Source organism: Rhizobium ruizarguesonis, from assembly GCF_012349115.1.
GTDB classification, from domain to species: Bacteria; Pseudomonadota; Alphaproteobacteria; order Rhizobiales; family Rhizobiaceae; genus Rhizobium; species Rhizobium ruizarguesonis.
On the sequence record NZ_PQIG01000035.1, the window covers coordinates 1 to 56469 of the forward strand.

At 60.6% G+C, this 56469-nt stretch carries 55 protein-coding genes and 1 pseudogene (1 of these 56 only partly in view); 29 read left to right on the forward strand and 27 right to left on the reverse strand.

All coding sequences use genetic code 11. The annotated features are described in order from the left end of the window. The first annotated feature begins 68 nt into the window (after positions 1-68). Complete coding sequence (locus C3Y91_RS04380; RefSeq protein ID WP_024320356.1) at positions 69-467, forward strand: hypothetical protein; 399 nt, start codon at positions 69-71, stop codon at positions 465-467. Between the two features lie 69 nt (positions 468-536). Here the strand turns inward: C3Y91_RS04380 and C3Y91_RS04385 are convergent, their stop codons facing one another. The 18 genes from C3Y91_RS04385 to sdhC form a co-directional block, all read right to left on the reverse strand. Beyond that, positions 537-1037 (reverse strand): cytochrome b, encoded by a 501-nt coding sequence (locus C3Y91_RS04385; protein WP_024320357.1) that lies wholly within the window; start codon positions 1035-1037, stop codon positions 537-539. 101 nt (positions 1038-1138) lie between these two features. After that, positions 1139-2545, reverse strand: a complete 1407-nt coding sequence (gene lpdA, locus C3Y91_RS04390) for a dihydrolipoyl dehydrogenase (RefSeq protein WP_168575080.1) — start codon at positions 2543-2545, stop codon at positions 1139-1141. A 98-nt stretch (positions 2546-2643) separates the two neighbouring features. Further along, positions 2644-3396 carry an SDR family oxidoreductase gene (locus C3Y91_RS04395; RefSeq protein WP_024320359.1) on the reverse strand — a complete coding sequence of 251 codons (753 nt, stop codon included), beginning with the start codon at positions 3394-3396 and terminating at the stop codon, positions 2644-2646. After that, positions 3393-3923, reverse strand: a complete 531-nt coding sequence (locus C3Y91_RS04400) for a hypothetical protein (protein WP_012759272.1) — start codon at positions 3921-3923, stop codon at positions 3393-3395. Before C3Y91_RS04400 ends, C3Y91_RS04395 begins: the two co-directional genes overlap by 4 nt. After that, positions 3920-4669, reverse strand: a complete 750-nt coding sequence (locus tag C3Y91_RS04405) for a DUF4241 domain-containing protein (protein WP_130665206.1) — start codon at positions 4667-4669, stop codon at positions 3920-3922. Before C3Y91_RS04405 ends, C3Y91_RS04400 begins: the two co-directional genes overlap by 4 nt. A 13-nt stretch (positions 4670-4682) precedes the next feature. Continuing rightward, complete coding sequence (odhB, locus tag C3Y91_RS04410; RefSeq protein ID WP_018069065.1) at positions 4683-5960, reverse strand: 2-oxoglutarate dehydrogenase complex dihydrolipoyllysine-residue succinyltransferase; 1278 nt, start codon at positions 5958-5960, stop codon at positions 4683-4685. Positions 5961-5999: 39 nt separating this feature from the next. Further along, complete coding sequence (locus C3Y91_RS04415) at positions 6000-6308, reverse strand: YciI family protein (RefSeq protein ID WP_018069066.1); 309 nt, start codon at positions 6306-6308, stop codon at positions 6000-6002. 15 nt (positions 6309-6323) lie between these two features. Beyond that, positions 6324-9308 (reverse strand): 2-oxoglutarate dehydrogenase E1 component, encoded by a 2985-nt coding sequence (locus C3Y91_RS04420; protein ID WP_024320361.1) that lies wholly within the window; start codon positions 9306-9308, stop codon positions 6324-6326. A 172-nt stretch (positions 9309-9480) separates the two neighbouring features. Then, positions 9481-10383, reverse strand: a complete 903-nt coding sequence (gene sucD, locus C3Y91_RS04425) for a succinate--CoA ligase subunit alpha (protein WP_012759277.1) — start codon at positions 10381-10383, stop codon at positions 9481-9483. Positions 10384-10396: 13 nt separating this feature from the next. Next, positions 10397-10888 (reverse strand): DUF1579 family protein, encoded by a 492-nt coding sequence (locus C3Y91_RS04430; protein ID WP_018482679.1) that lies wholly within the window; start codon positions 10886-10888, stop codon positions 10397-10399. 8 nt (positions 10889-10896) lie between these two features. Further along, complete coding sequence (sucC, locus tag C3Y91_RS04435) at positions 10897-12090, reverse strand: ADP-forming succinate--CoA ligase subunit beta (RefSeq protein ID WP_168575081.1); 1194 nt, start codon at positions 12088-12090, stop codon at positions 10897-10899. Between the two features lie 34 nt (positions 12091-12124). Further along, positions 12125-13087 carry a malate dehydrogenase gene (gene mdh, locus C3Y91_RS04440; RefSeq protein WP_003543522.1) on the reverse strand — a complete coding sequence of 321 codons (963 nt, stop codon included), beginning with the start codon at positions 13085-13087 and terminating at the stop codon, positions 12125-12127. Between the two features lie 177 nt (positions 13088-13264). Then, the gene (gene zapE, locus C3Y91_RS04445; RefSeq protein WP_018069071.1) at positions 13265-14428 is read right to left on the reverse strand and encodes a cell division protein ZapE; all 1164 of its coding nucleotides are present in this window, start codon (positions 14426-14428) and stop codon (positions 13265-13267) included. Positions 14429-14475: 47 nt separating this feature from the next. Continuing rightward, on the reverse strand, positions 14476-14991 hold the full coding sequence (locus C3Y91_RS04450; protein WP_011653815.1) for a protease inhibitor Inh/omp19 family protein: 516 nt from the start codon (positions 14989-14991) through the stop codon (positions 14476-14478). A 346-nt stretch (positions 14992-15337) separates the two neighbouring features. Next, a complete protein-coding gene (locus C3Y91_RS04455) occupies positions 15338-16117 on the reverse strand; it encodes a succinate dehydrogenase iron-sulfur subunit (protein WP_003567268.1) in 780 nt (259 codons plus the stop codon). An 18-nt stretch (positions 16118-16135) separates the two neighbouring features. Beyond that, on the reverse strand, positions 16136-17977 hold the full coding sequence (gene sdhA / locus C3Y91_RS04460; protein WP_024320363.1) for a succinate dehydrogenase flavoprotein subunit: 1842 nt from the start codon (positions 17975-17977) through the stop codon (positions 16136-16138). A gap of 6 nt (positions 17978-17983) precedes the next feature. Continuing rightward, positions 17984-18364, reverse strand: a complete 381-nt coding sequence (gene sdhD, locus C3Y91_RS04465) for a succinate dehydrogenase, hydrophobic membrane anchor protein (RefSeq protein WP_018069073.1) — start codon at positions 18362-18364, stop codon at positions 17984-17986. A 10-nt stretch (positions 18365-18374) separates the two neighbouring features. Beyond that, positions 18375-18770 carry a succinate dehydrogenase, cytochrome b556 subunit gene (gene sdhC, locus C3Y91_RS04470; RefSeq protein ID WP_024320364.1) on the reverse strand — a complete coding sequence of 132 codons (396 nt, stop codon included), beginning with the start codon at positions 18768-18770 and terminating at the stop codon, positions 18375-18377. Positions 18771-19084: 314 nt separating this feature from the next. On the opposite strand from sdhC, the gene C3Y91_RS04475 reads away from it, so the two are divergent. After that, positions 19085-19576, forward strand: coding sequence for a hypothetical protein (locus C3Y91_RS04475; RefSeq protein ID WP_024320365.1), 492 nt, complete (start codon positions 19085-19087; stop codon positions 19574-19576). A gap of 72 nt (positions 19577-19648) precedes the next feature. Here the strand turns inward: C3Y91_RS04475 and C3Y91_RS04480 are convergent, their stop codons facing one another. From C3Y91_RS04480 to C3Y91_RS04505, 6 genes are all read right to left on the reverse strand, one after another. Then, on the reverse strand, positions 19649-20002 hold the full coding sequence (locus tag C3Y91_RS04480) for a RidA family protein (RefSeq protein ID WP_012759284.1): 354 nt from the start codon (positions 20000-20002) through the stop codon (positions 19649-19651). A gap of 175 nt (positions 20003-20177) precedes the next feature. Next, the gene (locus C3Y91_RS04485) at positions 20178-21047 is read right to left on the reverse strand and encodes a LysR family transcriptional regulator (RefSeq protein ID WP_017966244.1); all 870 of its coding nucleotides are present in this window, start codon (positions 21045-21047) and stop codon (positions 20178-20180) included. Positions 21048-21178: 131 nt separating this feature from the next. Further along, positions 21179-22243, reverse strand: coding sequence for an ABC transporter ATP-binding protein (locus C3Y91_RS04490; protein WP_024320366.1), 1065 nt, complete (start codon positions 22241-22243; stop codon positions 21179-21181). Positions 22244-22253: 10 nt separating this feature from the next. Continuing rightward, entirely contained in the window at positions 22254-23093 is an 840-nt protein-coding gene (locus C3Y91_RS04495) for an ABC transporter permease (RefSeq protein WP_024320367.1), read from the reverse strand. Then, the gene (locus C3Y91_RS04500; protein ID WP_024320368.1) at positions 23090-23974 is read right to left on the reverse strand and encodes an ABC transporter permease; all 885 of its coding nucleotides are present in this window, start codon (positions 23972-23974) and stop codon (positions 23090-23092) included. Before C3Y91_RS04500 ends, C3Y91_RS04495 begins: the two co-directional genes overlap by 4 nt. A gap of 88 nt (positions 23975-24062) precedes the next feature. Then, positions 24063-25139: an extracellular solute-binding protein gene (locus C3Y91_RS04505; RefSeq protein ID WP_024320369.1), complete on the reverse strand. Its 1077-nt coding sequence runs from the start codon at positions 25137-25139 to the stop codon at positions 24063-24065. 261 nt (positions 25140-25400) lie between these two features. On the opposite strand from C3Y91_RS04505, the gene speB reads away from it, so the two are divergent. From speB to C3Y91_RS04595, 18 genes are all read left to right on the forward strand, one after another. Further along, positions 25401-26462 (forward strand): agmatinase, encoded by a 1062-nt coding sequence (speB, locus tag C3Y91_RS04510; RefSeq protein WP_174826943.1) that lies wholly within the window; start codon positions 25401-25403, stop codon positions 26460-26462. A gap of 84 nt (positions 26463-26546) precedes the next feature. After that, positions 26547-27344 carry a transporter substrate-binding domain-containing protein gene (locus C3Y91_RS04515; RefSeq protein WP_018069081.1) on the forward strand — a complete coding sequence of 266 codons (798 nt, stop codon included), beginning with the start codon at positions 26547-26549 and terminating at the stop codon, positions 27342-27344. Between the two features lie 145 nt (positions 27345-27489). Beyond that, complete coding sequence (locus C3Y91_RS04520) at positions 27490-28158, forward strand: amino acid ABC transporter permease (protein ID WP_018069082.1); 669 nt, start codon at positions 27490-27492, stop codon at positions 28156-28158. Further along, on the forward strand, positions 28155-28802 hold the full coding sequence (locus tag C3Y91_RS04525) for an amino acid ABC transporter permease (RefSeq protein ID WP_168575083.1): 648 nt from the start codon (positions 28155-28157) through the stop codon (positions 28800-28802). Before C3Y91_RS04520 ends, C3Y91_RS04525 begins: the two co-directional genes overlap by 4 nt. A gap of 157 nt (positions 28803-28959) precedes the next feature. Next, positions 28960-29931, forward strand: coding sequence for a bifunctional Delta(1)-pyrroline-2-carboxylate/Delta(1)-piperideine-2-carboxylate reductase (gene lhpI, locus C3Y91_RS04530; RefSeq protein ID WP_018069084.1), 972 nt, complete (start codon positions 28960-28962; stop codon positions 29929-29931). A 279-nt stretch (positions 29932-30210) separates the two neighbouring features. Beyond that, positions 30211-32061, forward strand: coding sequence for a LysR family transcriptional regulator (locus C3Y91_RS04535; RefSeq protein WP_130673219.1), 1851 nt, complete (start codon positions 30211-30213; stop codon positions 32059-32061). A gap of 152 nt (positions 32062-32213) precedes the next feature. Continuing rightward, positions 32214-33656: a UbiD family decarboxylase gene (locus C3Y91_RS04540; protein WP_075225487.1), complete on the forward strand. Its 1443-nt coding sequence runs from the start codon at positions 32214-32216 to the stop codon at positions 33654-33656. Next, the gene (locus tag C3Y91_RS04545) at positions 33653-34228 is read left to right on the forward strand and encodes a UbiX family flavin prenyltransferase (protein WP_012759297.1); all 576 of its coding nucleotides are present in this window, start codon (positions 33653-33655) and stop codon (positions 34226-34228) included. Before C3Y91_RS04540 ends, C3Y91_RS04545 begins: the two co-directional genes overlap by 4 nt. Positions 34229-34376: 148 nt before the next feature. After that, positions 34377-35945, forward strand: coding sequence for an ABC transporter substrate-binding protein (locus C3Y91_RS04550; RefSeq protein WP_168575102.1), 1569 nt, complete (start codon positions 34377-34379; stop codon positions 35943-35945). A gap of 145 nt (positions 35946-36090) precedes the next feature. Continuing rightward, positions 36091-37029, forward strand: a complete 939-nt coding sequence (locus tag C3Y91_RS04555; protein WP_024320377.1) for an isocitrate lyase/PEP mutase family protein — start codon at positions 36091-36093, stop codon at positions 37027-37029. Positions 37030-37096: 67 nt separating this feature from the next. Continuing rightward, entirely contained in the window at positions 37097-38092 is a 996-nt protein-coding gene (locus tag C3Y91_RS04560; RefSeq protein ID WP_075225489.1) for an ABC transporter permease, read from the forward strand. After that, complete coding sequence (locus C3Y91_RS04565) at positions 38089-39012, forward strand: ABC transporter permease (RefSeq protein ID WP_075225490.1); 924 nt, start codon at positions 38089-38091, stop codon at positions 39010-39012. The genes C3Y91_RS04560 and C3Y91_RS04565 overlap by 4 nt, the downstream gene beginning before the upstream one ends. Before the next feature lies 1 nt (position 39013). Next, positions 39014-40045, forward strand: a complete 1032-nt coding sequence (locus tag C3Y91_RS04570; RefSeq protein WP_168575084.1) for an ABC transporter ATP-binding protein — start codon at positions 39014-39016, stop codon at positions 40043-40045. Next, positions 40042-41109 (forward strand): ABC transporter ATP-binding protein, encoded by a 1068-nt coding sequence (locus C3Y91_RS04575; protein WP_168575085.1) that lies wholly within the window; start codon positions 40042-40044, stop codon positions 41107-41109. Before C3Y91_RS04570 ends, C3Y91_RS04575 begins: the two co-directional genes overlap by 4 nt. After that, positions 41109-41687, forward strand: a complete 579-nt coding sequence (locus tag C3Y91_RS04580; RefSeq protein WP_075225493.1) for a TIGR02444 family protein — start codon at positions 41109-41111, stop codon at positions 41685-41687. Before C3Y91_RS04575 ends, C3Y91_RS04580 begins: the two co-directional genes overlap by 1 nt. 15 nt (positions 41688-41702) lie before the next feature. After that, entirely contained in the window at positions 41703-41888 is a 186-nt protein-coding gene (locus C3Y91_RS04585; RefSeq protein WP_130656564.1) for a hypothetical protein, read from the forward strand. Beyond that, positions 41885-43498: a histidine ammonia-lyase gene (gene hutH / locus C3Y91_RS04590; protein WP_075225494.1), complete on the forward strand. Its 1614-nt coding sequence runs from the start codon at positions 41885-41887 to the stop codon at positions 43496-43498. The genes C3Y91_RS04585 and hutH overlap by 4 nt, the downstream gene beginning before the upstream one ends. Positions 43499-43582: 84 nt before the next feature. Further along, positions 43583-44773, forward strand: coding sequence for an amino acid aminotransferase (locus C3Y91_RS04595; protein WP_075225495.1), 1191 nt, complete (start codon positions 43583-43585; stop codon positions 44771-44773). Positions 44774-44856: 83 nt separating this feature from the next. On the opposite strand, the gene C3Y91_RS04600 is transcribed toward C3Y91_RS04595, so the two are convergent. After that, positions 44857-45540, reverse strand: a complete 684-nt coding sequence (locus C3Y91_RS04600; RefSeq protein ID WP_075225496.1) for a GntR family transcriptional regulator — start codon at positions 45538-45540, stop codon at positions 44857-44859. Between the two features lie 112 nt (positions 45541-45652). On the opposite strand from C3Y91_RS04600, the gene C3Y91_RS04605 reads away from it, so the two are divergent. From C3Y91_RS04605 to C3Y91_RS04645, 9 genes and pseudogenes are all read left to right on the forward strand, one after another. Then, positions 45653-46306 carry a GntR family transcriptional regulator gene (locus C3Y91_RS04605; RefSeq protein ID WP_178385474.1) on the forward strand — a complete coding sequence of 218 codons (654 nt, stop codon included), beginning with the start codon at positions 45653-45655 and terminating at the stop codon, positions 46304-46306. Positions 46307-46422: 116 nt separating this feature from the next. Then, positions 46423-47259, forward strand: coding sequence for an ABC transporter substrate-binding protein (locus C3Y91_RS04610; RefSeq protein ID WP_168575086.1), 837 nt, complete (start codon positions 46423-46425; stop codon positions 47257-47259). A gap of 77 nt (positions 47260-47336) precedes the next feature. Next, positions 47337-48029 (forward strand): amino acid ABC transporter permease, encoded by a 693-nt coding sequence (locus C3Y91_RS04615; protein ID WP_011653848.1) that lies wholly within the window; start codon positions 47337-47339, stop codon positions 48027-48029. 15 nt (positions 48030-48044) lie between these two features. Further along, on the forward strand, positions 48045-48935 hold the full coding sequence (dapA, locus tag C3Y91_RS04620; RefSeq protein ID WP_075225499.1) for a 4-hydroxy-tetrahydrodipicolinate synthase: 891 nt from the start codon (positions 48045-48047) through the stop codon (positions 48933-48935). 11 nt (positions 48936-48946) lie between these two features. Further along, complete coding sequence (locus C3Y91_RS04625; RefSeq protein ID WP_425523605.1) at positions 48947-51880, forward strand: FAD-dependent oxidoreductase; 2934 nt, start codon at positions 48947-48949, stop codon at positions 51878-51880. After that, positions 51877-52605 carry an amino acid ABC transporter ATP-binding protein gene (locus C3Y91_RS04630; protein ID WP_075225501.1) on the forward strand — a complete coding sequence of 243 codons (729 nt, stop codon included), beginning with the start codon at positions 51877-51879 and terminating at the stop codon, positions 52603-52605. Before C3Y91_RS04625 ends, C3Y91_RS04630 begins: the two co-directional genes overlap by 4 nt. Positions 52606-52616: 11 nt before the next feature. Then, positions 52617-52883 carry a hypothetical protein gene (locus C3Y91_RS37750; protein WP_226306934.1) on the forward strand — a complete coding sequence of 89 codons (267 nt, stop codon included), beginning with the start codon at positions 52617-52619 and terminating at the stop codon, positions 52881-52883. 127 nt (positions 52884-53010) lie between these two features. Continuing rightward, positions 53011-53424, forward strand: a complete 414-nt coding sequence (locus tag C3Y91_RS04640) for a DUF3830 family protein (protein WP_018072093.1) — start codon at positions 53011-53013, stop codon at positions 53422-53424. A gap of 480 nt (positions 53425-53904) precedes the next feature. Then, positions 53905-54081, forward strand: a pseudogene (locus C3Y91_RS04645) (bifunctional Delta(1)-pyrroline-2-carboxylate/Delta(1)-piperideine-2-carboxylate reductase); the annotation flags it as partial. Between the two features lie 83 nt (positions 54082-54164). On the opposite strand, the gene C3Y91_RS04650 reads toward C3Y91_RS04645, so the two are convergent. Both C3Y91_RS04650 and C3Y91_RS04655 read right to left on the reverse strand, forming a co-directional pair. After that, positions 54165-55844 carry a glycoside hydrolase family 3 protein gene (locus tag C3Y91_RS04650; RefSeq protein ID WP_130682558.1) on the reverse strand — a complete coding sequence of 560 codons (1680 nt, stop codon included), beginning with the start codon at positions 55842-55844 and terminating at the stop codon, positions 54165-54167. Between the two features lie 358 nt (positions 55845-56202). Then, on the reverse strand, positions 56203-56469 hold the 3' portion of the coding sequence (locus tag C3Y91_RS04655; protein WP_168575087.1) for an SGNH/GDSL hydrolase family protein. It continues 312 nt past the right edge of the window; 267 of the gene's 579 nt are visible here — the last part of the coding sequence; its start codon lies beyond the right edge, outside the window; the stop codon is at positions 56203-56205.

The following is a 56469-nucleotide window of genomic DNA, read 5'->3' on the forward strand; positions in this document are numbered from 1 at the left end:
CACATTCAAACTGATTTGCGAATCCCAGATTCCGCTAAATCACAGCATGCTCTAGTCGCAGTTTACGAATGGTCGCGATTCTTGCCGCTTCCAGTATCCCATGCATCGCCACCGCCACCCAGAGCAATCGATTTCCGCTGGGGAAATATTGCGGGCAGCTCCTGTCGAACGGCATCATGGCAGAGGCGCAGACGACGTTCGGTCCGAGTGTCACAGACGGCAAGATAAGCGGAAGCTACGTATTCTTCGAGGAAGGGCAGACTGTCACGGGCTTGCTGGCTGAGCCGAGCGACGACGGTGATGGAAATGATTTAACGCGCAATCTCGTTTGGCAAGACAAGTATGGCCACGGGAATCTGGTTATAACCTTCACATCGGATTTCTCCGAATTCCAAGGAAACTGGAGTGACGGAGGGAAGGCGTCTTTTCCATGGAACGGGATGCGTTGCGAACCAACTATAAGCTAAATCAAACTCCCATTTGTGCCACCTCATCGATTAACGGGCCAAGGCGCATGTGATCGCTTATGCCGGCGGTCAGCCGAGCGTCATGCGGCGCAGAACATTGCTTTTCCAATAGAACTGATGGACGAGGGCGCCGGCGACATGCGCCGCGATCAGCGCCCAGAGAATGATTTTCAGCACATCCGCGTGGAACGAACCGGCGGGATCGATACCGAAATAGTAGGCGGCGATGCCGGAAAGCGGCATCGCGAAGATCAGGATGTAAAGGCCGGCATGGGCAAGCCTCGCTGCAAGACGGAAGATCACCGGCTCCTGCGCGATCTCATCCGGAACGCCCTTGGTAAAACGCAGCCCGAGCCTGAGGACGGCAAGCAGCAGGATGGCGATGCCGACATAGGCATGGATATTCGCCGATGAAATCTGCTCCGGCGTTGGCACCTGGCCCCTGCGCATCAGCCGATGCCAGATATTCATGCCATCGGGAAACAGCAGGTTGAAGAAGATCAGCAGCGCCACGGCCCAATGAAGAAAACGCTGGCTCAGGCTGTAACTCATGATGGACGGCTGCTGCATTTCTGTACCTTCGCGGATGCTGAACTCAACGATACGCAACAATTAAAACAGCCGCCTGCCTTCCGGCAAGCGGCTGTATGCTTTGTTACGAATATGTAAGGTTACATATGGATCGGCTTGAAGAAGGTTGCGAGCGCAGCCTCTTTCACCGCTTCCGACATTGTGGGATGCGCGTGGCAGGTCCGGCCGAGATCTTCCGACGAACCGCCGAACTCCATCAGCACGGCGATCTCGTGGATCATCTCGCCGGCGCCGAAGCCGACGATATGGCCGCCGAGCACCCGGTCGGTTTCCTTGTCGGCAAGGATTTTGACGAAGCCGTCCGTTGCCAGCATCGCGCGCGCCCGGCCGTTCGCCGTGAAGGGAAACTTGCCGACCTTGTAGGCGACGCCTGCCGCCTTCAGCTCTTCCTCGGTCTTGCCGACGGAAGCGATTTCCGGCTGGGTATAGACGACGCTCGGAATGACCTCGTAGTTCACATGGCCATGCTGTCCGGCGAGGATTTCGGCAAGCGCCACACCCTCGTCTTCCGCCTTGTGCGCCAGCATCGGACCCTTGACCACATCGCCGATCGCATAGATGCCGGCGACATTGGTCTTGAAGTGACCGTCGATCTCGACACGACCGCGATTGTCGAGCGTCACACCGGCTTCTTCGAGGCCGAGGCCCGCCGTATAGGGCTTGCGGCCGGTGGCGATCAGCACGACTTCGGCGTCGAGCGTCACCTTGTCGCCGCCCTTGACGGGCTCGAAAGTGACCTTGGCGCCCTTGTCGCCCTTTTCGACGCCGGTAACCTTGGCGCTGAGATTGAAATCGATGCCCTGCTTGGCCAGCATGCGCTGGAATTGCTTGGAGACTTCACCGTCCATGCCGCCAAGGATGGTGTCGAGATATTCGACGACGGTGACTTTGGCGCCGAGGCGCGACCAGACGGAACCGAGCTCGAGCCCGATGACGCCGCCGCCGACGACGATCAGCGTTTCCGGCACCTTCTCCAGCGCGATGCCGCCGGTGGACGAGATGATGGTCTTTTCATCGATTTCGACCTGGACGCCGGGAATGCCGGCGACATCGGAGCCGGTGGCGATGACGATGTTCTTGCCTTCGATCTCCTGCACCTTGCCATCTTCGGCGATGACGGAGGCCTTGCCGGCCGAGACGATCTTGCCGGTGCCCTGGAAGGTATCGATCTTGTTCTTCTTGAAGAGGAAGGCGACGCCGTCGACATTCGACTTCACCGTCGCATCCTTGTGGGCCATCATATTGCCGAGATTGAGCGTCGGCGCCGGGACATCGATACCGAGCGCGCTCATCCCGTGGCCGGCCTGATGGAACATTTCGGAGGCATGCAGCAGCGCCTTCGACGGAATGCAGCCGACGTTCAGGCAGGTGCCGCCATAGGTCGCCCGCTTTTCAATGACGGCGACCTTGAGGCCAAGCTGGGCCGCCTTGACGGCGCAGACATAGCCGCCCGGGCCGGTTCCGATAATGATCACATCGTAGGACATTGCTTCTTTCCCTTTGGATTTTTCGTTTAATCGGCCGCGCGCGATATCTGGCCGTGGAATTCGAGAATATATTGCAGGCTGTTTTTCGCCCTGTCGTTCTAGCGGCCGCCGCTCACATTGAGGATCGCGCCGGTGATATAGGAAGCCGAAGGTGACAGAAGATAGAGGACCGCATCCGCCACCTCCGCGGGCGTGCCCGCGCGCTGCATCGGGATCGACGGCGCCAGTTCCCGCGGCCGATCCGGCAGGCCGCCGGAGGCATGAAGGTCGGTTTCGATGACGCCGGGCCTTATCGCATTCACGCGGATACCCTCGGCTGCGACCTCGCGCGCCAGCCCGACGGTGAAGGTGTCGATCGCCGCCTTCGAGGCGGCATAATCGACATACTGCGTCGCCGAACCGAGGATCGCCGCCATCGACGAGATGTTGACGATCGCCCCGCCCTGCCCGCCATGCCGGCTCGACATGCGACGTATGGCCTCTGCGGCGCAGAGTATCGAGCCTGTCACATTGACGCGCAGCATGCGCTCGATCCGCTCCGCCGACATCTCGTCGACGCGCTGGGGATAATCGACGATGCCGGCATTGTTGACGAGCCCGTCGAGCCGGCCGAAATGCCGGTCGACCGTCGTAAACATCGAGACGATATCCGCAGCCTTGCCGACATCCCCCTGGATCGCCACGGCCTCGCCGCCATCCTCGACAATCGCAGCCACGACGGCATCCGCGGCTTGACGGTTGGCGGCGTAGTTCACCGCGACACGCCAGCCCTGGCGCGCCGCGAGCCGTGCAGCCGCGGCGCCGATACCCCGGCTTCCGCCGGTAATGAGAACAACAGGTGTATCGCTCATGTCGCACACTCCTTGAATGTCAGCACGTCCCACGGTGCCACCACGGCCTTGCCCTCGCCCCAGGCGCTGGATTCGCGGATGGCGGGACCAAGGCCGGGAAGCACGAGCTTTTCAGCCGCTTCAGCGCCTTCGGGCTGCAGATTGTCCATCTCGCCCTCGGCATCCATGCCATAGACGGCGCCCTGCCAGACCGTGCAGGCATTGAGATCGGCGCCGGTCGCATCCCCCTCGGGGCAGTTGAACATCAGGATGCCGATGGCGCGCACCGGATCTTCCGACGGCATGACATAACCTTCCATCACGACAGGTGTCTTCAGCGCGCTGACCTTGAACTGGTTGCTGGCGGCCGCCGATGGAGAATTCAGCGGTGCAAAGCGCAATTCATAGGCACCATCGCGATCGACATAGACAGCCTGCTCCTGCTTGCATGCGGCACCGAAGGTGGAGGCCGGAACGACGAAAAACGCGGCGGCTGCGATTGCAGCCACGCCTTTCCGTCTCGCCGTGATCCTGATCCTTCCGCTCATTGCAGCTTCGGCTCCCTCCGCCCGTCGGCGTTCTCGACAACGCTGAAATCCGTCAGCAGCACCAGCGCACGGCCATCCCTATCGAGCCCCCAGAAGGCTGGATAGAAACCGTCGCCCCAGCCGCTCCAGAACACCGCAACATTGCCCTTCTTGTCGGCGACCGGCCGGTGCAGCGCATAGATGTCCTTGTTGGCTTCCAGGTCCGACGCCAGCACGTCGTCGTAATAGTTGACGTCGGAATCCGGTTTCTGCGCCTGCACCTGCTTTTCGCGCTCTCCGATCAGATCAAGCGTATCGGCGTCCATGTAACAGCCGAGGCCGGCATCGACGGGATAACCGAAGATCTCGCCGTCCTTCAGCGTCGCCGGGTCCTGCCCGGGCAGGACCGCAAGCTCCCAACGATCCGGCTTGCCCTCGGCAAACCGCATGCTGGCGGCGGCGACGCGCCCGAAGGCCTGGTAGAGCGTTACCGGATACTCGCCAGGCGCAACCGTTCTTGCGAGTGCTGGACGGTCGGGCTGGGCCAGCGGATCGGCCGCAACGATGCGCCCCGATGTCAGCTCCACATTGCCCATATGGATGACGCCGATCGACCGGCCGGAAAGTTCGGCATCGCTGAGCGCCACCAGGTCGAAATTGCTGCTTGCCTTGCCGATATCCCAGCCCGCAGCCGATGCGGCGGCCGGATTATGCGCGGCGGCAGCGCAAAGAAGAAGGCGCGCCGCTCGCATGATCCGGTTCCGCATCGAAAGCGCTCCCTTAGAGATCGAGAACCAGACGTTCCGGATCTTCCAGGCTTTCCTTGACGCGCACGAGGAAGGTGACCGCTTCCTTGCCGTCGACGATGCGGTGATCGTAGGACAGCGCCAGATACATCATCGGACGGATGACCACCTGGCCGCCGATCGCAACCGGCCGCTCCTGGATCTTGTGCATGCCGAGAATGCCGGACTGCGGCGCGTTGAGGATCGGCGAAGACATCAGCGAACCGTAGACGCCGCCATTGGTGATGGTGAAGGTGCCGCCCTGCATGTCGGCCATGGAGAGCGAGCCATCACGGGCTGCCTTGGCAAGACGGCCGAGTTCCTTCTCGATTTCGGCGATCGACATCTGGTCGGCATCGCGGATGACGGGAACGACGAGGCCTTTGTCCGTGCCGACGGCCATACCGACATGGCAGTAGTTCTTGTAGATGACGTCGGTGCCGTCGATTTCGGCGTTGACGGCCGGCAGTTCCTTCAGCGCATGCGTCACCGCCTTGGTGAAGAAGCCCATGAAGCCGAGCTTGACGCCGTGCTTCTTCTCGAAAATGTCCTTGTACTTGTTGCGCAGGTCCATGACCGCCTTCATGTCCACCTCATTGTAGGTGGTCAGCATGGCGGCGGTGTTCTGCGCATCCTTGAGGCGCTTGGCGATCGTCTGGCGCAGGCGCGTCATCTTCACGCGCTCTTCGCGCGAGGCATCCTCGACCGTCGACGGGCCCCGCACGGCGGCAGGCGTTGCCGCGGGGGCGGCCGCCGGAGCGGAAATGCCCTTGGCGACGGCGGCGATGACGTCGCCCTTCAGCACCTGGCCGCGCTTGCCGCTGCCGTCGACCTGATCGGCGGAAAGGTTGTTTTCGGCAAGCATCTTCGAAGCTGCCGGTGCCGGCGGCATGGTGGAGACGGAGGCGCTCGAGGACGACGCAGCAGCGGCGGCAACTGCCGGCTGGGCCGGAGCAGCAGCGGCCGGTTGGGCGGGAGCCGGAGCAGCAGGCGCGGCGGCCGGTGCAGCAGCAGCAGGCACGGCAGCAGCGGCAGCCCCTTCGGCGATCTGGCCGAGCAGCGCGCCGAGGCCGACGGTCTCGCCGGCAGCAACGACGATTTCCGAAAGCGTGCCGGAGGCGGGTGCTGGAACTTCGATGGTCACCTTGTCGGTTTCAAGCTCGAGAATCGGCTCGTCGGCCTTGATGGCGTCGCCGACCTTCTTGAACCAGGTGCCGACGGTTGCCTCGCTGACGGATTCACCGAGAGTTGGAACGCGGATTTCTGTGGCCATTGTTCAGATCCTGATTTCGTGTGTTTTCGTTTATGCGTTTCAGACGGCAGGCGGCCGCGAGATGATCGAGGGCATCGGCAGGATATCGAAGCGGAAACCGAAACCGGAAGCGATGATCGGATCGCCGTCGGCAAGAACCTGCGCCGCCGCCTGATCCTCGACCTCGACGATCGCCATGCCCCAGGCGCCTTCACCCTCGAAGACGGGGCCGACGATGATCGCCGATCCCGCAAGAGCGTTCCGATGCCAGTATTCGGCATGGCGTTTCATCGCCGCCATTTCCTCCCCGGTCCCGTCATGTGGGAAAGTGGCGCGCGGCGGCTGCAATCTCAGAAAGAAATAAGCCATTGCGCCCCCCTTGTTTTAACCGCCCAATGCATCCTCGAGGAATGCGGCGAGCTGCGACAGATGCTTGGACATCAGGCCCGTCGCCGGCGAGGCGGCGGCCGGACGGCCGGTATAGCGGACGCGCTGGTACTTCGCGTCGATATGGGCGAGCACCCATTCGAGGAAGGGGTCGATGAACGACCATGCGCCCATGTTCTTCGGCTCTTCCTGGCACCAGACCATCTCGGCGTTGCGGAAGCGCGACAGCTCGTTGATCAGCGCCTTTGCCGGGAACGGATAGAGCTGTTCGACACGTAAGAGATAGACGTCGTCGATACCGCGCTTTTCACGCTCTTCGAGAAGATCGTAATAGACCTTGCCGGAGCACATGACGACGCGGCGGATCTTGTTGTCCTTCTGCAGCTTGATCGGGCCGTCCTTGATCACCTCGGCATCGTCCCAGAGCAGGCGATGGAAGGCAGACTCGCCGGCCATTTCGGCAAGCGTCGAGACCGCCCGCTTGTGGCGCAGCAGCGACTTCGGCGTCATCAGGATCAGCGGCTTGCGGAAGTCACGCTTCAGCTGCCGGCGCAGGATATGGAAGTAGTTCGCCGGCGTCGTGACGTTGGCGACCTGCATGTTGTCTTCCGCACAAAGCTGCAGGAAACGCTCGAGGCGGGCCGAGGAGTGTTCGGGACCCTGACCTTCATAGCCGTGCGGCAGCAGGCAGACGAGGCCGGACATGCGCAGCCACTTGCGTTCGCCCGACGAGATGAACTGGTCGAAGACCACCTGCGCGCCGTTAGCGAAATCGCCGAACTGCGCTTCCCAGAGCGTCAGCGCATTCGGGCGGGCGAGCGAATAGCCATATTCGAAACCGAGCACGGCCTCTTCCGAAAGCATCGAATTGATGACTTCGTAGCGCCCCTGCGTCGGTGAAAGATTGGCGAGCGGGATGTAGCGCTCTTCGGTTTCCTGATCGTAGAGAACCGAGTGGCGCTGCGAGAAGGTGCCGCGCTCGCAATCCTGGCCGGACAGACGGATCTTGCTGCCTTCGACGCAGAGCGCGCCGAAGGAGAGCGCTTCGGCCATCGCCCAGTCGATACCCTCGCCGGTGGCGATCATGTTGGCGCGGTTTTCCATGAAGCGCTGGATCGTCCGGTGCGCGTTGAAGCCCGCCGGGACCTCAGAGAGCTTACGGCCGATCTCCTTCAGCGTCTTCATCGGCACTGCGGTCTTGCCGCGGCGCTGCTCGTCGGCATTGTCGGCCGTGCGCAGGCCCGACCACTCGCCGTCCAGCCAGTCGGCCTTGTTCGGCTTGTACTGCTGGCCGGCCTCGAATTCCTGTTCGAGATGTAGGCGCCAGTCGGCCTTCATCTTCTCGACTTCACCTTCGGTGAGCAGGCCCTCGGCGACGAGACGGGCCGCATAGAGCTGCAGCACGGTTTTGTGGGCGCGGATCACCTTGTACATCTTCGGCTGCGTGAAGGACGGTTCGTCGCCTTCATTGTGGCCGTAGCGGCGGTAGCAGAACAGGTCGAGCACCACAGGCTTGTGGAACTTCATGCGGAATTCGGTGGCGATCTTCGCCCCATAGACCACTGCTTCCGGATCGTCGCCGTTGACGTGCAGGATCGGCGCCTCGATCATCTTGGCGACGTCGGACGGATAAGGCGACGAGCGCGAGAAGGCCGGGTTGGTCGTGAAGCCGATCTGGTTGTTGATGATAACATGCATGGTGCCGGCGACGCGGTGACCGCGCAGACCGGAAAGGCCGAGGATTTCGGCAATGACACCCTGGCCGGCAAAGGCCGCATCGCCATGGATCAGCAGCGGCAGCACCTTGGCGCGCTCGGAAAGCGGGATGATGTCGCCTTCCCAGACGGTGGCGTTCATGTCCTGCTTGGCGCGGACCTTGCCCATGACGACGGGATCGACGATTTCGAGATGCGACGGGTTCGCCGTCAGCGAAACGTGGATCTTGTTGCCGTCGAATTCGCGGTCGGAGGAGGCACCGAGATGGTACTTGACGTCGCCTGAGCCCTCGACCTCGTCGGGAGCGGCCGAGCCGCCCTTGAATTCATGGAAGATCGCCCGGTGCGGCTTGCCCATGACCTGAGAGAGCACGTTCAGGCGGCCGCGATGGGCCATGCCGAACACGGCTTCCTTGAGGCCGAGATGGCCGCCCCGCTTGAGGATCTGCTCCAGCGCCGGGATCAGCGATTCGCCGCCGTCGAGGCCGAAACGCTTCGTGCCCTTGAACTTGACGTCGAGGAATTGTTCGTAGCCTTCGGCTTCGACGAGCTTGGCAAGGATCGCCTTTTTGCCTTCCGGCGTGAAGGCCACACCCTTGTCCGGTCCTTCGATGCGCTCCTGAATCCAGGCCTTTTCTTCCGGATTGGAGATATGCATAAATTCGACGCCGAGCGTCGAGCAATAGGTGCGCTCGAGGATTTCGATCATCTCGCGGATGGTCGCGTATTCCAAGCCGAGCACGTTGTCGATGAAGATCTTGCGATCGTAATCTGCGGCCGTGAAACCGTAATTCTCCGCCGACAGCTCGTGATAGTCGTCGACGGGAGCGGCGATGCCGAGCGGGTCGAGCTTGGCATGCAGGTGGCCGCGCATGCGGTAGGCGCGGATCATCATGATGGCGCGCACGGAATCGCGCGTCGCCTGCAGCACCTCGGTGCTGTCGGCAGGCTTGCCCTGAGCTTCGGCCTTGGCCTTGACCTTGGTCTCGATCACCTTCTCGACGATGCCCCAGTCGCCATCGAGAGCCGATACCAGATCGCCGCTTGCCTGAAGCGGCCAGTTCTTCTTGCGCCAGGAAGCGCCCTTGGCCGCTCTCTTCACATCGCTGGGATCCTCCTCCAGCGCCTTGAAAAAGGACCGCCACTGATCGTCGACCGATGCCGGATCTTCTTCGTACCGCGCATAGAGCTGCTCGATATAGGCAGCGTTGGCGCCATCCAGAAACGAGGTGATCTGAAACTGCTCGTTGGCTTCTTGCCGTGCCATCGTGATATGCGGACGCTTCCGTCCGCCTCCTGACTTTGATGAATTTGCCGGCTTGACGGCCGGCTGCCGCATTCCGATTGCCGCCTGTCCGCGGCGCATCTGCTGGTCTCGTGTCGTCGAGGCCGGGCGGAAGGCGCAGATGCCGTTCCTCCGCCCGGTCTATATAGGTGGCTTAGCCCTTGAGGACTTCAACCAGCGTCTTGCCGAGACGGGCCGGAGAGGGCGATACCTTGATGCCCGCCGATTCCATCGCCGCGATCTTCGATTCCGCATCGCCCTTGCCGCCGGAAACCACTGCGCCGGCATGGCCCATAGTGCGACCCTTCGGCGCCGTACGGCCGGCAATGAAGCCAGCCATCGGCTTCTTGCGGCCCTTCTTGGCTTCGTCCTTGAGGAACTGGGCCGCGTCTTCTTCAGCCGCACCGCCGATTTCGCCGATCATGATGATCGACTGGGTGGCTTCATCGGCCAGGAACATTTCCAGGACGTCGATGAACTCGGTGCCCTTGACCGGGTCGCCGCCGATGCCAACGGCCGTCGTCTGGCCGAGACCTTCATTGGAGGTCTGGAACACGGCTTCATAGGTCAGCGTGCCCGAGCGGGAAACGATACCGACCGAACCCTTGCGGAAGATCGAGCCCGGCATGATGCCGATCTTGCATTCTTCCGGCGTCAGGATACCCGGGCAGTTCGGGCCGAGCAGGCGCGACTTGGAGCGGTCGAGGCGAGCCTTGACCCGCACCATGTCCATGACCGGGATGCCTTCGGTGATGCAGGTGATGAACGGGATCTCGGCGTCGATCGCCTCGATGATCGCGTCGGCGGCTCCTGCCGGCGGAACATAGATGACGGACGCGTTGGCGCCGGTCTTTTCCTTACCTTCGGCAACGGTTGCAAAGATCGGCAGGCTTTCGCCCTTCGCGCCGGTCCAGGTTTCGCCACCCTTCTTCGGGTGGATACCACCGACCATCTGGGTGCCGTAGTAAGCGAGCGCCTGTTCGGTGTGGAACGTGCCGGTCTTGCCGGTTAGGCCCTGAACGAGAACCTTGGTGTCTTTGTTGACGAGAATGGACATGCGAGGCCTTTGTTTAGGAGAGGTTGGAAGACGTGGGGGACGCACGACGATAGACGCCGCTGACGACCTCCTGCCAAGTATCGCTGCCTGCAGGCGAAAAGCTGACGCCCATCCGGTAGCAGTCTTCATTTTCAAATGTGAATACGGTGCGCTGGCTGCCGCGCGGCGAAGTCTTCATCAGCACAAGCTCATTGCCGTTCCACTCGCCGGACGCCGGCACGGGCGGCGCAAAACCTGCGGTGTCGAACTGGTAGAGCTTGTAGGTCTTGTCCGAAGCATCGAAGCCGAAAACATTTCGCGCCTCGAACGAAACAGCACCATCGCGCGTCTGGCGATAGCGCTGCTCGAGGAAGAACCCGCCGAACAACGCCTCGCCGGAAAACTCAGCACTGGCCTTGCCTTCACTCGTCCACGCCGACGCCGCGACACGCTCATCCCCTTCCCACACGCCGGCGAAGGCGTTGAGGCGGAAATGAGCAGCGGAGGGCGTGGACTGGAAGGCCATGATCGTTCTCAGCCGTTGATCGCCGCGACGATCTTCTTGGCCGCATCGTCCAAGTCGTCGGCCGCCGTGATCGCCAGACCCGACTCGTTCAGGATCTTCTTGCCGAGCTCGACATTGGTGCCTTCAAGGCGCACGACGAGCGGAACCTTGAGACCGACTTCCTTGACCGCAGCAATGACGCCCTCGGCAATGACATCGCACTTCATGATGCCGCCGAAGATGTTGACGAGAATGCCCTCGACCTTGGGGTCTGCGGTGATGATCTTGAAAGCCGCAGCAACCTTCTCCTTGCCGGCGCCGCCGCCGACGTCACAGAAGTTGGCCGGCTCCTTGCCGTAGAGCTTGATGATGTCCATCGTCGCCATGGCAAGGCCTGCGCCGTTGACCATGCAGCCGATATTGCCGTCGAGCGCGACATAGGCGAGGTCCCACTTCGAGGCCTCGATTTCCTTGGCGTCTTCCTCGGTCTCGTCGCGCAACGTCTTGACGTCGTCGTGACGGAAGAGCGCATTGCCATCGAAAGACATCTTGGCATCGAGGACGCGCATGTGGCCATCCTTCATGACGATCAGCGGATTGACCTCCAGCAGAGCCATGTCCTTCTCGCCGAAGGCCTTGTAGAGCGTCGGGAAAAGCGTCTTGGCGTCTTCAGCAGCAGCACCATCGAGCTGAAGAGCCTTGGAGATTGCAACAACGTCGGCAGCCGTCACGCCGGCTTCCGGATCGATGGCGATCGTGTGGATCTTCTCGGGCGTGTCGTGGGCGACGGCCTCGATGTCCATGCCGCCTTCGGTCGAGACGACGAAGGCCACGCGGCCGACCGAGCGATCAACAAGGATCGAGCAATAGAGTTCGCGAGCAATGTCGGCGCCGTCCTCGATATACAGGCGATTGACCTGCTTGCCGGCGTCGCCCGTCTGAGCGGTCACCAGCGTATTGCCGAGCATTTCCTTGGCGTGGGAAACGACTTCCTCGATCGACTTGGCGAGGCGAACGCCGCCCTTGGCGTCAGGGCCGAGCTCCTTGAACTTGCCCTTGCCGCGGCCGCCGGCATGGATCTGGCTCTTGACCACGTAAAGCGGACCGGGAAGCGACTTGGCGGCAGCTTCGGCTTCTTCAACCTTGAGAATAGCCACACCCTCGGCAACCGGGGCGCCATAGCCCTTCAGCAGAGCTTTGGCCTGATATTCATGAATGTTCATGGGTCTATCCCTATTTCGATTACTTCAGCGCCAATCACTTCAGGGCAGGCGCGATGTTGATGCAGGCTTCGCAGAGACCGGCGACGGCGCCGACGGACTTGTCGAAGGCTTCCTTCTCGGTCTTGTTGAGATCGATCTCGATGATGCGCTCGACGCCGCCGGCGCCGATGACGGTGGGAACGCCGACATACATGTCCTTGACGCCGTATTGACCGGAGAGGTGGGCCGCGCAGGGCAGAACGCGCTTCTTGTCCTTGAGGTAGGATTCGGCCATCTCGATCGCCGAGGCGGCCGGGGCGTAATAGGCCGAGCCGGTCTTCAGCAGGCCGACGATTTCGGCGCCGCCATCACGGGTGCGCTGGATGATCTCTTCGAGGCGCTCCTTGGTGACCCAGCCCATGGTGACGAGATCGGTGAGCGGAATGCCGCCGACCGTCGAGTAGCGGGCGAGCGGCACCATCGTGTCGCCGTGGCCACCGAGAACGAAGGCTGTGACGTCCTGGACGGACACGTTGAATTCTTTGGCGAGGAAAAGGCGGAAGCGCGAGGAGTCAAGAACGCCAGCCATGCCGACGACCTTGTTGGCCGGAAGACCGGAAAACTTCTGCAGCGCCCAGACCATGGCGTCGAGCGGGTTGGTGATGCAGATCACGAAGGCGTTCGGCGCATACTTCTTGATGCCGGCGCCAACCTGCTCCATGACCTTGAGGTTGATGCCGAGAAGATCGTCGCGGCTCATGCCGGGCTTGCGGGCGACGCCTGCCGTGACGATGCACACGTCAGCGCCCTCGATCGCGGAATAGTCGCTGGCACCAGTCAGATTGACATCGAAGCCTTCGACCGGCGATGACTGGGAGATATCGAGACCTTTGCCCTGGGGAATGCCGTCCGCGATGTCGAAGAGAACGATGTCGCCCAGTTCCTTCAGGCCGGCGAGGTGCGCCAGCGTGCCACCAATCATGCCAGAACCAATGAGTGCGATCTTGTTACGCGCCATTTTCGCTGTTTCCTTTGCGATCAAATTCGTCGAACGGTCGCGCAAGGCACCGCCCAATGACGCAATCGCATAGACCCAAAGCCAAAAAATGGCAATTCATTATTTTTGATGCAGCGTTTTCAATCGTTTAGATACAAAAATTCTTACGTAAACGTAAGACATTCTGTCACTGAATTGTTACTCTGCGGCGCGTTTCTCATGGTGCAGCGCAAGATATTCCGCACTGCGCATCTCGAACAGGCGCGATGCCGTGCGGTCGAATTCGAAGCCCTCGGTGCCCCGGCGGTGCAGCAGCAGTTCCTCCGGCATGGCCGCCGCGGAAATGTAAAGCCGCACGGCATGATCGTAGAACGTATCGACCAGAATGATGAATCGCTTGATCTGGTTCCGCTTTTCCGGCCCGAGCAATGGAATGTGATCGACGAAGACCGTATCGAAGCGTTCGGCGATGGCCAGGAAGTCGACCGCCCCGAGCGGCTTGTCGCAGAGATCGGCGAAAGAGAACCGCGCCATGCGGTCGACGGCGAGCGGCACATGGATGTGGCGCCCCTTCATCGGGATATCCAGCGGCTGCGCCTTGCGCCCATGCAGCGCCTGCGTCCAGGACGCATCCATCGCCATGTCGTTATGCTCGTTGATCGGCACCAGGTAGACCGGCTGGCTGCTCAGCTTCTCCATCCGGTAGTCGGTCGACGAATCCAGGGTAACGACATCGACATGCTGCTTGAGCAAGGCAACGAAGGGCAGGAAGAGGCCGCGATTGAGACCATCCGCGTAGAGATTGTCGGGCTCGACGTTCGAGGTCGCGACCAGCACGCATCCGCGCGCGAAAAGCTCGGAGAACAGCCGCGACAGGATCATCGCATCGGCGATGTCGGTGACCGTGAACTCGTCGAAGCAAAGCAGTTCTGCCTCGTCGTAAAGCGCTGCGGCGACCGGCGGCATCGGATCTGCCTGCCTCGTCTCACCGTTCTTGAGCTTCAGCCGGTGCGCGGCGATGCGGTTGTGCACATCCGCCATGAATTCGTGGAAATGCGCCCGCCGTTTCTTCCTGCACGGCGCCATCGCGAAGAACATGTCCATCAGCATGGTCTTGCCGCGCCCGACGCTGCCGTGGATATAAAGCCCCTTGATGCCGTCGGCCGATTTCTTCTTGGCGGCAAACAGCCAGCCGAGCGCGCTCGACTTTGCCGCCGGCCGCCGCTGCTTCAGACCGGCGAGCACCCGGTCGAGGCTCTTTGCCACGTCCAATTGGGCAGAATCGGCCTGAAGGGCGCCCGATGCGGTCAGCGCTTTAAGCTGTTCGCAGACGCTGAGCGCATAATCCGGCATTGGTTGCATGAGGGCATATCCGCATGTCAGTCAACGGCGGAGACCCGCCGGAACATTTACCGGCTGAGACTGATCGACTGGCCTGTGCTCGTCTGTCCCTGGAAGCGGTTGTCGGCCGTCTTGTAGACGCTGCCGAGCTGGTTGCCCGAGCGGTCCTTGAGCAGCACCTGCTTGCCGGCGACCTCCCAGGAGCCCATCGCCGTCAGCTCGCCGACACAGCCACGCGTTCCGCCGCGCGAACCGCTGCCGAGATTGGTGAGCGTTAGGAACATGTCGCAGCTACCGTTGACGCGCCAGCTTCCGACCATCGATTCCTTGGTGATATCGAGCGCATTCGCGGCCATTGCACCAGGCTCAGCGCCCGGCATCGGCGCCGTCGTCGTCGGCGCGGCCGGAAACTGCGAGCCGCCGGTCGGCGGTGGAAGCTGCCCGCCCTGCACCGAGGGCACCGGCTGCGCCGTCAACGGCGCCGGACCGGCACTGGCGTTGGAGCTGTAATCATATGCCGTACGCTGACAACCGGCTAGCGACAGAACCACCACCAGACCTGTCATCGCATATCGCAACTGCATCATCATACTCCTGAATTCGGCTATCGCCGTAAAGAAACGGGCGTGAGACAAGTCCGACTATCGTAATTCGATTTGGTTAATCAAGTCGTGCTGCATAAATTGCCCGTGACAACAACTAACCGAAAAACGATACAGTTCAACTGTCCCGCTGCAAAACTTCCTGCACATAGAATTTGTCAGCAAGGTGTTGCGCGCGTTCATCTCTGTCAGGATCCCTGTCGAACTCGCGCAATGTCTCGGAATAGCGCTCAGGTGCATCCTGCAGAAGGATTACACCGGGCCGACGTGACATAGGTGACGGCTTCGGGATCGAAGCCGTCGATTCCGCCATCGGAATGCATGCTGATCAAACCCGGCGCTCGACCATCATCTTCTTGATTTCGGCGATCGCCTTGGCCGGGTTGAGGCCCTTCGGGCAGGTCTGCGCACAGTTCATGATCGTGTGGCAGCGATAGAGGCGGAATGGATCCTCGAGATTGTCGAGGCGCTCGCCGGTCGCCTCGTCTCTGGAATCGATCAGCCAGCGATAGGCCTGCAGCAGAACGGCCGGACCGAGATAGCGGTCGCCGTTCCACCAGTAGCTCGGACAGGAGGTCGAGCAGCAGGCACAGAGGATGCATTCATAGAGGCCGTCGAGCTTCTGCCGGTCCTCATGGCTCTGCTTCCATTCCTTGGCCGGCGCCGGCGACACCGTCTTCAGCCATGGCTCGATCGAACGATGCTGGGCATAGAAGTTGGTGAGGTCGGGAACCAGATCCTTGACGACGGGCAGATGCGGTAGCGGATAGATCTTCACCGCGCCCTTGATATCGTCGAGGCCCTTGGTGCAGGCGAGCGTGTTCGTGCCGTCGATATTCATCGCGCAGGAGCCGCAGATGCCCTCACGACAGGAACGGCGCAGCGTCAGCGTCGGGTCGATCTTGTTCTTGATGTAGAGCAGACCGTCGAGCACCATCGGCCCGCAGTCGTCGACATCGATATAGAAGGTATCGATAGAAGGGTTCTGACCGTCATCCGGGCTCCAGCGGTAGACGCGGAATTCGCGGGTGTTCTTGGCACCCGCCGGCTTCGGCCAGACCTTGCCTTCGCGCATCTGAGAATTCTTAGGGAGAGCGAGTTCAACCATGTCCGGTTCCTCTTGAGATCAGTACACGCGAGCCTTCGGCTCGATCTTGTGCGGATCGATGCCTTCGGCAATGAGTTCGGTATGGACCGGCCGGTAGTCGAGCTTGACCTCGCCCGCCTCGTTCACCCAGGCGAGCGTGTGTTTGCGCCAGTTGACGTCGTCGCGGCCGGCGAATGCACCCTCGGTATAGTCTTCGCGGGCATGCGAACCGCGGCTCTCCTTGCGGGCCTCGGCGCCGTAGATCGTCGTGATGGCGTTGGCCATCAGGTTCTGCAGCTCAAGCGTTTCCACAAGGTCGGAGTTCCAGATCATCGAACGGTCGGTGACCTTGATGTCCTTCATCTCGCCCCAGATTGCCGAGATGCGCTGGCAGCCCGATTCCAGCGATTCCTGCGTGCGGAAGACGGCGGCGTCTTCCTGCATGGCGCGCTGCATCTTCTCGCGCAGTTCCGCCGTCGGCGTGCCGCCGCGGGCATGACGCAGACCGTCGAAGCGGTCCATGATCTTGTCGCAGGCTGCGACATTGAGATGCGGGATCGGCGCGGCGCGGTCGATCACCTCGCCGGCGCGGATCGCAGCGGCGCGGCCGAAGACCACGAGGTCGATCAGCGAATTGGAGCCGAGGCGGTTGGCGCCGTGCACCGAGGCGCAGCCGGCTTCACCCACAGCCATCAGGCCGGGAATGATCCGTTCCGGATTGGCACCGTCGGCGTTCAGCACTTCGCCCCAATAATTCGTGGGAATGCCGCCCATATTGTAGTGAACGGTCGGCAGAACCGGGATCGGCTCGCGCGTGACGTCGACGCCGGCGAAGATCTTGGCGCTCTCGGAAATCCCCGGCAGGCGTTCATGAAGAACGGCCGGATCGAGGTGGTCGAGATGCAGGAAGATGTGGTCCTTCGCCTTGCCGACACCGCGGCCTTCGCGGATTTCCAGCGTCATGCAGCGCGAAACGACGTCGCGCGAGGCAAGGTCCTTGGCCGAAGGCGCGTAACGCTCCATGAAGCGCTCGCCCTCGGAGTTGACGAGGTAACCGCCTTCACCGCGCGCGCCTTCGGTGATCAGACAGCCCGAACCGTAGATGCCGGTCGGGTGGAACTGAACGAATTCCATGTCCTGCAGTGGCAAGCCGGCGCGCGCCACCATGCCGCCGCCGTCGCCGGTGCAGGTATGGGCTGATGTTGCCGAGAAATAGGCGCGGCCGTAGCCGCCGGTCGCCAGCACCACCATCTTGGCGGCGAAGCGATGGATCGTGCCGTCATCGAGGCACCAGGCGACGACGCCGGTGCAGCGGCTGCCGTCTTCCGACATGATCAGGTCAAGCGCGAAGTACTCGATGAAGAATTCGGCATTGTTGCGCAGCGACTGGCCGTAGAGCGTATGCAGGATGGCGTGACCGGTACGGTCGGCAACGGCGCAGGTGCGCTGTACCGGCGGGCCTTCGCCGTAATTCTGCATGTGGCCGCCGAACGGGCGCTGATAGATCTTGCCTTCTTCGTTGCGCGAGAACGGCACGCCGTAATGCTCGAGCTCATAGACCGCCTTCGGCGCTTCCATGGTGAGATACTGCATGGCGTCGACGTCGCCGAGCCAGTCGGAACCCTTGACGGTGTCGTAGAGGTGCCACTGCCAGCTATCCGGCGTCATATTGCGCAGCGAGGCGGCGATGCCACCCTGGGCCGCGACCGTATGCGACCGGGTCGGGAATACCTTGGTGATGCAGGCCGTGCGGAAACCCTGCTCGGCCATGCCGAGCGTGGCGCGCAGCCCGGCGCCACCGGCGCCGACGACGATCACGTCGTAGGAGTGATCGACATACTTGTAGGCCTTGCCATTCTGGGCGGGTGAAGTCGGTGCCATATCAGCTTATCCTACGAATGCGATTTTCAGAATGGCGAAGAGACAGAGGCTGGCGATCAGGATCGCAAAGAACGTGTTCAGCATCAGGAGAACGATCTTGCCGAACTCGCCATGCACGTAATCCTCGATGATGACCTGCATGCCGAGCTTCATGTGGATGACGCCGGAGATCACCATCAGTGCCATGACGACCGCGATGAAGGGGTTCGACAGCGCGCGAACCACATCCGCATAGGGCGCGCCGGCATAAGCGAGCATGAAGAAGACGAAGAAGAGGATGAGCGGAACATTGGCGACGGCCGTCAGCCGCTGGCGCCAGAAATGGTCCGTGCCGTCCTTGGCGGAGCCAAGCCCGCGAACCTTGCCGAGGGGGGTGCGCATATCCATGAGAGGACCTTCAGAAGCGAATGAGGAAGCCGATCACCCAGACCAGCACGGTCAGACAGAGCGACCCGACGATGTTGGCGATGGCGAGCTTGGTCGAGAACTCTTTCCCGAAGCCGTAGCCGAGATCCCACATGAAGTGGCGGAAGCCGCCGAGCATATGGTGCAGCAGCGCCCAAGTGTAGCCGAGAAGCACGAGCTTGCCGAGAAGGCTGCCGAGCACCCAGTTGGCCCAGTCATAAGAACCCTGGCCGCTTGCCGCCGCGATCAGCCACCAGGCGACGAGGATCGTGCCGACATAGAGGGCGCCACCGGTGATACGGTGGACGATGGACATGATCATGGTGGGGATAGGCTTGTAAATTTGCAAATGCGGCGACAGAGGCCGGTTATTTGTCACATTCGCCATCAGAACCTCGCGGCGGCTATTCTGCGCTCCCGAATTCGGAGCATGCTCAGTCAACCACACGAATGACAAATTTCTCTGTGTGCGTTGCATCAATTGCGACGTTTAATCACCGAGAACGCCGACGACAAGCACAATCGCTGTCTGCTTTTAATTTAATCGATTCGCGTTACCGGGAAGTTTGCGGGCTAACAAAACTGGCCCTTTCCGCTCAAATTTTGCGCTGTTTCTCCGGCCCGAATGGACAAGCTTCGGCTTTTGGCGCAATCTGGCGTTAACGATTTGTTAGGGATCGGAATTCCGGAGGCCGGCCACCCATGTTTCGAAGTCTGTCCGCAGTCGCCCTGCTTGCCCTGTCCGCGCTTGCTGCACTTCCCGCCGAAGCCGGCGACCGCCGCAGCGATCATCGCTTTCCCGGCCATCGTCACGCTTTCCACGGCGGATTACTCCTCGGCGAACGTATCGGCTGGCGCGATCGCGGCATCCGTTCCGACAACGCCTATCGATATCGGAACCGCAAAGAACGGATGCCGTTCCTGAAACAGTTTTCATCGCCGGCGACCAATCGCTTCGCCCGCAACAATCTCATCGTCGTCGTACCCCAGGCGCAGGGTGGTGGTGGCGGCACCTATGCCGGCTCTTCTTACGTCTATCAGGCCGATGGCGGAACCTATGTCGGCGGCGACGGCTATGGCTTCTATCCCACAGCACGGCCTGAGCAACTGGCACCGAAGGCGAAAGTCATCGATATCGCGGTGCAGGACGATCCCTGCGCCTATGAGGCCAATGTCTGCGTCATCCGGCCTTAGCGCATGATGCCGAGAGTGCGGAATTCCGCTCCGGCTTCGCTGACAAGGCTATGAAGAACGAACGCAGGCGGCTCAAATTTGTCCGGCCCCACTCTTTCGCGACGCGGCTACGTCAATACGGATGGCGCACATCGGCGGGAGATTCTTGTCCTCAAACGTCGCCCGCCGTGGCGTTCCACTATCCGGCATCCAAGCATCCCAGGCTCTGTTCATTTCCTCGAATGAGGCAAGGTCCCTGAGCCAGATGTTGGCGAGAATGATCTCTGACTTGTCGGTACCTTCGCGCAGCAGCATGTCATTGATGCGCTCCAGTATTTCGTTGGTCTGCGCCGTCACGCTCGCTCCCCTCGTCAGGTTTGCGACCTGGCCGGGCAGATAGGCCGCATCTGCGAGGAGAGTTTCGTCAACTTTGGCTTGCCCCATCATCGTATTCGCAGACTTCCATGAATGCTTGAGATTGGGTCGTCGACCCTTTATCCGATCACTGTGGGGCTTCGCTCGCCATTCCGGTAGAGGGAATTAAATTGACCCGATATAATGGAAGCTGAACGCTCCTAGAGCTTTTCCTGGTCAGCTTGAAGCATTCTGACCAGGAAAGGCTCTAGCTGGACAATATGGCCGTGTGCCGCGAGATGAAGTCCACAAGATAGCGCGCACCTTCGGCTGTCTCGGATTGAGCATACAGACCGATTTCGATGCGCACTGGACCGGGCAGGTCCGCCGATCGGTCAAGCGTCCGGCAGCCCTCCGGTTTCGTATTGAGCATCATTGGCGCGATACCGATACCGACGCGAACCGCGGTCGCCATGGCGACCAGCGTCGATGCGACGCACGCCGTCTTCCACTTGATGTTCCGCTGGGACAGAGCCGCAATCGTCGGGAGCGTCCAGGGACACTCCTCCTCGAACATGATGATGGGAAGCGGTTTTTCCGTATCCGCCACAAAGTCGGATCTGACCGTCCACATCAAATATTCGGTCCAGATCAGGGTCGGTTTTCGCGCGAGGCAGGTGATGTCGCAAACCACGAGATCGAGCTTCCTGTCTTCAAACAGGCTGGCGAGGCGGCGATTCGGCTCGACGATGATGTCGATCTCGACCTTCGGGTTCTGGGCTCTGAAGGCACTAAGAATGTCGATCAGGTGGCCGGCTGCGAAGTCCTCAACGACGCCGAGGCGAATGCGGTCCTCGATCATCTTGCCTGTCAGCCTTTTCCCGACCTCGTCGCTGAGGGCGACCATTTCGCGGGCATAAGCCAGCATGATCTGCCCATGGCTCGTGAGTTCGAGGCCCTTTGACGAACGCGAAAACAACGTAACGCCGACAAGCTCCTCCAGCTTGCGGATCTGCATGCTCACGGCCGCCTGCGTTCTGTTCAGCTTGACGGCTGCTCCATTGACGGTGCCGATTTCCGCGACGGTCAGAAATGCACGAAGCAGATAGGAATCAAGATCAAGCATCAGAAGCCGCATTCCATACTTTGTGGCGCTCGAGAGCCGAGGGCCTCTCTGCCCGTAAGTGGATATTGGACGAACCATGTTCTTCCCGCAACTGGTGACCCTTAGCCCGGGCGCAGTATAAGCTGCGCCCCATCAATGCCAGCTTATCGCGCGAAGAGAACGCATGCCTCGGGGGGAATGGAAACGCTGATCTCCTGCCCGCGAGCGAAAGCTATGTCTGGACGGTTCGGGCAAGCCGAGATTATGCGGTCGCCACTGGCGAGGTCCAGAACGACATGCCTGAAGGCACCGAGTGTCACGACGTCGGCAACACGTCCGGCCATAGCCCCGGCACCCGGAGTGCCGGACGATATCTCGACGCTTTCCGGCCTCACGCAAATCTCGGCGGCACCTGAAAGGCTTGCCGTGGAGGCGACCGGAAACTCCCAGCCGGATTCGGAGCGAAATTTCCGGGCCGTTCCGCCCGCGGTCGAAATCGAGCCATGGATCCAATTCGTCCGACCCATGAAATCCGCGACGAAACGCGAGTCTGGACGCCAATACACATCGTCCGGCCTGCCGGATTGCATGATTGCTCCACGGTTCATCACGAATATGCGCTCTCCCAGGCTCATCGCCTCCTCCTGGTCGTGGGTTACCACGATGGCGGTCGAGCCGACCGCGGCGAGCACATCCTTCAATTCGGTGCGCAGCTCATGCCGAAGTTTGGCGTCGAGAGCCGACAGGGGCTCATCCAGAAGAAGGAGGCTTGGATGGGTGGCGAGCGCCCGCGCAAGCGCAACACGCTGCTGCTGGCCGCCGCTCAACTGGTGCGGCCGCCGCTGTCCGAAACCGACGAGCCGGACGAGCTCAAGCATCTCGGCAATACGGCGTGGTATTTGCGCCGGCGGATGGTTGCGATGGCGAAGTCCGTAGCCGATGTTCTGTTCGACGGTCATATGCGGGAAAAGAGCGTAGTGCTGGAACAGCAGCCCGACATTGCGCTCATAGGGTTTCAACCCGGCCATCGGCTGGCCGTCGATCAAGATCGAGCCTTTGTCGGGCCGCTCGAATCCGGCAATGAGCCGAAGAATGGTGGTCTTGCCGCAGCCACTCGGCCCAAGCAGTGCGATTGTTTCACCTGGGTTCACCGAGAAGGAGATATTACCGAGGGCGACCGTTTCGCCGAAGCGCTTGCTGACCCCTTGAAATTCCACGGCAGAAATCATCGCATTGTCCTCATGAACGAAACAAACCCTGACCGACGACAGTGTCGAAGCCGACGACACGGTCCAGCACAACGATCAGCAACGCGGTGACGGCAATCAGGACCACGGCCGCTGCAGCGATCGTCAGATCGAAAGCCGCGCGCATGTTGCTGACCAGCGTAACAGGCAAGGTCGTTGCGGACGGATCGCTCAGAAACAGACTGATCGATACGTCATCCATCGAAATTGCGAAGGCGAAGATCGCGCCGGTGACGACGCCCGTCCGCATGAGCGGCAGGGTAATGGTCCAGAAGGCCTGGCGCTCGGTGGCGCCGAGAACCATTGCGGCTTCCGTCAATCGTTGGTCGCTGCCGAGAAGGCTGGCGAGACTGGTCCTTATGCAATAGGGCAATGTCACGATCACGTGGCCGAGGAGCAGGCGCGCCATACCATTTGTGATGCCGGCCTTGGAAAGGAAAAGCAGCAGGCCGAATCCAATCACGACCGGCGGGACGATGAGTGGCGAGAGAAAGGCCGAAGTCAGCGCTGCCTTTCCTGGAAAATTGCCCCGGGCAAGACCGACAGCCGCCGCAGTTCCAATCGTGACAGACAGAACCGTCGTGAGTACCGCCAAGATGAGGCTGGTACGCAGGCTGGCAAGGATATCCGCCTGGGAGACGAGCCGTTCGAACCAGTGAAGCGACAAGGCAGGTGGCGGCATCGGGCCGAGGTAGGTCCTGGCGTCGAAAGCCATGACGCATGTTATCACCAACGGGATGGCGAGGAACGCCAATCCAAGGCCGATGACACCGTAGGCAAGGGAACCGGCGATCCGGTCTCCGCTTCTCGCTGCAAGAGACTGCATGCTCATCGGAAAACCCTCCGCGCCTGCGCAAACGTTATGACAGCGACGACCGCCAGGGCCGCGGCAAGCATGACGAGCGAGATCGCCGCGCCGCTCGGGTAGTTGGCGATATCGCTGAACCGGGTGTAGATGACGTTCGACATGAAAAGCACCCGGCCCCTCCCGAGCACCATGGGAATGACGAAGGCGCTGATCGCGAAAGTCAGTGAGACAAGCGTGCTCGAGATCAGAGCCGGGAAGCTCAGGGGAAGCGTGATCGACAGATGGGCTTTCCATCCCGGCGCGCCGAGCGACTGGGCTGCATCGAGCAGACGCGGATCGATCGATTGCATCGCGCCAATCAACGTTAGCGTTGCGACCGGTATGATCGAGTGAACCAGACCGGCAATAACGACGATATTGATATATTCGCGGCTGTTGGGCGAAAGGCCCAATGTCAAGAGGAAAGGTCGGAAGATGCCGACCGATCCGAAGGTCAGTTCGATCGCGTACGTCTTGATCAGGACGCTGGAAAGAACAAGCGTAATCAAGAAGCCGAGGGTGAGTGTGCGCATCCGCGGCGAGATCCGCCGCACGATGAAATAGGCCAGCGGGAATGCCACAAGCTGGCCGATGATCGCGGCAACTCCGCCGATCCAGAAGGTCGTCAGCAGGACGCTTGCAAACGCCTGGTTTGCAAGCTCGTAATAGTTTTGAACCGTTGCCGCGGCATTTTCCACGGAGCCGACGCGTCCCGGCGTAAACTCCTTCAAGCTTTCGATTGCCAGGTTGATGAGCGGTGACAGAAAACCGAATGCGAACACCAGCAGGGCTGGCCCGAGCGTCAGGGCCGCATCTCGGCGATCCGGAATTGAAATGGCAACGGGTTGCCGCCTTACCTTGGTCATGGTGGAACAGCCTTTTCCTCGCCCTTGCGGGCCATGAGAAAGGGAGGTTGTCGAAGCCCGCGCCTACGACAACCTACCGCGGGGTGTCTTAGAGCAACGGGGCGATATCCTGCTCCCAGCGCTTGGACCAGGCATCCTGCTGTTCGAGAACTGCATTGTAGTCCGGCACATAGACGAAGCTCGAAAACTCGTCCGACGTGAAGGACAGATGCTTGAGATTGTCGGGTGTGACCGCCTTGCTGTTCAACGGCGCTTCGCCAGCCACCTTGGCGTAGAGCGAGTTCATGTCCGGGCTGATCGCGAAGTTGACGAAATCGAGCGTTGCCTTGGTGTTTGGCCTATTCTTCAGGACGCCGAAACCGCTCTGGTAGAGAAAGGCCTTGAAGTTGCTGTCCTTGGTGAAGCGCGTAACCGGGAAGTTCTTCGCCACGGCTGCCCAGCCGGGCTCGGCGAAGAAGCCGACGGAGGTCTCGCCCGACGTCAGCGAATTGGTGAAATCGATATCGGTGACGGCAACGCGGCCGATATTGCCGGATTTCGCCAATTCCGTCATGAGCTTCCACCCGGGCTCCATATTCGTTTCACTGCCGCCGGCGTGAAGGGCGAGCGCGACAATCTGGAGCATCATGCTCTGTGTCGGGCCTGGCCAGCAGATCGCGCCCTTGAGATCGGGGCTCAGCAGATCATCGATGGTCTTCACGGCGATCGGAGCCGTGTCGGTTCGGGCACCGAAATACATGCCGCCAACTGCGCGCGGGACGGCTTTGATATTGCCCTTGCCATCACGAATGATGATTTTCTCGGGAATATTCGCAAGGTTGGGAACATCTGCAGGATTGATGGTCTCGAGCCAATCCTCCTTCACCATGCTGTTGAACGAGCCTTCCCAGCCGGCGACATAGTCGTAGTCGACATTCGGCCAGACGGCCTTGATCTTCGGCAGGATGGCGCCCGCGCCGCCCTGGTGAAGAACCCAGTTGAATGTCGCCGCATTCTGGTCGGCGGCAATCTGCTTCATCGCTTCGACGACATCGCCGCCCCATTCGACGGCGGTGAGATTGCCGCTACCGGCCGCGGCGGATCTTGCAAACCCGGTCATCGTGCTGGCAATCCCCGCAGCGGCGGCGGATCCGAGGAAGCGGCGGCGTGTCATATCGTGCAACATGGTAGGTTCCCTTTGCTGTCGGCCCTCTGCCGGGCCGTTCGCATCGGAGACTGCTTGGAGGTTGCCAGCCGCGGTAGTGGGAAAATTCTCGCCGGGTTATAAAGTTTTCTGAACATCCCGATGAATGCGCTACCCGCATCGCTGAGCCTCGGCGGGTCTGAGCTATCAAGAATCGTTATATCCCCTCTCGAATTTTCGCGGTTCCAAGAGAAGTGGGCGGCGCTGATGATGACGGCAGCATCAATACCGTGGGAGCCTGCCTTGACCATTGACCGGGATTTTCTGGAAGACTTGAGAAAGCGCTTCGGCAGCGCTGCAGGCGGGGAGATGGAAGATCCGCACTTCCGCGCCGTGGCGGCGAGCGTATTCAAGGACGGCGACAGCCGCAAATGGCCCTTCGCCGATCCTGCGACCTTTCTGGATGCCCGTTTCATCGAGAACGGCTTGCGGCCCGAGGTGCTTGAGGCGCTTGACGTGGCTCTGATCGGCGTGCCGATGGACCTCGGCGTCACCAATCGCGCCGGCGCGCGGCTGGGGCCTCGGGCCGTCCGGGCGATCGAGCGTATCGGTCCCTACGAGCATGTTCTGCGTGTCGCGCCGATGGGAGGGCTAAAGGTCGCCGATGTCGGCGACGTGCCGATGCGCAGCCGGTTCGGCCTCGCCGAGTGCCATGCCGACATCGAGGCCTGCTACCGGATGATCGCGGCAACCGGGGTTATCCCGCTCTCGGTCGGCGGCGACCATTCGATCTCCGGCGCCATCCTCAAGGGCCTGGCGGCCGGCCAGCCGGTCGGCATGATCCACATCGACGCTCATTGCGACACCGCTGGTCCCTATGAGGGCTCGAAGTTCCATCACGGCGCACCCTTCCGCGAGGCGGTTCTGGCGGGCGTGCTCGATCCGAAGCGTACGATCCAGATCGGCATCCGCGGCGGCGGCGAATATCTCTGGGAGTTCTCCTTTGCCTCCGGCATGACCGTCATTCACGCGGAAGAGGTGGCGGAGATGGGCCTCAAGGCGGTGATCGCAAAGGCTCTGGAGGTCGTCGGCGCCGGTCCGACCTATCTCAGTTTCGACGTGGACAGCCTCGATCCGGCCTTCGCTCCGGGAACCGGCACGCCAGAAGTCGGCGGGCTTCAGCCGAGGGAGGCTCTGACCCTGCTGCGCGGCTTCAAGGGCATCAACTTCGTCGGCGGCGACGTCGTGGAAATCGCGCCGCAATACGACAACACCACCAACACCGCGCAGATCGCCGCGCAGGTCCTGTTCGAACTCCTGTGCCTCGCGATGTTCAGTCCCGCGGTCAGGACAAAGCTGACCTGAGAACAAGCTCCACAACGGCAGCGTGCCTCGTGCCCGCTGCCATCCATCACCTGTCGCACAACACGTCTCAAAAAGGGGAACGACATGACTGCTCTTATGAAATTACGCTTCACCGCTACTGCGGCAATTGCCGTGTTCGGCATCCTGGCAGGGGCCGCACAGGCCGACGAACTTGCCGATATCAAAGCCGCAGGCGAGATCAACATCGGCATCTTCTCCGATTTCCCGCCCTTCTCTTCGGCAAGCGCCGATATGAGCATCAAGGGCTATGACGTCGACGTCGCCCAGAAGATCGCCGACAGGCTCGGCGTGAAACTCAATCTCGTCAGCGTTACTGGCCAGAACAGGATCGCCTACCTGAACGACGACCGCGTCGACCTGCTGATGAGCGTCGGCTATTCGAAGGAGCGCGCCGAGGTTATCGATTATGCAGCCCCGTACGCCCCCTACTATATCGCCGTCATCGGTCCGACGGCGCTGAAGGTGAGCGGCAAGGAAGACCTTGCCGACAAGACAATTGCCGTCAATCGTGGGACGCTCGAAGACACGTCGCTGACGGCCGCCGCCCCCGGCTCGGCCGCGATCCAGCGCTTCGAGAACTACAATTCGGTCATCCAGGCCTTCATATCCGGCCAGACCCAGTTGATGGTCGTCGGCAACGATGTCGGTGCGCAGGTTCTGGCACGACAGGAAGCCTTGAAGCCGGAGCAGAAGTTCCAGCTCCTCAGCTCCCCCTCGCACATCGCGCTCCGCAAGGGCGAGGAAGGCCTGAAGAAGGCTGTCAATGACAGCGTCGCCGCAATGATCGCCGATGGTTCGCTCGACGCAGGCTCGAAGAGCTGGCTGAAAGCGCCGCTCAACCCGGAAAACCTGAAGGACTGACGAGGACGGCCTCCCACTCACCAGAGCATGATGCCGAAAACTGTAAGCGATTCCGGTGGCATCATGCTCCAATTCTTTGCTTGAGAGGCGGATCCAGATTTCCGGGGCGATCCGGCCCAGATCATCCGGCTCCAAAGGACATGCGATGAGATACAGCCTCGATTTCAATTGGCTTTGGGACGGAATGGGAGCTCTGGCTTATGGCGCGGGCACGACGCTTGCCCTGACGGCCTCCACATCGGTCCTCGGGATCGTTCTCAGCATTCTCGGCGCGGCCGCGCGCCGGGGACCTTATCCGTGGTTGCGCAAGGTCGTCGGCCTCTATGTGGAAATCATGCGCAATACGCCGTTCCTGGTGCAGCTGTTCTTCATCTTCTTTGGCTTGCCTAGCCTCGGCATTCGCCTCGATCCGGTCACCGCCGCCGTCCTTGCCATGACCCTCAACATGGCGGCCTACACGATCGAGGTGGTCGGGGCCGGGCTCGATGCCATACCGAGAGGCCAGAAGGAGGCGGCGCAGGCACTCGGCCTGAGGCCTCGGCTGGTGTTCTTCAAGATCATCCTGCCGCAAGCGATCGCCATCATTTTTCCGGCGCTGACGAGCCAGATCATCATCATGATGCTGGAATCGGCGGTGGTTTCGCAAATATCCGTCCGCGAGCTGGCGCAGGAGGCCGATCTGCTTCAGTCGCGCACCTTCCGCTCCTTCGAGACCTATCTGGTGGCAACGTTGATCTACCTTTCGATGTCCGCCGCACTTCGCCGGCTCCTTGTCGCCGGGAAACGCCGTTTTCTGGGAGCCGGTCTGGCATGATTGAGTTCACCTTCTGGGACATTCTGCGCAATCTTGTCTTCGCGACACGCTGGACCCTTGTGCTTTCGCTCGCAGCCTTTGCCGGCGGCGCCATCGTTGGCCTGGCGATCCTGTCTGCACGGATATCGAAAACGCGCTGGCCGCGCAGCTTCGCGTCCGGCTACATTGCCCTGTTTCAGGGGACGCCGCTCCTCATGCAGCTCTTTCTGATGTTCTTCGGCCTGCCGATGCTCGGTTTTCGGATCGAGTCATGGACCGCGGCCGTCTGCGGCCTGACGTTCTATGCCAGCGCTTATCTTGCGGAAATCTGGCGGAGCGGCGTCGAGGCGGTGCCGCGCGGGCAATGGGACGCCGCAGCCAGCCTGGGCTTGCATCGTCTCCTCGAACTTCGCCTTGTCATCCTGCCGCAGGCTTTCCGGATCACGCGCGCGCCGACCGTCGGGTTCTTGGTCCAGTTGATCAAGAGCACCGCACTGGCCTCGATCCTCGGCTTCGACGAACTGCTGAAAACCGCAAACGCCATCAACAACGCGACCTTCGAACCTTTCAAGGTCTACGGTCTCGTCGCGGTGATCTTCTTCACCCTGTGCTATCCGCTGACGCAATACGCCAGAATTCTGGAGAAGAAAGCGGCGTTTGGCTGAGCGGTGTTCAGTGCTCCGCATTCCGATTGCAGCGAGGTGCCCAAAAGGCCGACGCCGGTTGAAAAGCTGGTGCGCCGCGCGGCGGCGACGCGGCTCTCGTTCAATCACACGGAACTCGCCTTATCCCGCAGTTAGAACTTCCTGAGAGATCGCTTCAATGACCGACACACAAATCCGTATTCTCGATGCCCGGACAACGGGCGAGCTCCTACCGTTCGGCGCGCTGGTCGCGACCCTGCGGCAAGCATTTGCTGAAGGCTGTGTCGTGCCGGTACGGCATCACCACACGATAACCAATAGCGGCGAGCTGGATGCGACGCTGCTTCTGATGCCGGCCTGGCATGAAACGCACCGGTCGGAGCGCTACCTTGGCATCAAGATCGTCACCGTCTTTCCCGGCAACACGGTGCGCGGCATTCCCGGTTTGACCTCGACTTATATGCTCTATGATGGTCGGACCGGGATGCAGCTTGCGCTACTTGACGGAAACACGATCACGACGCGCCGGACGGTAGCGGCATCGGCCCTTGCTGCGGACTATCTTGCCCGAAAGGACGCTCGCCGTCTGCTGGTGATCGGCGCTGGCCGCGTCGCGAGCCTCATACCTGATGCTTATCGCGCCGTCCGGCCGATCGCGCATGTCGATATCTGGGATATCGATCCCGCCAGCGCCGAACGGCTGGCGCAGAGCCTCCGGCAACAGGGGCTCCAGGCCGCTGCGGTCACGGACCTGGAAGCCGCGGCGCGGCAAGCCGATATCGTCAGCGCAGCGACGCTGGCGACAGCACCGCTTATCCGCGGCGAATGGCTGCGGCCGGGCACCCACGTCGACCTGATCGGCGGCTTCACCCCGGCGATGCGCGAAGCGGATGACGAGGCGCTTCGCCGCTCCTCGCTCTATATCGACACGCACGAAGCCCTTCACGAAGCGGGCGATCTGGTTCAGCCGATCAGAGCCGGCATCATTTCTACAGATGCGGTGCGTGCGACACTTGACGAGCTGTGCCGCCGGGATGTTCCAGCGCGGACGTCCAACGATGAGATCACTCTCTACAAGGCAGTCGGAACGGCGTTGGCTGATCTTGCCGCCGCGACGATGGTGTATGAAGCCGCTTTGATCGCCGGCTGACGTCTTTTGGTCCGGGCAATCGCGAATGATCGGAACGGAAGATCCTCGATTTTTCTAAAGGAGGACTGATCACCCTCAGCATACGGGCTCCCTGTTTCGACGCTCTTGGCCCGTCCAGGCATTCGATCACCAGTGCTGCGCCGACCAAAGTCCGAGGCCGACCATGTCGGTTCGGTGGACGAAGGGGAAGCAATGGGCCGGCGCTGATATTCGTGCGATATAACGCTTTGTGTGCCATAGTCGGGTAAGCCCCTTGAGCAAATCCGATATAGACCCGCAGTGATTACAAATCCGCCGCGCATCGAAATCCAGCAACTGGCCCATTTCGTGCTGGCCTGTCAGAGCCCGACGCTGGCGGAGACCGCGCGCGAGCTTGGGATTGCTCCTTCGGCGCTGACATCAAGTCTGCGTACTTTGGAAAATGAACTTCAACTCAAGCTCTTCATTCGGAAAAGCGGTCACCTCAGTCCTTTACCGGCAGCCTTCTGGCTGTTTCAGCAGGCAACGGCCATCCTTCATCGCGAAAGGTTCGTGCGTCGGATGCGGAACGGGGACACGGCCCCCCTTCGCATCGATATTCGTCTCGATCTCAGTTTCTCCATCGGCCGGTTTTCGAAGGCGATCGGACGTACTGTCGAAGATATGGAACGCGAGCGGCCCGACCTGCTGATCGACGTGATGTTTGCAGACGGGCGAGGAAAATCCCTTGTTGACGAGGAGGCTGCGGAAATCCCGGGCAACGCGGGTTCGATGGAAATCGAAGTCGGCTATATCACAGGCGTGCCATCTGCGAACCTGCCTGCGATGACGCCCTTTTACGATGAGGTCTGGGTTTCCGTCGGAACGGCGGAGGCCGCGGTTGATCTTCGCTCCCCCAATCAGAAATTTGTCGTTTTGAAAATGCGTCAGGCACTTCGCGATGCCGTCACCCGATATGCGGACGAGCATGGCATCCGCGACCGCATGATCCTGATGGATGAGGAGCCGGCAGATCTTCATCGGCTGCTCAACGAGTTTCCGCAGATGCGGTTCCTGATGCCCCGCAGTATGGTCGCCGACCGGCTCGGACTTGCGCGCCTGCATCTGGAGCCCCTCGATCCGCCGTTGTCGAGCACCTTGGGCGTGCGCGCAAACGGGCCGGACCAGGAGGTCGTGTCCGCCCTGCTTTGTAGCCTCAAGAAAAATCTGGAGGCAACGGAGGCCAATATCGTCTTCCGGCCGCAGTTGACGGCACGTCAATTGCACTACTTCAACCTTGCGCATCTCAGCGGAGGCATTTCGGCGGCGGCGCGCGCGGCGCATGTCACCCAACCCTCCGTTTCGACCCAGATTCAGAAGATCGAGGCGGTTGTCGGGCAACCCCTGTTCGAACGGCGGCGCAACGGTGCCGAGAGCACGAAGGCCGCCAAGGCATTGCTTCCGTTCACCTTGGAGATCGAAGAGCGCATCGACAGCCTTCTAAAGGCCAGTCAGGATATTGCCGCCCACACTCAGGCGACCATCTCAATCGGCATGCTGCCGAGTTCGGGGCATGATAGCGTCATGACGGACAAGGTGGCGCAGGCGCTGACGGCAACCCGCCTCGGCCATCCCGAATACCGGCTGAGGATCGTCGAAGGTTCCAACGCTGCGCTTCACGACCAGGTGCGCGCGGGAGAGCTCAATCTGGCCATTGTCGGCGTCGTCCAGACGCAGATGACCCGGATCCATCTCGGACCGAGCGAGCGCCTCTCGGTCGTTGCCAATCCGGCCTTGAACCTTGCCGGCCGAACGGAAATTCCACTGGCCGAAGTTTGCGGATTTCCGCTGGTTCTCGGAATCAAGCATCTCAGTATCCATCAGGCGTTCATGGCAGCCGCCAGCGCGCGGCATCTGCGTGTCGAGCCCATCATGGACGTCGGTTCTCTGCCATTGGCCATCGCCATGGTCCGCCGCTTGCCGGTCTGCACGGTCCTGCCGGTGTCCTCGGTCCAGCAGGACATCGGCAGCGGACGCCTCACCGCGGCGTCGATTACGGAAGACGTCATCGCCGGAAACCTCTCGGTGATTTTCTCCGGCGAAAGGACGCTGTCCGAGGCGGAACGGACGATGATCCAGTCACTCGTTGCCGTCTTCGGCCAACAGGCGTGATCTAACGCATGTCGCGTCGGATCGGGATCATGCGCGGAGCATTCTGATTTTCCTATCCTCCAATTCATGATTTTCGAGCTACCCAGCCTCCGGCCTGCGGCTGATACTTGCCGCATCAAACAGCTCGAAAATGACTTTCACAGGATTGCCGGATGAATGATCGCCCTGATCCGCTTGAAGACGCGGCCATGACATCCAAGACGGCCAGCGCCGCAATGCGCGGCAGCGAAAGCGATCAATCCTGTCGAGGCATTCTTCAGGAACTCGACCGACGCGGTCAGCTGCTGGTGATTTCGGAGGAGATCGACCCGATCCACGACGTGTCGGCCATCCTTTCCATCGTCGATGAAAAGGCGGCGGTGCGGCTCGACCGCATCAAGGGTCACGACATGCCGATCTTCGGCAACATCCTGTCGGATCTCGATCGTGTCGCCCTGGCGCTTGACGTCGCGAAAAGCGAGATCCAGGAAAAGCTGCTGTCCTCGATCGCCTCTCCCATGCCGCCTGTCTTCGTGGACGATGCGCCGGTACAGCAACAGCTCTTCCAGGACGACATCCTGACCCGGCTTCCAGTCCCGACATTCTTTTCCAAGGAGACCGGTCCTTACATTACCGCGGGTCTGATCGTGGCGCGCGACCCTGAAACGGGCTTGGGCAACGCGTCCTATGCCCGCATCAAGGTGCTTGGTCCGAACGAGGCGATGATCGGGATTGCACCGAACCATCATCTCGCCATCATGGCCCGCAAGGCGGGCGCCAAAGGCGAGCCGCTGCCCTTCGCCGTCGTCCTCGGCGCGCATCCAGCCATTCAGCTTGCCGCCTGCTTCTATCTGGGGCTTGGTGACGATGAAATGCACTGCGCCGGATCGCTGCTCGGCGAGCCGGTGCGGCTTGTCCGCTGCAAGTCGATCGATCTTGCCGTGCCTGCAGAGGCGGAGATCGTGCTCGAAGGTCATATACATAGCGACGAGCCGATCCTCGAAGGACTGGTCTCGGAATATCACGGCATGTACGAGGATTACGGCTCCGGCATGCGCGCCAGCTTTGGATGCATGACCTGCCGCTCCGACGCGATGTTGCAGGTGATCGAGCCCGGTTACCATATGGAGCACCTTTATCTCGGCGCAGTGCCGATCGCTGCCGGCCTCAAGGCCGTCATCCGGCGATCCGTTCTCAATGTCGGCGAGGTTGCCGTCACCGCATCAGGCAGCGGACGGAACAACGTGGTCGTGCAGATCGATGCGCCCCGCCCGGGACAGGCACGCCGCATCATGTCGATCTGCTGGGGTGCGGTCAGCATCGTCAAGAACGTCACCATCGTCGATAGCGATGTCGACCCCTGGGATATCGATGCCGTCGAATTGGCCAAGATGACGCGCATGCGCGCGGCGCGCGACATTCTCATCGTCACGGATCTTCCGGCAGACCGGTCCGAGCCTCAGGAGGACGGCGGCGTGATCGCCAAGGTCGGTTACGACGCCACGATGAAGGCGGGCGATCGGAAGGAAGGGTTCGACAAGGCGCTTCCGCCGCCGGATTCCTACGAACGGATGCGCCAGCTGCTATTGCGCGTCAAGCCGGAGATGCTGATTTGAGGCGATTGATCATCGGCATATCAGGGGCTTCCGGTGCAATCTACGGACTGCGTGCGCTGGAGATGCTGCGGGATTTCGACGATGTCGAGACGCATCTCGTCATATCGCCCGCGGCGATCCGCACGGCACTGGCCGAAGGGACGGGAAAGACCGCGGACGAAATCCGTGGCCTCGCCGACCGGGTCTACAGCCACGGGGATATCGGCGCCTCGATCGCCTCCGGCTCCTTCCGGTGCGACGGCATGCTGGTTGCGCCATGCTCGATCAAGACGCTGAGCGGGATCGCGCATTGTTATGCGGACGATCTGATCGTGCGCGCCGCCGATGTCTGCCTGAAGGAACGCCGCCGGCTGGTGCTGATGGTGCGGGAAACGCCGTTGCATGCGGGCCATATCGCGCTGATGGACCAGGCAACACGCAACGGCGCCGTCATCATGCCGCCGGTGCCGAGTTTTTACACCCTGCCGAAATCAATCGCCGAAATGGTCGACCAGACCGTGGGGCGTGCGCTGGATCAATTCGGGCTTCATCATCCGACGGTCCGGCGCTGGACGGAGGATCATAACGACTGAGCCATGACGAGCAGCGCTGAAAGCTGCCGGGCCATCATGTCAACCGCATGCACAACAACGACGCACAATCACTCCCCCAGGGGAACTCAAAAAAAGGAGATAGAGTGAGTTGTCAGACAATCGTTCCAGAAGGCTGCAGAGCCTGTTCATGCGCGGCGCCGCCGCCTTGCTGTTGTCGCTGATGGCGGCCGCACCCGTGATGCTTGCCGCGTCTCACGCGGGCGCGCAGACGGAAAAACCCGTGAGCGGCGGCACGATGACCATTATCAACGGTTCGGACATCAAGAGCTGGGATCCGGCGATCACCGCCGGCACCTATCCCGGCGGTCCGATGGATGTGCTCGACGCCGTTTACGGCTTCATCGTCTACGTCAACGACAAGGGCGTCGTGACCGGCGGCATGGCTGAAAGCCTGACCAGCACAGACGCCGTGACCTGGACCTTGAAGCTTCGCAAGGACATGAAGTTCACCGACGGGACGCCCTATGATGCGGAAGCCGTCAAATATAATTGGGACCGCGCCGCCGATCCGGCCACGCTTTCACCGGCGCAGCCGTTCATATCCTCATGGAACAAGGCAATCACCGTCGTCGATCCGCAAACCCTGACGATCAAGCTGTCCTCCCCGAACGCCAATTTCGCAGCCCAGGTCGCCGAGCTGTGCCCCTTCATCGCCTCGCCGGCAGCATTGAAGGTCGCCAAGGAAAAGACCGACATCAAGCCGGTGGGCGCCGGCGCCTTTACGCTGACCGAGTGGAACCAGGGCATATCAATGACCATGGCCCGCAATCCCGGTTATTGGGATCAGCCGCGCCCTTATCTGGATACGATCAAGTTCGCGATCATTCCCGAAACCAACAGCCGCATCGCCACCGTCGTGCAGGGCGGCGCAACGATGATGGCCGGTTATCCCTATCAGTTCGGCTCGAACGCAACGGCGCCGGGGGTTGCGACCCGCGAGATCCCGATCCGCGGCATCAACCGCGCCTATCTCAACCAGGCCAAGGGTATCTTCACGGATGTTCGCGCCCGCGAGGCCTTCTATTCCGCCATCGACCGCGCGCGGCTGATGCAGGCCTTCACGCAGATGCCCGGCTACAAGGCACCCAGCAATTACTTTGGAGAGAATTCGCCGTATTTCGATAGCGCTTCATCTCTTCCCGCCTATGATCCGAAGAAGGCGCAGGAACTGTTCGACGCCCTGAAGGCGGACGGCAAGCCATTTTCGATCAAGATCGTCACCTATACCAACTCGGACCTGAAGCGTCTTGCCGCCTACATTCAGCAGGTGCTGACCGGCTATGAAGGTGCCTCGGCTGAGATCGTTGAGGTCGACCAGGCTTCGCTGATCCAGCGGTGCAAGACGCAGCTCGACTTCGACATCTGCGTCGAAGGCGGGGTGCTGGTGTCGAACGGTGCCGAGCCGAACATTTCCAACCTGCTGAGCTCCGGCGGTGCTTTCAACTGGGGACAGTACAAGAGCGCCGAGATGGATGCTGCATTGAAGGAAGCCAGCTCCACCCTCGACCCTGCCGCTGTCAAAGCCGCCTATGGCAAGGTTCAGAAGCTCGTTGCAACCGAGATGCCGCTCTACATCTTCGGGGAACAGACGCGCTCGCTGCTGCTGCGCAACAATACCGGCGGCGTCGTTCCTTCGAACGGCGGCATCCTGCAAAAGCAGTTCCTCTACGTCTGCACGGATGCCTGCCAGAAATAGCAGGTTCCAGATCATGACGCGCAGGCTCGCCCGGAAGATCCGGGCGGGCAAGGCAGGATCGGTCGATGGGCTGGACGACCGTACACGCCAGAGACGTTAAGACGACAGAATGAGCCCTGCGACGCGGGGCGATCGGAAAAGGTGGATGACGATGATCGGCAATCGCGAGAAGGTGAAGTTTCGGGATCTGGTTTCCCGCAAGCAGGTGTTCACGCCCTGCGTCTGGGATTGCTACTCCGCAAAGGCGGCGGAAATGGCCGGCTTCGAGGCGATCCTGCTCAGCGGCGCGTCGCTGGGATTCAGCATGTCCGGCGTGCCGGATCTTGGCCTGCACAATCAGGAGGAACTGGTCTATGCGACCGACCGCATCGCCGACTACTCGCCTTTGCCGCTGGTTATCGATGCCGATGACGGCTTCGGCGATGTCGTCCAGACCTTCCGCACCTGCTATCGTCTCGCCAAGGCCGGCGCCGGCGCGATCCTGATCGAGGATACGCCCAATGAACGCGGCTATGCGCGGTTCGGCCGCGCCATGGAGGCAGCGACCCTTGCCGGCAAGGTCGATGGCAACGTGCCGCATGAGGTCGTCTCGCAGGAGCTCTGGCTCGCCAAGATCAAGGCCTCGATCGAAGCCTGTCAAGGCAGCGATTGCGTGGTGATAGCGCGCACCGAATCCAAGCTCGAAAAAGGGTTGGACGACGCTATCGAACGCTGCGTGCGCGCCGCAGCGCTCGGCGCTGAAATGACCTATGTGCATGGCCTGCGCACGCTGGAGGAATGCCGGAAGGTGGCCAAGGAATTGCCCGGCTGGAAGATGTTCGGCGATGTCGCGACCGTCAATGGCGTGCCCTTCGTGCGGCTTGAAGAAATCGAGGCGCTCGGCTTCAACTTGGTGACCATGCACTATCTCGAGAAGGGATCGATGTATGGCATGATGGATTACGGTCGGCATGTCTTCAAGGACCGCAGCACGCGCTACGCGGATGAGCACAGCATGGGCGGCATGACGCCCGCCGAGCAGAAATCCTCGCTGGAGCGGGACAGCGGCTGGCTCGATGCCGAGGACAGATGGAAGGCGCTCTGATCCCGGAGACCGGCCGCTCTGCCGTCTCGTTTTGCGAAATCCGGATGCCGGTCCAGCCCGGCATCGGATGTTCCACCTGACAATCGGAGTCCGATCGTTGCGAATTGCCAAGCTCTCCTATCTGAAAGCGGTCGGCGTCCGGCTTCTGGCCGGCATTCCGGTCTTCCTGCTGGTGACGTTCTCGGCGACGGCGCTGTCGAGCCTGATGCCGGGGTCGGCGGCGCAGCTGATCCTCGGAGAGAACGCGACGCAGGCCCAGATCGATGCGCTGAACAGCCGTTACGGTTACGATCTGCCGGTCTGGGAACGTTATCTCGGCTGGCTCGGACGGCTTCTTCACGGAGATCTCGGGCAGACCATGTTCAGCCAGCAGTCCGTGGCAAAACTCCTGGTCGACCGGGCGGCGGTGACGTTTGAGATTGCGTTGCTTGCCATGTTCGTCTCGCTGCTGATCGGCGTGCCGCTCGCCATGTACACCGCCAGCCGGCCGGGCGGCATCGTCGATACGGTGCTGCGGGCAGTCTCCTCGGTCATGCTGTCGATCCCGACCTTCGTCATCGTGGTTCTGCTCGGTTTCGTCTTTGCAATCGTGCTGCGCTGGCTGCCGGCGACCGGCTGGGTTACCTTCAGCGACGATCCGATCGGCAATCTCTACTATGTCGCCTTGCCGGTGATGTGCCTCAGCGTGCACCAGGCAGCCTATTTCTACAGGGTGAGCCGCAGCGAATTCGTCGCGGTCCTCCAGGAGGACTATGTCCTCGTTGCCAAGGCCAAGGGCCTGCCGACACGCTATATCCTGATGCGCCACGTGCTGCGCCCGGCCTCTCCCCAGGTGCTGACGGTGATGGGCCTGTCGATGACCTATCTGCTCGGCGGTTCCTTCATCGTCGAGAGCTATTTCGCGGTGCCCGGCATCGGCTGGACCGTTCTCAATGCGGTGAGCAGCCACGACCTGCCCGTCATGCAGGCCATCCTGTCGCTGACGGTGGTGATCTTCGTCGTCATCTTCATCCTGGTCGATCTCGGTTACGCGCTTATCGATCCGCGGGTAGACGTGTCATGAGCCGCCTCCAACCAACACAAACGGACCTCGTGCCCGGCGAAGCGGTCGCATTGGCGGAGACGTTGAATGCCGCGATGCCGAAGACCGCGCGTTTCCGCATGCCGAGCGGCCATCCGATGGAATGGTTCGCCTTCGTGTTCCTGACGGTCCTGATCATCTCCTCGGTTTTCGTGGAGTTCATTCCGGGTCTCGTTCGAGCAAGCTTTCCTTATGGCGATTTCTCGCAGGGTCCGGAATGGAGCCTGAACGGCCTGTTCGGAACCGATGCGCTCGGGCGCAGCATCCTGTCCCGGGTGCTCTACGGTGCGCGAACGACGCTCGCCATCGTCTCGGTCGCGACGCTGATCTCGCTGGTGATCGGCATGATCCTCGGGATGCTGGCCGGCTTCTATCGCGGCCCGGTCGAGCGGATCGTCGATCTCTATGCCAATTCCATGGCGTCGCTTCCGCCGATCCTCGTCATCCTGGCGCTGATATCGGTGACCGGAAATTCGGTTTTCACGATGATGCTGGCGCTTGGCCTGCTCGACATCGGAACGTATGCACGCATCGCCAAAGGCGGCGTGATTGCCCAGAACGACCGTGATTACGTGCTGGCGGCACGCGCCATGGGCGCATCGGACATGCGGCTTCTGCTGCGCGAGATCCTGCCCAATCTCGTTCCGCCGCTGACGGCCATCGTTCCGCCGCTGATGGCGGGGTTGATCATCACAGAGGGATCGCTGAGCTTTCTCGGTTACGGCATTCCGGCGCCGGCGCCGAGCTGGGGCGGGATGATCGCCAGCTCGACCGACCTGCTCAGCCGCTTTCCAGTGCTGATCTTCGGACCGATCGTCGCCATCGTTCTAACAGTTTACTCGCTCAACACGGTCGGGGATTGTCTGGCCCGTCGCATGAACCATCGCGGCAGGGAACTCTGATATGAGTGAGGCTGCGAAAACCACCCCGGTCCTCGATTGTCACGATCTCTCCTGCTATTTCAGGTCGCCGATCGGACCCATCCGCGTGCTGCATGACGTCAGCTTCAGCATCCCTCCGCGTACGACGCTCGGCATCGTCGGAGAATCCGGCGCGGGCAAATCCATGCTGGTCAAGACGATCATGGGGATTGCGCCGGAGGGCATGAAAACCAGCGGCCGCATCCTCGCCGACGGGACCGATCTGTCGACGCTCAACGAGGCGAAACGCCGCGCCTTTCTCGGCCGCAAGTTCGGGATGGTTTTCCAGAACCCGATGACATCCCTCAATCCGTTCGTGCGGGTGGGGCGGCAGATCGAAGAGGCGAGCCGCTTCCATCTGCGGCTTGGAAAAGCGCAGGCGAAGGCACTCGCGATCGAACTACTGGCAAGCGTCGGCATTCCCGATGCCGCGGAATGTTACGGACATTATCCGCATCAGTTTTCGGGCGGCATGAAGCAGAGGATCATGATCGCCACGGCACTTGCCTGCCAGCCGGATCTGCTGATCGCCGACGAGGCGACGACTGCGCTCGACGTGACGGTTCAGAAGGAAATTCTCGATCTGCTGCAGCTTATCCAGCAGCAGCGGCAGATGTCGATGATCCCGGTGACGCACAATCTGGGCATCGTCGCCGGACGCACCGACGACATCCTCGTGCTCTATGGCGGGCATGTCGTGGAATACGGCCCGACGGACACCGTCTTTTCCCATCCGCGCCATCGCTATACCGAGGCTCTGCTTTCGGCGATGCCGCGCATGGACCAGCCGGCTCATACGAAACTGCGCACGATTCCGGGCCGTCCGCCCGATCTTGCCAACCCCGCGCCCGGATGCCCGTTCGCACCGCGCTGCCCCGCCGCCGAGGCCCGCTGCCATGCTTCGATGCCGCCGATGACCACCAGTGCGGATGGCAAGCATCGCTTCGCCTGCTATGTGCCTGTTCAAACCGGCGATGCAGCCGACACTGCGGTCGAAAGGAGGGCATCGTCATGAATGACGAGGCTTCCGGCCAGGCCGTCGATACAGGTGCCGCAACGCATGCCTTCGATGCTTTCCTGCGCGACGACGCGCTTTTGAAGGTACGCGATCTCTCGGTCAGATATCGCCGCGGCGGCAAGATCTTTGTTGCGGTCGACGGCGTCTCCTTCGACGTGGCTCCTGGGGAAACACTCGGTCTCGTCGGAGAGTCGGGCAGCGGCAAGACGACCATCGGTCGTGCCTTTTTGAAGCTTCTGCCGAAGGTGGACACGCGTGTCGACGGCCACGTCGAATATGACGGCCTGAATCTTGCCGACCTGTCTGCTTCCGATCTTCGCGCCATCCGAAGCAAACTGCAGATGATCTTCCAGGATCCGATTTCCTCCTTCAATCCGCGCCGCAAGGTGCAGGATATCGTCGGAGAAGGCCTCGAGATCCAGGGCATCCGCAAAGCGGAAAGACTGGAAAGGGTCGATCGTGCGCTCAACGATGTCGGCATGAGCCGGACGATGGTGGAGGGCCGCAGGCCGCATCAGTTTTCCGGTGGCCAGTGCCAGCGTATTGCGATCGCACGGGCGCTAGCCGTTGGGCCGGAGCTGATCGTCTGCGATGAGCCGGTTGCGTCTCTCGACGTGTCGGTGCAAGCGCATGTGATCAATCTTCTGCAGGATATCCGCCAGAATCGAAACCTGGCGCTGATCTTCATTTCCCACGATCTTGCCGTCGTGCGCAATGTCAGCGACAGGGTCGCCGTCCTCTACATGGGCAAGATCGTCGAGATCGGAACCGGCGACGCCATCTATCAGCGTCCGGCGCATCCTTATACCCGCATGCTGCTGGAAGCAGTCCCGGTTCCCGATGCCAGCCGGAAGATCGTGCCGAGCGCAACGCCGACGCAGGCCTTGTCGCGGAGCGCGCCGCCATCCGGATGCCGGTTCCGCAGGCGTTGCCCGCGCGCTCAGGCGGTCTGTGCGGCGCAGGAACCGAAGCTTGCGGCGATGCCCTACGGCCAGTTCGCGGCCTGCCATTTCCCTCACGACGAACCGGCACCCGGAATGAAGACGGCGGAGCAAGCGTGATGGAAAAAGCCCCTGACGCATTCGAAGAAAAAACGCTGGCAAGCGGCAGTGCGCGCTCAGAACAGGATACCGGAACTGCGAGGCGCGCTGCTTTCTGTGCCAATGTGTTCGATGTCATGGTCCGGCTCTACGGCGAGCCCGGCATCGCGTCCTGGTGCCTCGAAGCCCAGACACGTCATGCGGTGGATGTGCCGTCTCTGCTGTTCTTCGCTCTTGCGGATAGTGACGGACACGGCGCGGATGACGGCGAGATGCAGCGGCTTCTGGAACGTGCCGGCGAATGGCGCTCGCTTTTCGTCCTGCCGTTGCGACACCTTCGGCTAACCCTGCGTCAAGGCCGCAGGAACACGGCAGAGATTGAATTTTACGAGAAGATCAAGGCAGCGGAGCTGGAGGCGGAACGGTTGCAGGTCCGGCGTCTGGCCGACGACTTTCTCCCGCTCGAAGGGCCGGGCGGGCTGGCAGCCCGTTATCTCGAAACGATTTCCATGCCGGAACCCAAGGCAGGGGCGTTGATCGGGCGGCTTCGAGACGCCACCAAAGCCGTGTGCCACGGCTTTCCCCATCACGCGCACTGAGGATCTGAAGACATCATGAGCGATTTCGACGCCGTCATGACAGGAACCATCGTCACGGAAGAAGGTGTCGCGGAAAACTACGTCGCCGTCACTGGTGGCATTATCGCTGCGATGGAGACAGGCTGCGCTCCCGGCGCGCGACGTGTTCGATTTCGGCACTTATTTTCTCACACCTATCGAGCTTCAAGGACATCGAGATGAACGCCATAATTTTAGACGGTGACAGCCTGACGATCAAAGATACCGTTCGCATCGCGCGCCAGGGCGCCAAGGTAGCGCTCGCCGATGCAGCGCGCGCCGAAATCATCAAGGTGAGAAACTATATCGAGGAAAACTGGCTGACCGAAAATGCGCCGCCAACCTACGGCTTCAACACCGGCGTCGGCAAGCTCAAGGATTATGCCATCAACCAGGCCGATAACGACCGCTTCCAGCGCAATATCGTGCTCTCTCATTGCTCCGGCATCGGAGAGCCGGCATCGGAAGAAATCGTCCGCGCCATGATGGCCGTCCGTATCAACGCCTTCTGCCTCGGAGTTTCCGGCCTGCGGATCGAGGTGGTTGATCGTCTCGTTGAGATGTTGAACTGCGGCGTTCACCCTGTGGTGCCGATCCAGGGGTCGGTCGGCGCGTCCGGCGATCTGGCGCCGCTGGCGCACATGGTTTCGGTGTTGATCGGCTATGAGGAGGCGGAAGCCTATTACCAGGGCGAACGCATGCCAGCGCCGCAGGCTCTGGAAAAAGCCGGCATCTCCCCGATTGCTTTCGATCTCAAGGCGAAGGACTGCCTTGCCCTCATCAATGGCAACAGCCTCTGCGCGGCCATGGCGGTTCTCAACCTCCACGACGCCGAGATGCTGATGAAGACTGCCGATGCGGCCGGCGCGCTCAGTCTGGAGGCGATCCGCGGCGAGCAGGCGGCATTCGATCCCCGCATACATCTCGTGCGCAAGCAGCCCGGGCAGATCGCGACTGCGGAAAATATCCGTCGCATTATCGAGGGCAGCCGTCGCACGACCGAGGCAGCACGTGCGGTACGCCTCGAGGACGATATTCTGCATCCGAAACACACCGCCCGAATCCAGGATCAGTATTCCTTCCGTTGCCTGCCGCAGGTGCATGGAAGCTGCCGCGACCAGTTGGAACACGCCAAGGAGTTGATCACGCGCGAGCTCAACGCCGCGACCGATAATCCGCTCGTCTTCTGGAACGAGCTCGGCGCGCTGGAATTCCTGTCCGGCGGCAACTTTCATTGCGAACCCATCGCTTTTGCCATGGACTTGCTGACGATCGCTTTGGTGGAAATCGGCAATATTTCCGAGCGCCGCCTGTTCTCGCTCTGCGACACGACATTGAACTACGGCCTGCCGCCGAACCTTGCCGGCAAGCCGATCGGCCTGAATTACGGCTATGGCATCATCTCGACGGCCGCGGCGTCCGTCGCATCGGAAAACAAGACGCTGGCTTTCCCCGCCGTTGCCGATACCATCCCGACCAAGAGCAGCCAGGAAGACCATGTTTCGATGGCGACATGGGCATGCCGCAAGACGCGTCAGGTGGTCGACAACATGCCGAAGATCCTTGGTGTTGAATGCCTGCTTGCGGCCCGCGCCATCTTCCTGACTGAAGAGGCACTCGGCGGCTACAAGCTCGGAACCGGCAGCCAGGCGCTCTATGACACGCTTCGCGACGCGATCCCGTTCCAGCAGGAGGACAGCTACATGCCCAAGCAGACCACACCGGCTCTCGAGATCGTGCGGTCCGGCGCATTTCTCGAGGCCATCGAGAACAAGATCGGCGCGCTGAAATAGGTGGGCGGCCGATTTGGGCTGCGGCCGCATCATGAAGCGCCGGCGTTTCATCACCGCCTGCAATTCCCCTGACCGGAGAGAACGATGTTCGATGATCTGATAATGCCGCCAGCCGACAAGATCCTGTCGTTGATGCCGATTTTCCGGCAGGATAGTCGTTCGAACAAGATCGATCTCGGCGTCGGAGTCTACCGGGACGCCTCCGGTACGACGCCGATCCCGCGGGCGGTGAGGGAGGCAGAAAAGCGAATTCATACCGCGCAGACGACCAAAGCCTATGTCGGCCCGGCCGGAGATCCTGTTTTTTGCGATCTCATCGGCAGGCTTGTCTTCGGCGAGGCGGCGCCGTGGGAGCGAATTCGCGGCATCCAGACGCCGGGCGGAGCAGGCGCCTTGACGGTGCTCGCCGGCCTGATCTCCCTGGCGCGCCCGGGTGCCGCGGTCCATGTGCCCGACCCGACCTGGGTGAACCATGTGTCGATCCTCGAAGACAACCGGCTTCGGGTCGTCACTTACCCGTACCTCGATAGCCGAACAGGCGAGGTGGATTTCGACGCCCTGCTCGATCATTTCTCACGGTCGGAGCGGGGCGACATCGTGTTGCTGCACGGCTGCTGCCACAATCCGACGGGCGCCGACCCGAGCCGTTCGCAATGGCAGGCGCTGGCGAAGATCATCGCCGAGCGCGGGCTCGTTCCCCTGGTCGATATCGCTTATCAGGGGTTTGGCGAGGGTCTCGAGGACGATGCCTTCGTGGTACGGCTGCTCGCCGGCATGGTTCCGGAAATGCTCGTCTCCTCGTCATGCTCGAAGAATTTCGGAATCTATCGCGAGCGCACAGGTGCCGCATTCATTCTCGCCGCCAACGCGGATCGGGCGGATGCAACCAAGGCGCAACTCACGGTGCGAGCCCGTGTCGTCTATTCGATGCCGCCGGATCACGGCTCGGCTATCGTTCGCACCGTCCTGGAAGACCCGGCACTCGCGGCCGACTGGCGCGCCGAACTGGACGGTATGCGCTCCAACATTCTGTCGCTGCGCCAGGGGCTTGCTGCCTCGTTCCGGCGTTTCACCAATGGCAGCGACTACGATTTCCTCGCCAAGAACAAAGGCATGTTTTCGCTGATCGGTCTGACACCCAGGGAAGCTGTGATGTTGCGCGAGCGTCACGCCGTCTATATCGTCGAGGACGGACGCATCAATGTCGCCGGGCTGCAGGCCAGCCAGATCGACACCTTTGCGGAAGCCGTTCTGGCAGTTCGCGGAATCAGCTGATCAGCACCCTTTTGAGGCATTAACAGGGAGTTCGGCATCTACGCAGTCTGAAACAGCAACCAAGAACCCTCCACTTGATCGCGCTAAAGGTCAGCGACTTGTAGATGCATTCGCGTAAATGCCATTAGGCTCTCGATGTGTTGGGCGACAGCTCGGCGCGTTTCCTCGACGTCGCCCCGGTCGATCGCCTCGATGATAACGAGGTGTTCCGTGGAGTCCGGCTTCAGGCGATCTTTCAGGCGGTCGATTTCGAAGAGACGCGTGGTCGCCCGAAGCTCCCGCAGTACCTTTGCCATGACCGCGTTGCCGCAATGATCGATAATCATATTATGGAGATTGTCGTCCGAGAACCAATGCGCGTCTGTGTGATACGCCGTCGCGCCCAATAGGTCGTGGATTTCCTGCCGGACGCTCATCAAAAGACGTCGCGGAATGGCGTTGATCGACAGTACCGCTGCTTCAGGTTCGATCAACAACCTCAGTTTCAAGCTTTGAAGATACTCGCCGACATCCACCTGTCGCACGACGTAGTTTCGGCCATCGCCCTTGCGAACCAGGCCTTCGCCTTCTAATCTCTGCAGCGCTTCGCGCAGCGGTGTCCTCGAAATCCCGAGTGTCTCGGCAAGCCTTGCCTCAACGATGACATGCCCGCCTTTCAGCCGGCGGTGCCGGATCATGTCGGACACGGCCTTGTAGGTCAGCGATGCAAGATTATGCTGCCCTTTCTCCGCAATTTTCCGACCCGGGGCCGCTAAGGCGTCTGTCACCGTTTGCTATTTCCTTGTTCTTTAGGGCGTTGGCCGCTCGACGCGGCACCGCGCTTTCCTTACGCGATCACTTGTTACATATGATAGCCGATTTGGAAAAGGACTGGAACGAGTGCAGATGGACGATGGTCTGAATGAAGTTGGCGACTCCAGCCTTGCTGACGAAACCTACCGTTCCCTGCTGGCCGATATTCTATCAGCCAGGCTCGCGGGGGGATCGGTCGTCCAGCAACGCCGCCTGGCGACGAAACATGCTGTTTCGCGTTCTCCCATGCGCCACGCGCTGGGACGTCTCGAAGGAGAGGGACTACTTGTCAGAAACGAAAAAGGCGTTCTCTCAGTCAGGGTCATCAGTCTCAAGGATTACCTTGACAGTCTCACCATGAGGATGCTGCTCGAACCAACTGCGGCTGCACTCGCCAGCCCCCATGTTTCGCGACTTGAACTGGACCCTTTGACAAGGATGCTGGACGAGATCGAGGCCGACCCCGAACCTGACCCTGAGATGGTCTGGGCGTTTGACGATGCGCTTCACAACTATATCGCAAGCGAAAGCCGCAACCCCTTTATGGCAACCACGATCGGGGAGATGCGGCGCTACACAACGATCTTCGAGCGGCAGCTGCCTGTGGTGCGTGCGAAGCCGGGCGTGCGGGAACATCGAGCAATCCTGCTTGCCTTGGCCTCCAACGATGCCGAGGCGGCTCGCCGAGCCATGACCGATCATCTCGAAGTCGTCCGTCAGGGCGTCCTTGCGAACTACTGAATCGATGAGTTGAGAATGCACTTGCATCTACGGTGAACTTTTGTATAAAAGTGGGATCCCACTTGAATGCACGGTCGGGATCCAACGATAAAGAACCGAACTCCCAGAGGCTCTCCATGCTCCGTTCACACTTCTCTCGCAGCATTCTTGCCGCGTCCTTCATGTCGGTCACAGCGTCTTTTGCCTTCGCTCAATCCTGCGAACCCAAAGTGGCGGCAGGCGAGTTGATCAAGCCCGGCACGCTCGTCATGTCGACCAATCCAACGCTTCCTCCGCTCCAGTTCATCGACTCCACGGGTGATCTGAAGGGCATGCGCATCGACCTCGGCAAAGAGATCGCCAAGCGCCTTTGCCTTGAGCCCGAATATGTCCGCATCGAATTCTCGGCGATGGTTCCGGGCCTGCAGGCTGGCCGCTGGGACATGATCAATACGGGCATTTTCTTCACCGAAGAACGCGCCAAGATCATGCAGATGATCCCCTATGAAGATCAGGCCATCAGCGTCTCCGTGGCACCAGATTCGAAGAAAAACGTCGCCGCAAAAGATGATCTTGCCGGCATGACGATCGGTGTCGAAATCGGTGGTTTCGAGGAAACGAAGACACGCCTTCTCGACAAGGAACTGCGTGACGCGGGCAAAGAAGGCTTGACCATCCAGACGTTCGATAATTTCGCCCTGGCCTACCAGGCTCTGCGGGCAGGCCAGGTGCAGGGTGTCGTGTCGATCGACGCCGTCGCCAAGGAGTACGATTCTCGCGGGGACTTCAAACGGGCAATCAGCGGCCTCTACCCAGCCCCGGTTTCTGTCGCATTCAAAAGCCCGGCTTTGGCCGATGCCGTGTCTGCGACGTTGAAAGACATGAAGGCGGATGGATCTTTAAAGGCGCTCTTTGACAAATACGGCCTGCCGATGGTCGCGGGTGACTATTCGGTTAAAGGCCCCGGCCGCTGAACTGATTTCAAGGATCGTTTAGAGATGAGGCGGGGCGCGACCACGTCGCGCCAAACCTCTTGCAGAAAGTCGTTGTCATGTCGCTTTGGAACTGGTCCGGCTTCTTCGGTTATCTGTTCAACCCCTTTATACTTGGCGGGGTGTTCACGACCGTTTGGCTCACCGTCGTCTCGTTGATTGCGGGGCTTATCCTCGGCTTCGCCCTTGCATTAATGCGGCGATCGTCGCGGCGGGTGCCATACTACATTGCCAAGGCGTATATCTGGCTTTTTCGCGGCACGCCGCTTCTTGTACAGTTGATTGCAATCTACACGGCGCTTCCGCTGTTCGGCATCAAGTTCACCGTCATAGAGGCGGCGTTGCTCGGATTGGCTCTCAACGAGGCGGCGTATCTCGCGGAGATCATTCGTGCCGGTATCGAAGCCGTGCCGGAAGGCCAGACCAGGGCAGCGCGCGCACTCGGCATGACCGAGCGTCAGATCATGCGCTACATCGTCATGCCGCAAGCTTTTAAAGTTATCGTTCCGCCTCTCGGCAATTCGGTGAACGGTCTCTTGAAAACGACCTCCGTCACTTCTGTCATCTCGGTCGAAGAACTCCTTCGCCGGACCCAGGTTCTCATCCAGGAGCGGTTCATGGTGCTCGAACTGTTTGCGGTCGCGGCGATTTATTACCTCCTCCTCACAACACTCTGGGACTTCTTCCAGAGCCATATCGAAAAGCGTCTCGGTCAAGCCGGATCGCGGCTTTCCATTAACGAGAAGCGCTAGAACCAGGATTTTCAAATGCAGAAGACGTTCCGCGGTGTCTACACCGTGATGATTACTCCGTTGGATCCCAGCGGCGCGGTCGATCTGAAGGGGCTGGCTGCCTTTACCGACTGGCAGGTCAAAGAAGGTATCCATGGTCTGATCCCTCTTGGATCGACAGGTGAGTTTCTATCGCTCAGCGAGGAAGAGCGCGATGGTGTGGCGAGGACCGTCATCGAAACTGTCGCGGGACGGGTGCCTGTTTTGATCGGCACGGGAGCGGAAGATACGCGGGAATCCATTCGCCTCAGCGTCAAGGCCGAGGCAATGGGAGCTGACGGCGTCATGATTATTCCGCCGTTCTATTCCACCCCAACGGATGACGAACTCGTTCACCACTACAAGAGCATTGCATCTGCCGTGGCCATCCCGATTATGGTCTACAACAATCCCGCGACCGCAAACGTCGATCTGACGCCGGAGTTGGTCAAGCGCATCGCCGAAATCGACGGCTGCGATTATATCAAGGAGTCCACCCTCGAAGTGACGCGCGTGCGCGATATCATCCGGCTGGCTGGCGACGATATGACTGTGTTCGGGGGTATTCTCGGGTTCGAGTCTTTCGTTATGGGTGCGCAGGGCTGGGTGGCAGTGGCTTCAAATGTTGCGCCAGGACCGATGGCGCGGATCTTCGAACTTGTTGCAAATGAGAAAAAGTTCGACGAGGCAAGAGAGCTTTACCTCAAATGGCTGCCTGTCATTCAGGCGGTCGGGGGCCAGGCTTATGTCGCGGGAACGAAGTCGCTGCTGACCCACATGGGATTTGGCGCAGGCCTGCCGCGTCCGCCGCGCCTGCCGTTGCCGCCCGCGCAGGACGCCGCCATGAAGAAGCTGGTGGCCGATTTCGGTCTGACGTTCGGCGCCTGAGGAATTCCATGATGCCCGTCGCTTCCATAAACCAGAGCTTGAGGCCCGACGATGAGCGGGTCAGGCTCTCGGTCGACGGTCTGCAGATATTTGCCGAAAAAGGCATGTCTGTTGCCGCCGCCATCGAGGCGACGGGGCGGCATGAATTTTCCCGAGGCATCAAAGGCGACGGCCGTGGCCTCTTCTGCGGAATGGGTGTCTGTCACGACTGTCTCGTGACGATCGACGGAAAAGTCAGCCAGCGGGCCTGCATGACCACTGTCGACAATGACATGCAGGTCCTGCGCCCTGCTGCGCGGCCCGACCTTGCCACTGGTCAGATTGCCGATCTCTGCGGTGTGCCGCAGTCCTTGACGACAAGGACGATGGACGTTCTCATCGTCGGAGCGGGGCCTGCGGGGCTTGCCGCAGCTGAGGTTCTTGCTGCGGCCGGCGCCAAGGTGACTGTCATTGATGAACGGCCGTCTGCCGGCGGGCAGTATTTCAAACAACCCTCGACATGGAGCGCCGCCGAGCGATTGAGTGGCGACGAGCAGGCTTTATCCGGCGCAGCGCTTATAGGGCAAGTGCGCGATCACGGCGTGACATTTCTAACCGCTACGGTGGTGTGGGGTGCCGCACGTGACGACGACGGTTCGCTTATTATTGCCTGCTATGGCTCCGGCGATGCGTTTTACTGCAAGCCGAAAATGCTCATCATCGCGACGGGGGCCTACGAACGCCCAACGCCGGTGAGGGGTTGGACACTTCCTGGTGCGATGACAACAGGGGCCGCCCAGACGTTGCTGAGGAGCTATGGCACCGTTCCCGGCCGAAGGATCGTTATTGCCGGAAACGGTCCTTTGAATATGCAGGTCGCAAACGAACTTCGAAAGGCAGGAGCCTCCATAGTCGCTTTGCTGGAAGCAGCGCCGCCACCCTGGTCTCGGCCGCTGGCAGCCCTCGGCCTTCTGACAACGCATCCCGCCCTCGCCCGCCACGGATTGCGCCAGATATCGACGCTTAGGTCCGCGGGCGTCAAGATGGGCTGGAACAGCGTACTCACCTCGATCAACGGCTCGCAGCGTGTGGAGAACGTCACGTTCACCGGACCAGACGGCGAGATCAATTTCGATGCCGACACCGTCCTTGTCGGCGGCAATTTCACATCCTCCAATGAGCTGTCCCGGCTACTCGGCTGCAGCCATGAGGTCATCGACGGCGATCTGCGGGCAGTGCGAGGTCTCGACGGTCAGACAACGCTTGCGAACGTGCATGTTGTCGGTGAAGCGGCGCGTTTCGGCGGCGCGAATGTTGCGATGGCAGAAGGGCAGATCGCCGCCGCCGCGATTGCGCGAAAACTGGGCCTCCTTGTCCAAGCCGACGAAAGCGCAGTGAAAAGGCTTGCCCGCCATAGACGGTTTCAAGAGGCGCTTTGGCAGGTCTTTGCGCCGAAGGACGATGCAAAGACAAAGACGGCAATTCCGCCAGATGATGCATTGATCTGCCGTTGCGAAGGAGTGACTTACGGTGTCTTGAGGACGCTCAGCGCAAATAGTGCGCAGGACGTCTCGACATTAAAGCGCCTGTCGCGTGCCGGCATGGGGCGATGTCAGAGCCGCTACTGCGGCAAAGCGATCGCTGACGTCGCGAAAGAACGGCACCTCACGGGCGAAACAAGCGGTTTTCTGGCCCCGCAAATGCCACTTCGACCTATTCCGCTGGCGGCGCTTGCGGTCGAGAAGCCGGAATGGGGCGGCCACAAGCGCGCACTTTTGCCGGAAAAACCTCCATTGGCGAATCCTCAACCTTTGCCGGTGGCGGAAACGTCCACGCTGGTAATCGGCGCCGGCATTGCAGGCCTTTCGACGGCGCTCTTCCTTGCCCGGGAAGGCGAGGACGTTGTGGTGCTGGAGCGCGCTTTTGCGAACTCGCTGGCGTCCGGAGGGAATGCAGGAAGCCTTCATGCCCAGTTGCTTTCCTTCGACCACGGTGCCCGTGCCGAAGGTGGCGGCGGAACGGCCGCACAAACACTTCCCCTCCAGCGCGATTCAATCGCTCTTTGGGCCGCGCTGCAAAGCGAGCTCGGGCAGGATTTCGAGATGAAGGTCACAGGCGGCCTCATGGTGGCCGAAACCGATGACCACATGCGTTTTCTGGCGGAAAAGGTCGGGGTGGAGTGCGCGGCCGGGATCGATTGCCGCTTGATCGGGCAAGAGGAACTGCGCTCCCTGGAGCCTGCTCTGTCTTCTCACTTCGTCGGTGCTGCCTACTGCTCCCAGGAGGGCAAGATCAATCCTCTCGTCGCTACGCAATATATATTGGAGGCGGCACGGCGAGACGGCGCTCAAGTCTTCGAAAATTGCGAGGTCACCGGAATAACGACCTCGGACGACGGGTTTGAGGTCAGGACATCGAGGGGCATGTTGCGGGCAAAACGGATCGTCAATGCAGCCGGAGCCTTCGCTTCAAGGATCGGCGCGATGCTCGGTGTCCATGTGCCGGTATTCGGTGCTCCACTGCAGATGGTGGTTACCGAGGCCGCAGCACCTTTGATCTCGTGTCTCGTCGCCCATGCCGACCGCCATTTGACACTCAAGCAGGCGGCAAACGGGAACTTCATCATCGGCGGCGGCTGGACGGCAGGCCTCGATCCCATCCATCAACATCCACGCCCGCTACTGTCGAGCCTTGAGGGAAACCTTTGGGTTGCCCAGCACGTCGTTCCCGCTCTGCGCAAACTTCACGTCATCCGGAGCTGGGCAGCGATGAACATCAACATCGACGGTGCGCCGATCCTCGGCGAACATCCGTCAATGCCCGGGTTCTTCAACGCCGTCACTTCAAACGGTTATACGCTCGGCCCGATCGTCGGCCAGTTGACATCTCGGCTCGTTCTCGGTCGCGAGACCGATAGAGCCTTGCAACCCTTTTCCATCTCGCGTTTCCAGAAAGGCCGGGCATGATTGAGATCGCTGGCGTTACCAAATATTACGGTCAGTTCGCTGTCCTTAAGAACTGCTCGGTGAACGTCGAGCGCGGTGAGGTCGTGGTTGTCTGCGGTCCCTCGGGGTCGGGCAAATCGACGTTGATCAAATGCGTCAACGGGCTCGAGCAGTTTCAGGAAGGTTCGATCCGGGTGCATGGTATCGAAGTCGGCGACCCGAAGACCGACCTGCCGAACCTTCGCACGCGGGTAGGCATGGTCTTCCAGAACTTCGAATTGTTTCCGCATCTGACGATCATCAACAATATCATGCTGGCGCAGAAGATTGTCATTGGCCGCAGCGAAACGGCAGCCCACGCGAAGGCCATGGCGCTTCTTGATCGCGTCGGGCTGACCGACCACGCGAAAAAATATCCAAGCCAACTCTCCGGCGGGCAGCAGCAGCGCGTGGCGATCGCGCGGGCGCTCGCGATGGATCCGCTCGCCATGCTCTTCGACGAGCCGACATCCGCGCTTGATCCAGAGATGATTTCCGAAGTGCTCGATGTCATGTCCGGACTGGCAAAGGACGGCATGACGATGATGGTCGTCACCCATGAGATGGGATTTGCCCGCCGGGTGGCGACACGCGTGATTTTCATCGATCAGGGCGAGATCGTCGAGGATCGTCCGAGCGAGGAGTTTTTCGCGGGAAAACACAACCCACGAACCGAAGCTTTCCTTGGCAAAATCCTGCAGCACTGAAGGTCAGGCTTGTGAGCAACTACGATCTCATCATCCAGAACGGCACGGTGGCGACTGCTGCGGATGTTTTCCAGGCGGATATCGGCATTAAAGACGGCAAGATTGTCCAGATCGGGCAGAGCCTGTCGGGTGCTGCCCGCACGATCGACGCCTCGGGCAAATATGTCCTTCCAGGCGGCATCGACAGCCATGTCGAACGGACCACCGTCATGCGGAACTGCATGATGGCGCAGACTATTCGCCCTACGAGGGGATCGAGATCACCGGCTGGCCGATAACGACAATTGTCGCCGGAAAGCCTGTCGTCGAAAACGGCGTCCTGGTGGGTACTAAGGGCCACGGGCAATATCGGAAAGCCGCGGCGAGACAAATCAACAAGCAGTCAAATCTAACAAGAGCGACATCATGAAACTGAAAATTACAGCAGGGCCATTCATCTTCGACGCTGTCCTGGAAACTGCCAGAGCGCCCAAAACCTGTGAAGCATTCATCAAGCAGATGCCGTTCGATGGTAAAATCGTGCACGTTCGCTGGTCTGGCGAGGGCGTTTGGATCCCGCTTGGCGACCATGATTTCGGCGTCGGTTATGAGAACCATACAAGCCATCCGGCCCCCGGTCATATCATCCTTTACCCGGGAGGCATCAGCGAAACGGAAATCCTGCTTGCCTACGGAGGCGTCGATTTTTCATCGAAAATGGGCCAACTGGCTGGCAATCATTTCATCACAATCACATCCAATCTCGACCAACTCGCCGAAATAGGGCGCCTCACGCTGTGGGAAGGCGCGCAATCCATTCGATTTGAGGCCGTATCCTAGAACAGGATGATTTTAGGCCGGGTCGGCCTAAAATCTAAATCCTGTTCTAAATTAAATAGTGAGAGCATGATATCGCCCGAAAACCGCTCACACTTTTCGGCATCATGCTCTAGGCGCAAAGCGCGAGGCGACGGGGTTGACGCCGGCGTGCCAGCACCGCCTAACGCGGCGGTTGGCACGTTTCCTGCATTCTAGTCTTCGAGATTTTCTTCGAGATTTCCAAATGGTGGACGAGGCCCGAAATGTCTTTTGATTTTGATTTCGAACTTGCGAAAAGAGCGGCGCAAGAACTGCCTCCGTCGCAGAAGCAGCCAAAAACGCGTAAGATGTCTCTTCTACAGAGGCTCATGGCTTCGCCGCTAATTCCTCCTCGTCCGTCTCTCAGCATTCTGCGCCCATATAGAGGTGGTGATGCGCAATGACGCTGTGATACCCCTGTCGAGCAGGTAAGGCACTGCTGTCCGACGGTTCTATTCCCGCCGAGGCGGCGTGATTTCTACAGATACGGTGCGTGCGGCACTTGACGAACTGTGTCGCCAGGATAGTCCAGCGCGGACGTCCAACGACGCGATCACTCTCTACAAGGCAGTCGGAACGGCGTTGGCCGATCCTGCTGCCGCGACGATGGTGTATGAAGCCGCTTTGATCGCCGGCTGACGTCTGCTGGTCCGGGCGATCGCGAATGATCGGGGGCCTGTTGCCCCGTTCCAATAGGCCGGCAGCCTCTGCTCCCAACGACTTCAATAGCGCGCATCTTCAAGGCCACAGAAAGGGTCGACCGGGTTGGTGCCTAGGAAGGGCTTGCGACCGAGCATACAATCAACGACGGCTTCCTGGACGCTGTCCATGGTGGAGTACGCATTGATATAGGCCGGTACGCGCGGCGCATCGTAAAGGTGATAGGGATGCCCAAATGAGATCATTACGGAGGGAATATTCGTCCAGGGTCGGTACATGGCCTTGAAAAGGCCGCCACCACCCATCCTATGCCAGTCGACGAATATCCGGCCTCGTACGAGCAGCGACTCGTCGCCTAGCGCGTAGAGGACGAGGTCGAAGTCGTCGGGGGTCGGCACGATGTCCGGTCGGTCGATCGTGACTTCGAAACCTTCCTTCCGCAACAGCGCGGGTAGCAAGAATTCCAGTGGCTGCGGCATGAGCGGATGAATGATGCCGCCGTCGACCAGCAGCACGCGCTTTGTTTTCGCCGGATCGAGCGGAAAGATACCATTGACGTCCTTCACAAGCGTAGGCGAGCGGCCGATGTATTCCCTTGATGCTGCGACATTGTCTGGATGCGCAAGCAGGTGGCACGCTTCCGCCGCATCGGGTAGGACGTCTGACGGTTGAAAAAGTTTGAGATGGGCCTTGAGCGCCAGCACGCGAAGAACCGCTTCCTCAAGTCGCTCCGGAGTAATTCGTCCATCTTCGACGGCAGCCTTGACCGCCGCCATATCCTCCTCAGGTTCATCGCTGAAGAGGATCATGTCGCAGCCATTTGCGATGATATCAGGCAGCGTATCGAGGTGGTGGCCCCAGGCAGACAGCCCTCCCATGGGGGTCGCGTCAGAGACGACGATGCCATTGAAGCCGAGTTCGTCTCGGAGAAGATCAACGTTCAGCAACCGGGAAACCGAGGCCGGTCGGAAAGCCTCAAGCCCGGCATCTGGCATCTTCGATCGAATGTAGGCCGGAAGGGAAATGTGCCCGCTCATGATTGCCAACACGCCTTCGGCGATCAGCGTTCCATAGAGCCGACCGAAGGTTTCCTTCCACTCGTCCATGGAAAGCGGATTGGTCGTCGTAACGAGGTGCTGATCGCGGTCGTCATATCCCTCGCCCGGCCAGTGCTTTGCGGTGGCGGCAACGCCATTTCGTTGGAGACCGTGAACATGGGCAACCGCGTGCCGCTCGATCTTGTTGACATCGGAGCCGTATGACCGTGTACCGACAATCGGTGATCGGAACGCGGTATTTATGTCGATGACTGGCGTGAAGGACCAGCGCACCCCCATCGCGCGGCCCTCGCGTGCCAGGATTTCTGAACTTTTCTCGGTCGCCTGAACGTCGTCGACGGCGGCAAGGCCAAGTTGGCCCAGCACCGGAGTGCCGAAAGCGAAGGAATGACGGCTGCCCTCAAGGTCTGCGCTGATGATGGGCGGGACTTTGCTCTTGGCCACGAGGTCAGAGATGACCCGCCGCTCGAACTCGAGGTCAGCCGTGAAGAAGCGGGTTACGCCGCCCGGCCTTAGTGAAGCAATGCGTTTGAAATCCTCCTCATCCGTCCCGATCATGATCAAGGTGAAGAGTTGGCCGATCTTGTCATCGAGATCGAGCGAGGCATAGACGTCGCGGATCCAGGATATCGCAGCTTCGTCGAGGTTGAACGGCGCTTTGCGAAGCTCGTCGTAGATCGTCATAAGTTCCCCCGTTGATCAACGCTCTGCGGATAGCCCGTGTGAATATGCACGCTATCCTGTCATAAGTCAGCGCGGTGATGTCAGGTTAAGTTCGTCGGGAACATCTTGGATATCTCGCCGCGTCGAAATACAGCCGATAAGCCAAGAAGGGCCCTGTTGCAAAGAACGAGAGTAGGTGCGGAGCGGGATCGAGGTTGATGCTTCAGACAAAGTAGAGCCCGAACTACCTGTTGATGAGACGCACTTCTCCCATGACGCCGCCCTCGTATTGCCAAAGTGCCGCCTGGCCCTTGCGCAGCGTGTTCATCACCTGGAAATGCCCCCAGAGGCAGTTCTTCGCCTTACGTTACCGGTCATGTCATCCCTTGAACACAAAAGGTCGCAAAGCATCCGCAACCTTTGCACCTAGCAAGGCATAGCCCTCTTCCACGAAATGTAGGCCATCCTGCTTCAAGAGCACTTCTGGTCCGCCTTCGCCGACAGTGGTATGAAGATCGTTGATTGTCGCGCCGAAGCGACGGGCGACCGAGACGCCGACAGCATTGTAGGTGGAGACGTCGCGTTCATAGCGACGCGAACTGCGCACGGCCTGATGCCGTGCCTCGATAATAGGCGTGATCGTCGC

What these genes read in the sequence shown, in the direction of transcription:
- C3Y91_RS04380 (WP_024320356.1), top strand. Translation starts at nt 69, where the DNA reads ATGGTCGCGATTCTTGCCGCTTCCAGTATCCCATGCATCGCCACCGCC.
- C3Y91_RS04385 (WP_024320357.1), bottom strand. Translation starts at nt 1,037, where the DNA reads ATGCAGCAGCCGTCCATCATGAGTTACAGCCTGAGCCAGCGTTTTCTT.
- lpdA (WP_168575080.1), bottom strand. Translation starts at nt 2,545, where the DNA reads ATGTCCTACGATGTGATCATTATCGGAACCGGCCCGGGCGGCTATGTC.
- C3Y91_RS04395 (WP_024320359.1), bottom strand. Translation starts at nt 3,396, where the DNA reads ATGAGCGATACACCTGTTGTTCTCATTACCGGCGGAAGCCGGGGTATC.
- C3Y91_RS04400 (WP_012759272.1), bottom strand. Translation starts at nt 3,923, where the DNA reads ATGAGCGGAAGGATCAGGATCACGGCGAGACGGAAAGGCGTGGCTGCA.
- C3Y91_RS04405 (WP_130665206.1), bottom strand. Translation starts at nt 4,669, where the DNA reads ATGCGGAACCGGATCATGCGAGCGGCGCGCCTTCTTCTTTGCGCTGCC.
- odhB (WP_018069065.1), bottom strand. Translation starts at nt 5,960, where the DNA reads ATGGCCACAGAAATCCGCGTTCCAACTCTCGGTGAATCCGTCAGCGAG.
- C3Y91_RS04415 (WP_018069066.1), bottom strand. Translation starts at nt 6,308, where the DNA reads ATGGCTTATTTCTTTCTGAGATTGCAGCCGCCGCGCGCCACTTTCCCA.
- C3Y91_RS04420 (WP_024320361.1), bottom strand. Translation starts at nt 9,308, where the DNA reads ATGGCACGGCAAGAAGCCAACGAGCAGTTTCAGATCACCTCGTTTCTG.
- sucD (WP_012759277.1), bottom strand. Translation starts at nt 10,383, where the DNA reads ATGTCCATTCTCGTCAACAAAGACACCAAGGTTCTCGTTCAGGGCCTA.
- C3Y91_RS04430 (WP_018482679.1), bottom strand. Translation starts at nt 10,888, where the DNA reads ATGGCCTTCCAGTCCACGCCCTCCGCTGCTCATTTCCGCCTCAACGCC.
- sucC (WP_168575081.1), bottom strand. Translation starts at nt 12,090, where the DNA reads ATGAACATTCATGAATATCAGGCCAAAGCTCTGCTGAAGGGCTATGGC.
- mdh (WP_003543522.1), bottom strand. Translation starts at nt 13,087, where the DNA reads ATGGCGCGTAACAAGATCGCACTCATTGGTTCTGGCATGATTGGTGGC.
- zapE (WP_018069071.1), bottom strand. Translation starts at nt 14,428, where the DNA reads ATGCAACCAATGCCGGATTATGCGCTCAGCGTCTGCGAACAGCTTAAA.
- C3Y91_RS04450 (WP_011653815.1), bottom strand. Translation starts at nt 14,991, where the DNA reads ATGCAGTTGCGATATGCGATGACAGGTCTGGTGGTGGTTCTGTCGCTA.
- C3Y91_RS04455 (WP_003567268.1), bottom strand. Translation starts at nt 16,117, where the DNA reads ATGGTTGAACTCGCTCTCCCTAAGAATTCTCAGATGCGCGAAGGCAAG.
- sdhA (WP_024320363.1), bottom strand. Translation starts at nt 17,977, where the DNA reads ATGGCACCGACTTCACCCGCCCAGAATGGCAAGGCCTACAAGTATGTC.
- sdhD (WP_018069073.1), bottom strand. Translation starts at nt 18,364, where the DNA reads ATGGATATGCGCACCCCCCTCGGCAAGGTTCGCGGGCTTGGCTCCGCC.
- sdhC (WP_024320364.1), bottom strand. Translation starts at nt 18,770, where the DNA reads ATGGCGAATGTGACAAATAACCGGCCTCTGTCGCCGCATTTGCAAATT.
- C3Y91_RS04475 (WP_024320365.1), top strand. Translation starts at nt 19,085, where the DNA reads ATGTTTCGAAGTCTGTCCGCAGTCGCCCTGCTTGCCCTGTCCGCGCTT.
- C3Y91_RS04480 (WP_012759284.1), bottom strand. Translation starts at nt 20,002, where the DNA reads ATGATGGGGCAAGCCAAAGTTGACGAAACTCTCCTCGCAGATGCGGCC.
- C3Y91_RS04485 (WP_017966244.1), bottom strand. Translation starts at nt 21,047, where the DNA reads ATGCGGCTTCTGATGCTTGATCTTGATTCCTATCTGCTTCGTGCATTT.
- C3Y91_RS04490 (WP_024320366.1), bottom strand. Translation starts at nt 22,243, where the DNA reads ATGATTTCTGCCGTGGAATTTCAAGGGGTCAGCAAGCGCTTCGGCGAA.
- C3Y91_RS04495 (WP_024320367.1), bottom strand. Translation starts at nt 23,093, where the DNA reads ATGAGCATGCAGTCTCTTGCAGCGAGAAGCGGAGACCGGATCGCCGGT.
- C3Y91_RS04500 (WP_024320368.1), bottom strand. Translation starts at nt 23,974, where the DNA reads ATGACCAAGGTAAGGCGGCAACCCGTTGCCATTTCAATTCCGGATCGC.
- C3Y91_RS04505 (WP_024320369.1), bottom strand. Translation starts at nt 25,139, where the DNA reads ATGTTGCACGATATGACACGCCGCCGCTTCCTCGGATCCGCCGCCGCT.
- C3Y91_RS04515 (WP_018069081.1), top strand. Translation starts at nt 26,547, where the DNA reads ATGACTGCTCTTATGAAATTACGCTTCACCGCTACTGCGGCAATTGCC.
- C3Y91_RS04520 (WP_018069082.1), top strand. Translation starts at nt 27,490, where the DNA reads ATGAGATACAGCCTCGATTTCAATTGGCTTTGGGACGGAATGGGAGCT.
- C3Y91_RS04525 (WP_168575083.1), top strand. Translation starts at nt 28,155, where the DNA reads ATGATTGAGTTCACCTTCTGGGACATTCTGCGCAATCTTGTCTTCGCG.
- lhpI (WP_018069084.1), top strand. Translation starts at nt 28,960, where the DNA reads ATGACCGACACACAAATCCGTATTCTCGATGCCCGGACAACGGGCGAG.
- C3Y91_RS04540 (WP_075225487.1), top strand. Translation starts at nt 32,214, where the DNA reads ATGAATGATCGCCCTGATCCGCTTGAAGACGCGGCCATGACATCCAAG.
- C3Y91_RS04550 (WP_168575102.1), top strand. Translation starts at nt 34,377, where the DNA reads ATGCGCGGCGCCGCCGCCTTGCTGTTGTCGCTGATGGCGGCCGCACCC.
- C3Y91_RS04555 (WP_024320377.1), top strand. Translation starts at nt 36,091, where the DNA reads ATGACGATGATCGGCAATCGCGAGAAGGTGAAGTTTCGGGATCTGGTT.
- C3Y91_RS04560 (WP_075225489.1), top strand. Translation starts at nt 37,097, where the DNA reads ATGTTCCACCTGACAATCGGAGTCCGATCGTTGCGAATTGCCAAGCTC.
- C3Y91_RS04565 (WP_075225490.1), top strand. Translation starts at nt 38,089, where the DNA reads ATGAGCCGCCTCCAACCAACACAAACGGACCTCGTGCCCGGCGAAGCG.
- C3Y91_RS04570 (WP_168575084.1), top strand. Translation starts at nt 39,014, where the DNA reads ATGAGTGAGGCTGCGAAAACCACCCCGGTCCTCGATTGTCACGATCTC.
- C3Y91_RS04575 (WP_168575085.1), top strand. Translation starts at nt 40,042, where the DNA reads ATGAATGACGAGGCTTCCGGCCAGGCCGTCGATACAGGTGCCGCAACG.
- C3Y91_RS04580 (WP_075225493.1), top strand. Translation starts at nt 41,109, where the DNA reads ATGGAAAAAGCCCCTGACGCATTCGAAGAAAAAACGCTGGCAAGCGGC.
- C3Y91_RS04585 (WP_130656564.1), top strand. Translation starts at nt 41,703, where the DNA reads ATGAGCGATTTCGACGCCGTCATGACAGGAACCATCGTCACGGAAGAA.
- hutH (WP_075225494.1), top strand. Translation starts at nt 41,885, where the DNA reads ATGAACGCCATAATTTTAGACGGTGACAGCCTGACGATCAAAGATACC.
- C3Y91_RS04595 (WP_075225495.1), top strand. Translation starts at nt 43,583, where the DNA reads ATGTTCGATGATCTGATAATGCCGCCAGCCGACAAGATCCTGTCGTTG.
- C3Y91_RS04610 (WP_168575086.1), top strand. Translation starts at nt 46,423, where the DNA reads ATGCTCCGTTCACACTTCTCTCGCAGCATTCTTGCCGCGTCCTTCATG.
- C3Y91_RS04615 (WP_011653848.1), top strand. Translation starts at nt 47,337, where the DNA reads ATGTCGCTTTGGAACTGGTCCGGCTTCTTCGGTTATCTGTTCAACCCC.
- dapA (WP_075225499.1), top strand. Translation starts at nt 48,045, where the DNA reads ATGCAGAAGACGTTCCGCGGTGTCTACACCGTGATGATTACTCCGTTG.
- C3Y91_RS04625 (WP_425523605.1), top strand. Translation starts at nt 48,947, where the DNA reads ATGCCCGTCGCTTCCATAAACCAGAGCTTGAGGCCCGACGATGAGCGG.
- C3Y91_RS04630 (WP_075225501.1), top strand. Translation starts at nt 51,877, where the DNA reads ATGATTGAGATCGCTGGCGTTACCAAATATTACGGTCAGTTCGCTGTC.
- C3Y91_RS04640 (WP_018072093.1), top strand. Translation starts at nt 53,011, where the DNA reads ATGAAACTGAAAATTACAGCAGGGCCATTCATCTTCGACGCTGTCCTG.
- C3Y91_RS04650 (WP_130682558.1), bottom strand. Translation starts at nt 55,844, where the DNA reads ATGACGATCTACGACGAGCTTCGCAAAGCGCCGTTCAACCTCGACGAA.